The sequence below is a fragment of the Litchfieldella qijiaojingensis genome, assembly GCF_014651875.1.
Taxonomy (GTDB): domain Bacteria; phylum Pseudomonadota; class Gammaproteobacteria; order Pseudomonadales; family Halomonadaceae; genus Litchfieldella; species Litchfieldella qijiaojingensis.
Window position 1 is genome coordinate 1 of the sequence record NZ_BMXS01000002.1, and the last position, 57,671, is coordinate 57,671.

A 57,671-nucleotide genomic window follows, 5' to 3' on the forward strand; every position below is an offset into this window, starting at 1 on the left:
GACATCGGGAGCTACTTGATGGGGTACTACAATTGGCAACGTCCTCACACCGTCAACGGAGGGATGCCTCCTGCCGTGGCCGAGGAAAAACTCACAACACTGTCCGGAATTAGTTGACCACTACACTGACGCGATGACAAGGAGCCATCTTCCTGCGGTAGTCCCTTACGTACCCTTGCTCTTTCCTTGTTGCTATTGGCCATCTCAGCGGCCTTGACTTCCTAGACTAAGCACGAGAAGGCGTAATAGCAAAGTGTGAGTGAGGATACGCCCGGCGGTCATCCTCCCAGCGCCTGATAGCGGCTATAGGGCTGGGTTAACGGCGATATCGAAATGCAATACGTTTTCACGCACGCCGAGCTTGGAGTAGAGGGCAATTGGCAAGGTCGTCACCATGATCCGCCTGCACGAAGACGACGTAAGCGCCACGTGTGGCGGCAATCTCCTTGAGGGCCTGGATCAATGCCATGGTAGTCGCCACTGCCTGCCTCACCGTGAGTATTCGGGGTACGACCCAATGACTTTCCGGCTTGGTTATAAAGGACATTCAATCCAGCTCTCGCACCAACCGAAATCCCACGAGGATATGCTTCAGGTCCGCCGGCCGCACATGGCGCGCCGCCGGGCGGCAGACTCCGCAACCTTGATCGTCCCACGATCCGCCCTTGACCACATAGCCGCCCTTCTCGCCAGGGCTTGCCGTCCATTCGTAGACCTGTCCGCTTGGATCGAGCAGGCCAAAGGGACTGGCGCTTTGGGGATAGCTACCGACCGGGACGGTGTCATAGGGGCCAGCGTCGGCGCTATTGAGCCGGTTCGGATCCCACGTCGAGCCCCAAGGGAATAGCTGCCCTTCTGTCCCACGGGCCGCCTTCTCCCACTCCACTTCGGTGGGCAGACGCCAAGTGGCGCCGGTAACTTCGGACAGCCACGCGGCATAAGCCATGGCATCACCATGCGACACCAGCACCACCGGATGATTTTCGCGCCCAGCCGGTGGCGTGCCGCCGGTCCACGCGAAGCGGCGCGTACTCTTGAATGGATGGATCAAGCCGTACTCGGCCCAGACATCGGGTGCCACATCCGGCGCCCGATGATCGGTAGCACTCACGAACGCCTCATACTGGGCGTTGGTTATAGGCGAGCGGGTAATCGCGTAGGCGCTGGTCTGCAGCTGCTGGCGCGGCATCTCATGCTCATACCACCCCCTCTCGCGGGTACGGCTGTGGCCATACGCAGCCTCATCCAGACGGTAGGCAAGCTCACGCTCCTCGCGGTCGGAGCCAGCGATGAAAGCCCCTGCTGGCACCATCTCGACGGGTGGCGGGACAATAGTATGCTCACCGGCCCCCGCGGCAAGCGGTAGGACACAAAACACGGCCACTCCTGCCAGGCTGACGAGATACCGAAGGATATTCCGTTCACGGACTTCCGGAGAATACTTTGTTGTTTTGCCCATGGCTCCATCCTCTCAAAGTTTGGAACCTCCGGGAATCCCGGTGCGGTTCATCGTCTGGAAGCCTCAGCCATGTGGCCAAGAGCGGGCGTAGCCACTTCATCGAGATCCATATCGTCACTACGCTGGAATTCGCCAAGAACCAGGGTGTCGCCGTTATCGACGAGATCCGCGAGCAGATCAGCGCGGCGTTCTCCATTCCCCCGGATCGCCGCTGGTTCACCGTGGCCTTTACCGCCGGCCAGCGCTGGGTCTGAGGTGCCCGACATCTCAAGGGACTAGCGCCAACGTCGTAGAGGTGGTGTTCTTGTCGCGTGAATGACTCCTGCGGTCAGAACTCGCTCCAGTCGTCGGTATCGGCGGTACTGCGCGAGAGGTTTTTCTCCGACTTTTTTAACGAAACGGGTTTCAGGAGCTGATGCTCCTCTACTTCATTCTCCGTCGCATTCTCGGGTTGCCCCCCGCGCTGGGCTTTGGCCTGGCGCGTGAGCTGCGCTGTCGCTGGAGCGGCCTGGTCATCGACACGGAAAGTGGCAATCAGCGCGGCGAGACGCTGGGCTTGCTCTTCGAGCGAGGCGGCAGCGGCGCTGGACTGCTGCACCAGGGAAGCATTCTGCTGGGTTACCGAGTCCATTTCGGTGAGCGCGGCATTGATCTGTTCGATGCCGCTGTTCTGTTCCTGCGTGGCGGTGGAGATCTCGCCCATCAGGGCGCTGACCTGGCGGATCGAATCGACGGTTTCGCTGATCGTCTGACCACTGCGTTCGGCCTGTTCGGCACCGCTGACGATCTGGGTAGTGGTCGCCTCGATCAAGCTGCGGATCTCCTTGGCCGATTCCGCGCTGCGGCTTGCCAGGGAGCGCACTTCACTGGCCACCACAGCGAACCCGCGACCCTGCTCCCCAGCCCGGGCCGCCTCGACGGAGGCGTTGAGCGCGAGGATGTTGGTCTGGAAGGCGATGGAGTCGATCACGCCGATGATATCGTTGACACGATTCGCGCTCTCGGCGATCTCGCGCATCAGTTGCACGGTTCGCTCGACCTCCTGACCGCCGGCCTCGGCGGTCTTAGAGGCCGAGGCGGAAAGCTGGTCGGCCTTGATGGCCGTATCGGTGTTATTGCTTACGGTGGAGGCCATCTGCTCCATGCTGGAAGCGGTTTCTTGCAGGGCGGAGGCCTGCTGTTCGGTGCGCGAAGAGAGATCCTGGCTACCCGCGGCTATCTCACCGGCGCCGGTGAATACGCTATCGCTACTATCGCGTAGCGAGACCACCAGCGTCTCGAGCTTTTCCTGCATGCGTTCGAGCGCACTGTAGAGCTGGCCGATCTCGTTACGGCCGCGTTCCTCGATGTGCGCGGTCAGGTCGCCATCGGCGATACGCTCGAAATGGGTAATCGCCTCCCGAAGCGGGGCCACCACCACTCGCATCATCCCCAGCCGAATGAGGAACGCCGCGATGAGCGCCACGACCAGCAGACCGGTGGTGATCATCGCCACACGCCGATCCAGACTCTCGACCTCTGCGATGGCGGCATCGCCCCGCTGTTCGCTGTAGGCGATGAAAGCTTCCATGGCCTTATCGAGCTCGGCTCCCAATCCGGCCAAGTGCTCCTGGTTACGCTGCACCTGGAACGGCACGGCATCCAGCAGCGGTACCAGGCCCTCGGTAACATATGCCGCGTATGCCTCGGTAATGGCCTCGATAAAAGGGGCCCGGGTGTCTGTCGGCTCAATGGACACCTGCTGGAACTCGGCAAAGCGCTGCTGTGCAGCTTCCACGGCCGCCACCGCCATCTCCTGGTTCTCGCGCCCCTTGTCGGGGTTGCCCTGGGCGCTGAGGCTGGCGTAGCGATCCAGGAATGTCTGCGCCCGCAGCACGTTCACCTGGGCGCGGTTGGCCAGGTTGGAGAGCTTGACGTTGGTTTCCGCCAGCTCGTGCAAGGCCGCTTCGCTGGTGGCATTGGCATAGAACCCCAGCCCGCTGATCAAGCCGATCATCAGCACCAGCATCACCAACGCTGCCGTCAGGCTCCACTTGATGGATAGATTTTTCATCGAACCGCCCCCTGCGGCAAATCCCCTAGAATGTATGCTTCTCTATATACCTATCGGCAGAGAGGCTGAGATTTTGAGGCTTTGCCCGGAAACTGACTGCGTTGGTCCACTACGGCCTTCACCGTCGATTCCCCAAACACGATTCGATGACCTTCGGGTGTTGCCACTCCAAACTCACGCAACCCCCAAGGTTTATCGGATATCGTCTGAAAAATCTCGGCTCCACGTTTACCTCAAACACTTATGACTCCTTTCGTGAGTTTGGAAGGCTGATGACGGACTTTCGGATAGCTTGAATATCCTCAAGGTCAACCGGCCGAGAAAGCGCAGACTTATACCGGATCAAATCCTCCCTCAACATCAGGGGGAGATTCAGCCCCAGTAAATTCACAATCTCGTAGCGGGAGAAATCGATATCGAGATTGATCCAAGTCTGCTTAGTAGCATCAAAGATTCGAGGACCCTCACCGTTGCCAACCTCGATCTTGACGCCCTGATATTTAAACTGAACGTAAGTGAGATCCCAGCATTCCTCTTGGTAGTGCATTGCAGGCTTAGAAACATAGTCCTGACCAGCTTGGACCACTACTGGAAAATGCTCCCCCGGTACAAAGAGGTCGATGTCATTCAAGTCTCGCTCAGAGCCATAACCCCTTGCCGCAAGTCCCCCACAGACAAGAAAGGGGATACCCCTATCCCTCAACAGACCTACAATCCATCGCGCTGCAATTTGATGCACGTATCCTCCATTGACGCATAACACCGGCACTCACGTACTGGTCTCATGCATTGCATGGTTGAAATACGGCCAACGCGGCGCTGGCTCACCGTGGCTTTCACCGTCAACCGCGCTGGGCATAGCCTACTCGTCCAGGATGACCTCAAAGCCGCCGTAGATCAGCCGCTTGCCGTCGAAGGGCATGGGGTTCACGTCGGGCTGCAGACGGGGATCCGCCATGATCTTAGGCATGGCCTGGTCACGCACCTCGCGGGAAGGCCAGACCAGCCAGGAGAAGACCACGGTCTCATCCGGCTGGCACTTCACCGCCATGGGGAAGGAGGTGACCTGGCCCTCCGGCACATCGTCCCCCCAGCAATCAACCATTTTCAGGGCGCCGTACTCCTTGAAAACGGCTGCGGCGTCGCGGGCATGCTGGATGTACTTCTCTCGGTTGGCAGTGGGTACGGCGGCAACGAATCCATCCACGTAAGTCATGAGGGTGCTCCTATGTTCTCTGGTATAGCCCCGCAACGGCCTTCATCGGCAGCGGGTACTACTTAGTCGTACCAGCACCAGGAAAATCGACACTGGAAGAGCCGTTCACGACAACCGAGCCGCATACTGCGAAAGCGTCGGCGGTACTGGCTGGGGTCACTTCCTTGTATTGCTAGAGCTTCCCCTTACTCAGGTTCCGATGCCAGGCAAGCCCTCATCGACGATTACCAGAACATCCCCGTGGAAAGGAAAGGTGACCAATTGGCCGAGCCTGTCGCGTACCTAATGCTCAGGCTTGGCCGAGCCGGTTTCATGCGCTGTAGGGGGCACAAAGCGCTTTAGAACATGGTGTGCCATGCCTCTGGCCAGCTCTTCCTCGCTGAAGAAGACACGACCGACACCCTCTTTAACGAGTAGCGTAGCATCGTCTTCGCTGTGGGTTCGTACTACCACCTCGATATCGGGATTCAATGTCCGGGCGGTATCCACCATCTGACGAATTTCAAGCGTATCGGGAATAGCGATGACCAACATGGCAGCACGGGCAATATGCGCTTGGATCAGTACGGGGGGCTCGGCAGCATTTCCCGATACGGCAGCGATGCCCTGCTTGCGTAACGATTCCACCAATTCACGGTTCCGTTCGGCCACAATGAAAGGAATGCCTTGCTGACGTAGCGTTTCCCCGATACGCCGCCCCACGCGTCCGTAACCGACCAGAACCACTTGACCTTCAAGGTAGTGCTCTTCGGTCGACATGGGGAGTTCGGCAAAGGGGTCCTGGCGCTGATCCAGTCGCCGGGCAATGCTCGATTTCGCCAATACGCTCTTCCGTAGAGGCTCTATCAGCCTGAAGATCAAGGGGTTGAGTGCGATCGAGATCAATGCACCAACGAGGATTAGATTCTGCCCTTCCGATGAAAGCAAACCCAACGACATGCCAAGGCCGGCCAGAATAAAGGAAAATTCCCCAATCTGGGCGAGGCTCGCCGCCACCGTGAGTGCCGTAGTTAGCGGATAGCGAAAAGCGATCACGAGCGCTGCTGCCGCGATGGATTTGCCGATGATAATGATCGCCACCACACCGAGCACTCCAAGCGGCATCTCTATGAGCACGGCAGGATCGAAAAGCATGCCCACGGAGACGAAGAACAGTACGGCGAAAGCATCCCGTAATGGCAGGGATTCCTCGGCAGCACGGTGGCTGAATGTGGACTCCCCCATCACCATGCCGGCAAAGAACGCCCCTAGGGCAAAGGAAACACCGAATAGCTTCGCTGCACCGAAAGCGATCCCAATGGCCGCAGTAACCACCGATAGCGTAAAGAGCTCACGGGAGCCGGTCCTTGCCACCTGCCAAAGAATCCAGGGCATGACGCGACGCCCAACGACCAGCATTAATGCCACGAAAGCACCGACCTGCAACAGGGTGAGACTCAGGGTACGCCATAGCGGTGTCTGCGATTCACTGGCACCTTCCACTTCACCAAGCATCCCCGCCAGAGGCGGCAGCAGTACAAGCACCAATACCATGGCAAGGTCTTCCACGACCAGCCAACCGACGGCAATCCGCCCATTCATCGACTCAAGAACCCCGCGGGCCTCCAGCGCCTTGAGTAGCACCACCGTGCTGGCTATCGAAAGCGACAGGCCGAATACCAAACCGCTTCCAAGGCTCCACCCCCACCACCACGTCATGCCCATGCCTAACAGAGTGGCCACCGTCATCTGGACGATGGCACCTGGTAGTGCGATACGTTTCACTGAAAGCAAATCATCCAGCGAGAAGTTCAGGCCTACACCGAACATCAGTAGCATGACACCCAATTCGGCTAGCTGAGTGGCAGTACCCATGTCAGCCACATAGCCCGGGGTGGCTGGTCCGATGGCGATGCCCGCCAGCAAGTACCCCACAAGCGCAGGCAGCTTCAACTTCTCAGCGAGGATACCCAGGGCTAGAGCGAGGCCGAAGCCTCCTGCAATCGTTGCGATCAGAGTCGTTTCGTGAGGCATAGACCTTCCTGGCGCTAGCGACCGCCACAGATATCGATGAAGGTTCCCGTCGAATAAGAGGCCTCATCCGACAGCAACCACAGGATGGCATTGGCGACTTCTTCCGGGCGGCCGCCGCGCTTCATTGGCACAGAATCCTTCAAGCGTTCGACCCGACCGGGTTCGCCGCCACTGGCATGAATATCGGTATCGATGATGCCCGGACGCACGGCGTTGACACGAATGCCCTCGTCGGCGACCTCCTTGGCCAGGCCGATCGTGAAGCTATCGATCGCCCCCTTGGCGGCCGCATAGTCGACGTATTCGTTCGGGGCGCCAAGACGCGCCGCCATCGACGATACATTGACGATCGCCCCGCCTCCCCCTCCTTGCTTGGTCGACATCCGGCGGACCGCTTCACGCGCACACAGGAAACTGCCCGTCACATTGACCGCGAATACCCGAGCCAGTCGCTCGGCGTCGATCGTCTCGACCCGGCCTTGGCGTTCGAGAATGCCCGCGTTGTTGACCAGGGCACCAATGGCGCCCAACTGTCGCTCCGCCGTTTCGAAGAGGCGGACGACATCGGCTTCGACGCTGACATCGCCGGCCACGGCGATCGCCCGACCGCCAGAGGCGGTGATCTCATCGACGATGGCCTCGGCGGTCTCTCGGTTGGTGCGGTAATTGACACAGACCGCGTACCCTCTCGACGCAGCGAGCCGTGCCGTCGCCGCCCCGATGCCACGGCTTCCGCCGGTAATCACCATGACCTGGTTCATGCTGTGCCTCCGTCCGTATGACCCGTCGTTTGCCGTGACTGACGCCAATGCCCACGCCACGCCCCGCTCACCTGCATTGACTGGCATGATCCGCTCAGCGGCGCAGCTAACCAGCATAGATTAGTCAGCATGTTCATTTTATCTAACGCGGTAGCAACGACAGGCACAGGTCAGATCACTGTTGGTCGCGGCAAAACTGTCTGGCTTCTTCGATCAGCCAGTCGATGAAACGTTGAGCTGTCGGTGGCGCACCACCGGTGATCGGCAGAATCAGTTCGTAAGTGAACGGCGACTCCAGTACATAATCCGCTCCGAAGGGTCGTACCAGCACTCCGCTTGCCAGTCGATCAGCGACGATAGGATGGCTGGCCAGCATCACTCCCCGCCCGGCAATGGTCTGGTCCAGGGCCAACCCGAATAGCGAGTAGCGGCGCTGAATCGGTGTCGCTATATCACGTACTCCCGCCGCATCGAGCCATTCGCGCCAACCAGGAAAGGCTTCGCTTTGACGCGAGCACCAAGCCACCTCGAGCAGCGTATGGTTGACCAGGTCGGCTGGTTCAGATAGCCGCGGGCCATACGACAGCAAGGATGGCGCACAGACGGGAAACAGCTCATCGCCAAACAGATGCTGGCTGCGTACTCCCGGCCACGGACCACGACCGTAGCGAATCGCCAACCTCGCACCATCGCCTTGCCAAGTCGGCATCGTTAGGGCCTGGCTTGCATCCAAGGAGATTTCAACATGGCCCTCCATGGATTCGAATTCAGCCAGACGTGGTAACAACCAGAGTTGCGTGAATGACGGCGGCGCACTGAGTGTCAGCGTTGCAGCGGACCTGGAGCGCTCGCCAGCCGCCCTGACCCCGGCCGCGATCCGTTCAAGGCCCGCGTCGATATCATCGGCCAGTAGCCGGCCAGCGTCATTCAAGCACACCCCGTTTGCATGACGCTCGAAGAGAAGGATACCGAGCCTGTCTTCGAGCTGCTTGACCTGACGACTGACTGCACCAGGAGTCACCCCCAAGCGGCTTGCCGCCAACTTGAAACTTTCCTCGCGTGCCGCCTCTGCAAAGGCCCGCAGCGCATTGAGAGGTAATCGTTCGATTCTCATGGAATGAGTTTTCCTGAGCCTAGACAGGCAGATTAATCGTTTGGCCGGAGCTTTCGCAAATGCTGCACTGACTGCCTGTCAGAGCAAGGAACGACCTCATGAACCATTTCAGAGCATCTACGCACGCCGCTGCCTCCGCATCACAGTGTCCGGCAGTACGTCACTCCATCGATATGCAGGCAAGCCTGTTGATGGTCCTGTTCTGCCTTGCGCTCGGCTTGCAGCAAGTCGCGATCAAGGCCGTGGCCACCGATATCTCCCCGTTGTCCCAAGTGGCATTGCGTTCATTGGTGGCCGCGCTGGTCGTGGCGATATTCGCACGCTGGCACGGAGTGAAAATTGCGGATTTTCGTACCCATCTCGGGCCGGGGCTTCTCGTGGGGCTGGGCTTTACCGGCGAATTCACTTTCGTGGCGCTGGGACTCAACTACACCATGGCATCGCACATGTCCGTGTTCCTTTACACCGCGCCGGTATTTGCTGGCTTGGGGCTGCATTTCCTGGTCCCGGGAGAGCAGTTGACCGGCCGCCAATGGGCAGGCATCGGAATAGCGTTTGCCGGGATGGCAATCGCCATGGCGCCGACAACAAGCGGCATGAACGCCAGCGTGCTGCTTCTAGGCGATGCGCTAGGATTATTGGCCGGCCTATCATGGGCCGCTACGACACTCGTGTTGCGAAGGTCAACGCTGTCCGAGGCACCAGCGGTTCAGACACTATGCTATCAGCTGGCCACCGCCGGCCTGCTTTTGCTGCCGGCAGCGGCGCTGCTCGGCGATCTTGGCACGATCCACGTTACCGGGCTGGTGTTGGCTAGCATGACATTCCAGACGCTGGTGATCTCCTTAGGCGCACTGCTGCTCTGGTTCGCATTGCTGCGCCGCTACCTCGCTACGCAGCTAGGCGTATTCTCATTCCTGTCGCCAGTGTTCGGTGTACTGTTCGGAGCCATGCTTCTTGGCGAACCGCTGACGATCAATTTCATGGTAGGCGGGGTTGCAATACTGACCGGTATCATCCTGGTCAGCCGATAATGCAGCAACGTTGTCAGCGAATGCGTGGCTCTGGCCGCGAAGAGAAGTGCCCCGTCAAAACAAAAAAGGCCCCGAGTCAGGTGACTGGCTCGGGGCTTATATTTCAAAATCAACCCCATCCTCTCGTAGCATTTCCTCCAAGTCGCGATAGCCATCCAGCTCCATCAAAAGACGCTCTCTTTCCGATTTCGCAATCTCGGCCCAGTGCCTATCTTCCAAAGCTCCAACCATCGCGTATAGGAAATTCAGACTCGGCTTTATGCTGGACTCATTTTTCAGACGAATGAATGCTCTGACAGGCCCAACCCTTCTCAAGTCATCAGGGGTATTGATACCTATTTCAGCCAAGCACTTCTCTGACTTCGGACCCAGTCCTTTTAGATCCCTAAGCTTCATGGCTGCCTTCCTGAAATATAACATCTGAGCTGGCATGGCATTGTTGTGGTAACGAAAGAGTAACGATGATTTGCTACTCTTCCGTATGGGTTATCGCTGTTTTAGTCGTACTCAGCGTGTTGAGGCAGTTGATCCGTTATCTCGAACCATGGCGCCTTGCTGTTCACGAAAACATGGCGCTCGGCGCTAACCTGTGGGTCAGAATCGAGAGTGCCGAGCGGAAAACCATAGACGTCGGGGTTCGCATCATACTTTGTATAGAGGCTAGAGCCACATCCCGAGCAAAACCCTTTATGCTCGCCTGGGGACGACTCATAAAACTTGATCAAGCTCTGCCCTTTGACTGTCTTCCAATCTTGTGACTGCACCTTGGCACGAGTTCGGAAAGCGGACCCATGGAGCTTGCGGCACATTGAGCAGTGACAGTTCAGAACATCCGTCAGCTCACCATGTATTTCGTATTGAACACCACCACAAAGACAGCTTCCTGCATGCTTCATTGCTTCATCTCCTTATGTGATAACGAGGCTGTAGAAAGTAGCAAAAGGTCAGCACCTTCTAAAAACCTCGAATTGATTAAATTCTTGGATCGGAAATCACACTCTCTCATAAGGTTTGGCAAACTTACACCAAAAATTTTCTTAGGCTTCACGTACACGACTTCTCTACTCGGCGCCAGGATCAGAGCAATCCGCGAAGCGGTATCGGTATTCCGTCGGCGACAATTGCACCTGCCGGTTAAATAAAGAGCAGAAAGTCGCCACGTCAGCATATCCCACCCGCTCGGTGATCTGCGCGACATTGAGCGAGGTCGACTGCAATAAGTCCTTGGCAACCTGCACTCGATGGCGTTGCAAATATGCAAGCGGCGTGGTGCCAGTTTCTTTCTTGAAGCGACGGAGCAACGTGCGCGGACTGACGTGAAACGCCTCAGCTAGCCGCGCCAAGTCGTAGGGTTCGTCGAAGCGACTGGTGAGCCAATGCTGCACCCGCGTGGAGAATCTTTCCTCACCGACCGGCAACAATCGCCGATCGACAAATGGAGCCTGGCTGCTGCGGAGGGGTTCGACCAGCGCGATGCTGGCTGTCTTCCGAGCCAGGTCAGCGTCGCCGAGCGTGCGAACAATGTGCAAGGCGAGATCGGTCGCGGCGCTAAAGGCGCCGGCTGTCGTCACACCGGCATCCTCCAGCAGCAACGCCTCTGGCGTTACCTCGACGGCCGGGTACAAACGCGCCAGTAGCGGTGCGAATAGCCAAGCAGTGGTGGCTTGGCGCCCGTCCAACAGCCCTGCTTCCGCCAGCAGAAAGGCACCAACGCAAACGGATGCCACCGGCAGACCGCGCGCGAAGGTGCGTCGAATGAACTCCACTTCGCGAGCGAGTCCGGCGAGATCGGCACGCGAGACCTCAAGGCCACCGAAGTCGAGGCCAGGCACGACCAACAAGTCCGCCTTGCCCGTTGCCGGACCTGCGCTCAACCCGATGCCTCCGGCCGCCGCAATCTTGCGTCGCCGCACGCCGACGATCTCGACCAAGAAGGGTGGCTCGACAACGCCCGTTTCTGCCCGGGCAATCCGGTTGGCCAGGAGCAGGAGATCGCTGACCGCGCAGACCTCCATAGCCAGGCAACCGTCGTAGGCCAGAATCGCAATTCGCTTTTGATGCATTTTTGTCTCGGCGTGACGTTATTGCCCAAGAATAAGGCAATCTCGCCAATATCGCGACATCTCCTCAGCAGGCACACTTGGTTCTGTCCGAAAAGTCGGCGAGCGAAGACCAGGCAAGGCAAAAATCATCGAAAAAGCGGAGTTTACGTGGGTGTAAATGAGCATTTTGATCGGACTCGCGCACGAGATGATTTTTAACGCCGCATGGGCAAGCGCAGACAGTTTTCGGACTGAGCCTAGATCCCAATCACCAGATAACGAGAGGCAAGCATCACCATGGCTATACTGGGGTCTTACGAATGGGGCGAGCGAACCGACGGTATCTTGTCCACCGTCGACAAGATGCGACTGGTGGCGGGGCTGGTCTGGGGGCAAACGGTCACAGCATTGTCTCTAGCGGCGAAGCGGCTGGGCGTCGACCGACGCCGCATGAGCCAGCTCAATCTTGATGCAGTGATAGCGCCCGATTCCGCCGCCACGCGCATGGCCGACGAGTTGGCAGGCCGATACTACAGTCAACCGCTACGACTTCACTGCCTGCGCACGTACTATTTCGGCAGCTTGTGGTCGCAATACTACGGCCTTCGAGTCGATGCCGAGGTACTGTACGTTGCGAGCCTGCTGCACGATCTGGGCTTGTCACCCGACTTTAGTGAGCAGTCGAGTTGCTGCGGGTTCGGCATCGTCGGGGCCCGCAAAGCAAAACAGGCTGTTGCCGCATTGCAATGGCCCGACGAACGGCAACGCGCCGTCTATGAAGCGATCAGCTACCACCTGAACCCGTACCTGTCACTGGCGAAACACGAGCCTGAGGCGGTTTGCCTGCAACGGGCGGCGCATTTGGATGTGGTTGGTGCCGGCCGACACTTGCTGCAGACCGACATCATCGCCAGCGTGCACCAACGCTATCCGCGAGACGATTTCCGTGAAGAAATACTCGCGACCATGACCGGTATGAGCCACGCACCGAGTTCCCGAGCCACCGTTCTCGGCAAACTGGGATTTTCCAAACTGGCCGCTAGCAACCCGTTGGATGACCCGGCCTACAGTAAAGTAAACACCGTCAAGAGGACATGCACTTATTAGGCATTGGCGCTATCCACGTATTTACTTAGGATAGTAGCCATAGGCGAGGTTATTGAATAAACCGGACTTAACTAGCGCCATCTTCACTCCACATGCATTTGGTCAATAAAGGCGGTCCAAAATCTCGATACATCTTTTCTTCATTACTTAATTCACAGTTGAGGACCAATGGCTTTCCACCGAGCTCTGCATTCTTTCCTGGATCACGCTTCGAATATGACCATATTCTTTCTTCCTTGCCGTCGACGACTACCATTATCTGCTGCCCCGTCACAAACTCGGCTGGAAAAAATTGCGTTACTCCTCTACGCCTAACCTCCGGAAGCTCTACAACCCCTTCATCATTCGTGAAAGCGTGATCTTCACCTTGGTTATTCCAACTCCATCGACGAATGACTTTAGCACCTTTCAAAGGTTCCTGATTCAGGGTTATAGCGATTCTGGTTGGAGAAAACACATAAGCTTTTCCCACATCAAAGAAAGACATGACGATTACCATGCCAGATAGTAACAGAATTAACACCAATATAATAATTTTCATCCTTGAAGTTACCTATCGTGTGATGATTACAGTGGAACCAATGACCGGGCGCTGACAAATCCGGACGATTTTAACCGATGAAAAGTGGACATTCTTCAATGGCGTTAACGCTTCAGGCTGACAAGCCAATGCACCGAGGTTTGACCAGTCTTAACTTCCTGGCGGCGCTGCATCGCGGCTGAAGCCAACCCTACACTTCAGCTTTACCTGAGTTGCTGTCTTCATGCGACGCTTTTGACACGCTACCGCCCCTACCCAGCTAGACGTGATAGCGGCCATGCCATCTTTCTGCGGTAGTCCCTTAGTACCCTTGCTTCTTCCTTACCACCAGCCGCCTATGCGGGCTTGGCTTCTAGACTATGCAATGAGGAAGGTAAGCGCAAAATTCTAATGCACAGTTAGGGTTTTCATAGGGGAGAGAGTCACCATGCGAAAATTAGTGACAACGAGACCGGTATGACGTTGATGGCGCACAAAGAGACGTGATGACAGCCATGCGCGCTTGCCACGGCTACGCTTCCTGGGTCCAGACTTCGATCTAAGGAAACACTGAATAATTGCCTGCGCGGGTGAATCGCTGCGTTGCGCGGTGCTCGAAAGCCTCACATATACCCCATATGCTCCGGTTCCTGCGCTCCGTGCGCCTTGCGCTTCACGCCGCTCGCCGATTTATTCAGCGCTTCCCTAGAGGAACAAACCCATCGTGTTCGTCGGGCAAGGAGGAACGCAGTGCGCGTGAACTCCCTCTTGCCGTATGGGGAAAAGTCACGGCGCGAGGAAGCCACCTCCCGTGGTATGACTCCTGGCGGCGCCTACAAGTGACTGTAGAACTCGGGGGCGGCATCCCAACGGTCGTGCATACCGTCAACGTATGTAATCGGAATCCTGGATAGTTCTTCTTCCGTGACCCCCTCCAGGCATCCGATATTGATACCGTACATCTTGCCGATGGGGGTATCGTTGCCGATACCAAATACTCTTACGCCGCAATGCTTACAAAAGAAGTGATGATTCTTCCTGGAGCCAAAAACGTATTTGGTCAATTCACTCTCACCAGTGAGGATGCGGAAACCTTCCGGTTTCGCGACAGCAACCCAGAATCGGTTGCGCCGGCAAATGGAGCAGTTACATCGAAAGCTTGGTTGCATGAGATCGAGGTCGGCCTCGATGGCGACGCTACCACAGTGGCAACTAGCACGGTAAGTTTTCATCATTTACATACCCCCGTCTTGGTGACAGCCCTACCGCTCCGCCATGGCCAGCTTCGCTCCCAGCGCCACGACCAGCGACGTGAGCAAGAACTCCATTCCAAGCATTTCAAGGCCCCTTTCATTCCGTCGATTCAAGGCAGGATAGCCTATCCCGGCACTCCGCGGTTCTCCATCTCCCCGCCTTTGATCGTGCTGCGGATCTCGACTGCTGAGTTGGTACACAGCGGCTGAGAGCAAGCTCGCGATAGCCTCGACACAGTGCAGTGCGGCAGCACAGCGCCTCCTTGGCGGCCGGGCCGGGTAGATATCCGTAACAGCTCCCCTGCCTGTTTCCGCTCAGCCAAGGCAGAATGAGGTTTCATCTGATGTTGCTGACCAAGAGCGCCCTCCCCCTATAGGCGCTGAACGTCGATGACATAGCCAATGATGGGATAGCCAGCCTTTCTGGCGGCTTTTTCAGCTTCCAGTTGTGCTTCGAACTTGGAGATACTGGACGAGCGATGCTCGAAGACGGTATCCAGTTCGATAGGCTTGGTGCGCACCGCCAGCTTCACCACGTAGCCGGTTTTCTGGGAAGTGGCCCGCGGCTTGGCGGGACGGGGTTTTGCAGCTTTCGTGGCCGCCGGAGGGTGGGGTTTCTGTTTCGCGCCCTTCTTGGGGTCCAGAAAGGCATTGATCTCACGCTGCATGTTTTTCTCGAAATCACTCAACTCGTTACTCATCTCACCTCCATAAGGTAGCCACCATGAGTCTTAGTATATCAAAGTCGCAAGTTGATCCAGCGCTTCCTATAGCCACTGACTTCGCCCCATGGAAACTTCAATAGAAAACAATCAAAACTTGCCATTGAGAATTATAAATAACCATAAAAAGTCATCGTTGGATTGGTTACAAAAACTCTCGTGACACATCGAGTATCCGGCCATCGACTGTGCGTTGTACCTTGTCTTCGATTTCACTGCAAAGGGACTCAACCTTTTGTGACGATGTCGCGACCACGACGAAGGACCATTCGCTGGACTCCAACCTATCGTGATCGGCACTTTCACAGACAGCCACTGCCGGGTTACGTCCATAACGTTCGTGCATACCACGCATGCGCTGTCGTTTTTCCTTGAGCGACCTGCATCCTGGCAGGGAAAACTTCAGTCTCAATATTCCTATGTGCATGATCCCCTCATTTCAACATCCGTTCAAGGACTCAAGCATCTTCGTTGGGCTGCACCACCGCTGACGTCCAGACGACCATGTCACTCCCGGATCAGCTCTTCCACGGTCCGAGCCAATGCCGCGGTCAGCCGCGCCATGTTGTCGTAATCGAGTGTCTCGTAAGTGTCGCTCGGGCCGTGATAGCGGGAATTACGGAAATTGGCCGTATCGGTCAGCATCATGGCCGGGTAGCCCATTCGCCAGAAAGCCCAGTGGTCCGAACGTTGTATGTCGCCGATCAATTCCGGGGCGGCCAGTCCTTCCGTGGGTAGTTCGGCATGCTCGCGAAAGGTACCAATGACCCGGTGCACCAGTTGGCGTGACCTCAGGTTACCGACGAAGGCTACGAAGTTCCCCGTCTCAGGGTAGAAATAGCCAAGCACCGGAGGATAGGACTGACTATCTGGCTCATCGGTGTAATAGCCAAGCATCTCCAGTGAGATCATGCCCAGGACGTCCTCTCCATCCGCCCGCAACTGACGTGCATAATTCAGGCTGCCCATAGCGGCGCTACCGAAAAATGGCATCTCTTCATTGGCAAAGGCGACCAAATGGATGCTTCGGCGGGGTTCCATCTCGTTCAGCAAGCGCGCCAGTTCGAGCAACACGGCCACGCCAGAGGCGTTGTCGTCGGCGCCGGGAGTACCTTGAACCGTGTCGTAATGGGCGCCGATAACCAGCGACCCTTCCGACAGGTAGCTTCCGCGTATCGTGACCTCGATGTTGTCGAACGTCATATTGCGGGTCGGGATACCGTGTCTGACTGGCTCGTAACCAGCATCACGGAATGTTCGCTCGATATAGGCGGCCGCCTCATGCATGCTCTCGGACCGCCAATAATTTCGCTCGCCGATCCGATGGGACAGTTCCCGAACATGTGTTCGCAATCGGTCGCGCAGGACTTCTTCCTTTGCCCGCAAAGGGGGTGGTGTACCTCGGTAGGAGGTGCCCGGCATATGAAACATAGCCATGTAGCTTCCTCCCGCACCTCCCAGGATGAGAAGTGCAAGCCCCGCCAAGGCCCAACTGATGAGACGTCGTGTCATTCCACCGCCCTCCCTGATCGAACACCTGCTACCCTGGCTTGCAATAGCCACCGACTCGAGGGACTGCCATGCATCTTCCCCGCAACCGTTTCAAGGCCGGCCTTAAGACAGGCACCCAATATGGCTGCTGGGCCGGCTTCGGTACCCCCTATGCCACGGAAGTGCTCGCCACTACCGGTTTCGACTGGCTGTTGATCGACGGCGAGCATGCGCCGAATACTCTCCCCTCGCTGCTCGCCCAGCTTCAAGCCGTCGCTGCCTACGATACCGCAGCGGTGGTACGCCTGGTCGATCATAACCCCTCATCGATCAAGCAGGTACTGGATATCGGTGCCCAGACGCTGATGGTGCCGATGGTGGATAGTGCCGCCCAGGCAGAAGCACTGGTACATGCCATGCACTATCCGCCGCGGGGTGGTCGTGGCATCGGGGGCGGCCTGATCCGGGCCTCGCGCTGGGGCAGCGTGGAAAATTATCTGAGCCGGGCTCATGAGGAGCTATGTCTCGTCGTGCAGGTGGAATCCCGGGCTGCGGTGGAAAATGTCGAAGCCATCGCTGCGGTGGAAGGCGTCGACGCCATTTTCATCGGCCCCTATGACCTGTCTGCCGGGCTCGGCCATCCCGGCAACCCCGGCCACCCGGACGTACGGGAAAGGATCACCCACGTCATCCAGTCGACCCATGCGGCAGGCAAGGCCGTCGGCATCCTCGCCACCGACGAGGCCGATGCCCGTCATTATCAATCGCTGGGCTGCCAGTTCATTGCCGTCGGTGTCGATGTGATGCTGCTGCACCAAGCAGCATCCGAGACAATGCGGCGACTTCGTAACCCTGGTCGTTGATAGCGCTTCGAACCGTGCCGAATCGTCACTCCACTGACAGTGGCGCTTCCACGCTGGCCAAGAGGCGGTCGGCCAATTCCACCGCTACCCTTTTGTCGAGAAATGGCAAGGTCAGTCGGCCATTGGCCAGAAACAGGTGCAGGGTCGCCAGGCCGCGCCGGCGCTGTAACCAGCTTTGCTGGATGCTGACCGAGATGACGTTATGCAGAGGAAAGATGCTGGTGCGATGGCCCCACAACCCCTGTCGCACTCGCATGTAGCGACCTTCTCGCGACCACCCCAGCGCTTTCCAGCGCAGGTAGGCCAAGATCCACACCACGAGTAGCAGGATCACCGCCAGCACTCCCCAGCCCCACGCTGGCGGCGATGGCCAACCTTCGCCCGCGAGCCAGGACAGTCCTACCAGTCCAGCGACCAGCGCTAGCGATATTCGGAGCATAAGCACTCGACGGTAGATCACGGAAACGCCTGACAAGGCGTTGGACATCGATATCCCCGGCCACAGGGTGCGGATCAAGTCCCCGCCTTGCGCTCGGGTCAGCCCGGGCACCAGAAATCGACGCCCTTCTTCGGCCTCGCCACCACCCGGCGCCCCGAACTGGCGACACACCAGGTAGCCTCGCCCGAGCACACGCCCCAATCCCGTCTGGGCCCACTCCACGACCTGTAGTCTACGTAACGACAGCGCCTGTTCCTGACGCTGCAGCAGACCACTGACCTGCACATGGCGCTCGCCGTCGTCGCGCAACTCATAACCATGGAAGCGCCACCAGGACGCGAACACCGCTAGGGTCGCCAGTATTGCCACCAGCGCCACGACCGTCAGCCCCAGAGTCATGAACGGCGAATCGATGAGCCATTCCCGGGCGCCGGACCCGGGAAAATGCTCATGTGCCCAGCGTTCCACCGGCCGGATCAGCGGTGATAGCATTGCCGCGATCACATAGATGGAGCGGCTGGTCAGCCCATGCAGCGTCAAGGCCCAAGGCGTGATGGTAAAACGTATCTGCCCACCCTTTGCGGACGATTCATGCCATTCGCTCGCTTTGGGGTCTCGCGGAGCCGAACTGCCCAGCCGTTGGCCAAGTGCCTCCGCCAGGTCGCGGCTAATACCCGGCAACTCGATTCGTGAGGCCTCCCCAGCCAGCGTCTCGACCTGCCATTGCACGACGCCGAAGAGACGCATGTAGACCGGCTGATGAATGGCGATATGCTGGACATGCCGGGCCGCCACCTTGAATTCACGATGCTCGAACAACCCCTTCTGGATCACCAGCACGTCACCATCCAGTCGAAAACGAAAACGGCGATAATACTGCAGGCTGAGGAGTATCGCGGCCAATAGCAACGACACACCGCCCAGCAATGCTTCGTACAGCCCGATACGCTCGATGAAAACCAGGCCGGCTCCCGCCCCGAATACCAGCGGCAAGTGTTGTCTCACTATCGAGATCGCGCTTGTCACCAGCAGCAGGCCAACCGCCCAGGGAGAGAGTCGCTGCCAATGTTCCAGCGACGGGGAAGCATGCTGATGTTTCATGTCGCCCCTTATCCTGATGCCGAAGGAGGCGGAGATGGAGGAGGCTGACCATCGCCATCGCTGTCCAGCCGCGACAGCAAATAGTGTTTGACCGCTTCCGCCCGTCGCGCTGGCAAGCCTTCCAGCAACAGATCGGCTCCCCGCCCGCCGGCGGTGAAACAGGCTAGTCGCACCAGACCGAAGGCACGCTCGATCGGGGAGCTCAGGGTCTCGACGTGCTGCAGGCGTACCAAAGGCAGTACCTGGGTGCGGTGTATCAGCAGGCCACGGTGATAGATGACGTCGTGCTCGCGCACCCCATAGGCACGTCGTTTCGCTTCAAGCCATCCCGCAACGATCATCATCGCACCCAACCCACCGACACCGGCCGCGAACCACGGTTGCCACACCGCAAGCGTCGCGTTGGTCACCGGGAACAACAACGCCAGTGTTGTCAGTAGCAGCCAGCGCCACATTTGCTGCAACGCCACGCAGGGCGCCAGGCGGGGGGACACGGATGTCAGGCGGGCCTCCTCCACGGCGGGCAGCGTGTCTGGTTCGACCGACGAATTCGAAAACGTCACGCTCACTCCTCATCATCTCGGCGGTCGTTTATCCATCGTCCGATAGCGCTTCCACACTTTCCAGTTCTAGTCTGCGCCCTTCGGTCGTCGAAAAACGGAAGCGGCCAACTACCCTCACTTCGCGCCCCAGATGAGGTGCGATCACGTCATGCGGGAAGATCTCCACCCGGTGGAGATCTTCATCCTCGATCCAATAATGCAGCGGATCCTCGAAGTGGCGCACCACTCCCTGTGTCGACACTCTGTCGCCATCGTAGGCAGCGGGCTGCGACGCCAGAACCGGCAAGGGTACCGGAGAGACACGGTCATCGCTGCTGCATGCCATCAGTACCAGCAGGTAACAACCGACGACCGCGCCCTTGATCACATGCATGGGATACCCTTGACCAGCGCTCATCGAGTCGCATTCCTCCCGGTTGCCACCTCCCGTCCTTCAGGACGTACTGATCATGATCGTATTTTCCGTTCGATGACGCCATTTCCGTAATGGCTGCCCTGGCTCACCGATAATGAACGGCCAACCATATGGTCTCCTGGTTCGGATCCGTCCATTTGACCCGGTGTTTCTTGTGGGCGGGAATATCGACATGATCACCGGGCCTGAGCACCAGGTCCTCTTCGTACTCGAAAGCAAGGACAGCCTTTCCTTTCAGAACCACGACCCACTCATGTCGCTCCTGGTCATACCAACCGGAAGCCGGTGAGCGATGCCCCTTGGACACGATCCGCTCGACCTTGACGCTTTCGCTGCTGACAATGTCCTCGAACACCTCATTGTCGAGATCTTCCAGAATTGACTCGAACAGGTTCTTCATAGCCGTCGCCGTTTTCATCGTGGATTTCGCTGCATTGATTGCCTGATCCAGCAGGGTCAAACCGGGATTCACCAACGTCACCAGCGCGGTGGAGGCCACGCATCTGGCCAAGAAGTTGCGAGCCGCGATGGCCCGCTAAGTCATGAACGACGCACTATGCAATATCTTCGGGTAGGTCGATATCGGCGTGAATACCAGGGTCGTCGACGTCGATTTCCCGGCATTGCGCCATGTGCTGGCGAATAATCGCACGTCCGCCTTCGTCACCGTCGAGTTTCGTCAACTCGAGCCAGAAATCTCGGCCAAAGAGCACCGGGTGGCCGGGACGTCCGCCATGGCGGGGACGCACGATCCGTGATGGATCGGCGTCGCACAACAAAGTCCTCAGTGTCGCAACCTGGATAAAGGGCATGTCGGCCAGCACTATCGCTGCCGCTTCACAGTTTGCCAGGTGCGTATCCCGCGCCAACGCAACGAAAGCATCGGCAAGGCTCGCACCCAGTCCGGCCCCGCCATGCGGGGCGCGAATCACCTGCCCCTTCTCGGGCACTCCGAGAGCCTGGCGATCATCGTCCTCGCGCAGCACGACACGCACCAAAGGGAAAACCTCGGCGGCACGTTCCATCGTGGCGGCCAGCAAGGTGCGGCCATCGGGCAACACGGCCAGGCGTTTGTCGGCATCGCCAAAGCGCTGTGAGCGTCCGGCAGCCATGACCAAGGCTACGACACGTGCCGTACCTGACCTAGAGCTCATTTCGCGCTCTGCCTCGCTGGACGCGCACGATGTCCGCCACTACCGCCAGGGCAATCTCGGCCGGGGTCTTGCTGCCGAGTGCCAGCCCAATCGGCATTCGGATGCGTGCGATGTCGTCGTCGCTCAGTCCCCCTGAACGGCACAGGCGCTCGGCGCGCGCCTCGGAGGTCTTGCGCGAGCCCATCACACCGATATAGAACGCAGGGGTACGCACTGCCTCGATCATCGCCAAGTCATCGATACGCGGATCATGGGTCAAGGCCACCACCGCAGTGGTGGCATGGCAAGCTCCCGAGGCGATGAAGGTCGAAGGCAGTACCGACTGCATCTCGATGCCCGGCACCTCGAAGCCCCTGCGCTCCTCCTCTCGAGGATCACAGACAATAACCTCGAAACCCAGGGTACGAGCGAATTCGGCACAGGCCGCCGATACCGGCGAGATACCTGCAATGATCAGCCGCGCCGCCGGGCCGATACGCACCCGCACCGCCTGGCTGTCGGCTTCACACTCCACTCTTGGCCCTAGGCCGCTATCCTCGACGAAACGCACTCGGCCAGTATCCAGCTCGATGCGTCTCACCAGTGGGCGCTGCCCCAGCAGGGTTGCGTGCAATACCTCGAGGTGTACCAAATTCGCCGGTTCGGGAGCCAGCCGCTCGATCAGCACCTCGAGAATGCCGCCACAGGGCAGTTCGATCCGGGGTCCCTGCGATGCGTCACCATAACGCAGGGTGGTGATGTCGGTGTCGAACTCCCCATCGCGCAGCCGGGCCAGGAAATCCTCCTCGACACAGCCGCCGGACAGAGAGCCGACATGCCGGCCGTCGCGACGAGCCACTAGCAGCGAACCGGGCTCGCGTGGCGAAGAGCCGAAAGTGGCCAACACTGTGCATAGCCACAGCGTCTCTCCATCGCGTGCCCAGTCCAGTGCTTGCTCAATGACCTGCAAATCCAGATGCTGCATGTTCAACTCGTCAGTCGGTTACCGATCGGCATACGCCGAATACGCTGGCCAGTGGCGTCGAAAAGCGCATTGGCCACCGCCGGCCTCTCATTGATACACACCACCTGATCATCATGGAAATTGGACTGCTGCACAACGCCCTCGTCCAAGGTGATCTCGCTGTGCACCACGACGACCGATGTCTTGGCGCCGCACCGTGAGGCTACAGCTTCCCATGCGTCGTAACGTACACTACGTCGGCCATTCCCCCCTGACACCAGGAACGTCATCTTGATTGAAGTTGTCTCGCTCTCGTTCGCCTTCGTCTTCGGTGTACTGGTTCGCCAACTCGGCCTGCCTCCACTGGTTGGCTTCCTGGTGGCGGGTTTCGCGCTAAATGCCTATGGCCCGGCCATGGGTCTGCCCAGCGAAGCGGGCTATGTGCTGAATCACGTTGCGCACCTCGGTATCCTGCTGCTGCTGTTCACCGTCGGGCTCAAGCTCAAGCTTCGAAACCTCGTCGAACCCGTGGTGCTCGGTGGGGCGCTGCTGCACTTCGTGTTCACGGTGGCGGTCTTCTCCTTGGGCCTGATCTTCTTTCTGGAACTGGAGCGCCAGACCGCGGTGATGCTGGCCATCGCCCTATCATTCTCCAGCACCGTACTGGCCGCCAAGGTGCTGGAATCCAAGCGCGAGCTCCGCGCCTTTCACGGCCGGGTGGCGATCGGCATTCTGATCGTCCAGGACGTGGTCGCCCTGGCCGTGCTAAGCATCGCCGGGGACCACTCACCCTCCTGGTGGGCGATGCTGATATTCGGGCTCCCCTTCCTCAAACCTGCCCTTAACCGCTTGATGGACGTGGCTGGACACGAAGAGCTACTGGTGCTGATGGGAGTGGTACTTGCCGTGGCTATAGGCGGCATGGGCTTCGAGCTGGTGGGACTCAGTCCGGAACTGGGGGCACTGCTCATGGGCCTGCTGCTGTCCGACCATCCTCGGGCACAGGAATTGTCCAAGTCGCTGTGGGGACTGAAGGAGATCCTGTTGATCGGCTTCTTCCTGCAGATCGGCATGACTGGACTTCCCGATACCGATGCATTGATCTTCGCATTGACCTTAGGCGTCATTCTGCCGCTCAAGGGGCTGCTTTTCTTCTTTCTGCTGACCCTTTTCCGGCTACGGGCACGCAATGCCTTCCTGGGAGCACTAAGCCTGACCTGCTACAGTGAATTCGGCCTCATCGTGGCCTCGGGCGTACTGAGCGAATGGCTCGTTCCCCTGGCGATCACCGTCGCCGTGTCGTTCATCGTCGCCGCGCCATTGAATCGTCTCTCCCATCCCTTGTTCGACCGTTTCGAGACATTCCTCGTCCGTTTCGAAAAGCGGACTCATCATCCTGACGAGCAGCCGGCTTCACTGGATCACGCCGATTATTTGATCATGGGCATGGGCCGCACCGGAACGGCTGCATTCAACTTCCTGGCCGAACATCACCTACAGGTGATCGGCCTGGATGCCGACCCCAGCAAGGTGGCACGACACCAGTCGGAAGGTCGCCACGTAGTATATGCGGATGCCGAGGATATCGGCTTCTGGAACAGTGTGGATCTATCCAGAATCAAGGCTGTGATCCTCACCTTGCCGGAGATCGAAGGAAAACTCATTGCGGCTCGCCAGCTCAGAAAGCATGGTTTCACAGGCCCCATTGTCGCCCAGACCATGTTCGACGACGAGTCGGAAAGGCTCCTCGAAGCGGGTGCGGACGAAACGTATCTGACCATGACCGGGGCCGGGATTGGCCTGGCGGAAAAGACGTGGCAAGCCTTTCACCCCGACTCCAAGGAGGGTGGCACCAAGCCGTGACATGCGTTGGCGCAGTAACGATAAGACCTCAAGGTACCACCACGAGTGGAAGCGGCAAGCGGGCCAACAACTCCGGGTCCTCGTCGACCAAATGCGCGAGCTGAGTACGAGACAACAGCAAGGCACCGCACGGCGACATGGCCAGGCGTCGCTCGAGCGCCGATACGCCGACTTCGGGGAGTCGTTCCACGGTATCGAACAAAGGGTTGTCGACCAGCCAGTCGTTACCCGCGGGAGCAGACGACTCGCCTATCGCCAATAGCGGGCCCCGTTCCATGGGACGTGTCTCGTTCCACAGCAAAACCGTACAGGGCGCCTGCAGCACCAGTGCACGGCTGGTGGAGCCCAGGCGCCCACCCCACTGGGCGGAAACTCCGGCCTTGCCCAGCACCAGCACATCGGAGCGGGTGGCCAGCGCCAGGGCTTCTGTCACGACCCGACCACGGCTAACCTTCAGCGAGTGACGGACCTCGCGCCCTGCCACCATCTCACTCAAGGCCTGTCGTACGTTCTCGCGTTGTCGTATCAGGTGAGTCTCGAGCATCGACAACGACAGCGGTCTGGCCATTCCGGAAGCCATACCCACTTCGCATGCGAACGGAAAGTCCGTGCTGCGCAACAAGTCATGATCCTCGACGAACAGCGCCACCAGCTCGGCATGCCGACGACATGCCAGATCCACGGCAACCGATAGTGCAGCCAAGCTATGTCGCGAGGCATCCAACAGGACCAACACCCGGGCTTGCACATGATGCCGAGCGGCACCCCCGCTATTGGGGGCGTCATCGGGGAGGGAGGTGGCGTCATGCATCATTTCCGTTACCCTCCTCGTGTTGGTTTGACTTCGGCGTTTCGGACGCTGAGCTCACCTTCTTGATCCGTTGCCGGAAATGTTCGAGTCGTGCCACCACCTTGGCATTCAGGCTGCCCTCGGAGTAGCGGCCATTCGCTTCCATCTGCCCCGGCTCACACTCCGTGAGCAATTCGAGCGCTTCGTCCACATGGGAGATGACATAGACATGGAAGCGATCTTGGGCGATGGCGTCACGAATATCAGGGCCGAGCATAAGGTGCTCGACATTGGCCGCCGGCAACAACACCCCCTGTCCATCTAGCTCTCCCCTGTCACGACAGACCTGGAAGAACCCTTCGACTTTCTCGTTGACGCCACTCACCGCCTGGACTTCGCCATGCTGATTGATTGACCCCGTCACCGCCAGCGACTGTTTGAGCGGTACTCGCACGATGGCGGAGATCAGTGCGCATACCTCGGCCACCGAGGCACTGTCACCCTCGATACCAGCGTAGGACTGCTCGAATGCCAGGCTGGCCGACAAGGACAATGGCATTTCACCGGCATAGCGGCTGGCTAGGAAACGCGACAGGATCATCACCGCCTTGGAATGGACCCGTCCACCCAAACGTGCCTCGCGCTCGATGTCCACCACTTGTCCCGCTCCCGGGCGGGCTGTGGCGGTAATCCGGTTAGGCTGCCCGAAGGCATATTGGCCAAGCTGCAATACGGACAACCCGTTGACCTGGCCGATCGCCTCGCCATGGGTAGCAATCATCACCGTGCCACGCTGGATCAGCTCATGGCTGCGTTCACGCATGCGACCGGCCCGCCACAACTGTTGTGCTACCGCCTTCTCCACATGGGCACGACCAATCGTTGCCGCATCCCCCTCGCCTGCCCAGTGATCGGCCTCCAGCAACAGGTCGAGCAAGACACGATGATGAGCTGTCAGTTTGCGTTGATCTTCGACCAGCCGACTAGCGCGCTCGATCATGGCACCCACACCGGAAGGATCCAGCGGACGCAAGCTGGCTTCCCGCACCAACGTCGCCAACACCCGGGCATACAGCATCTGGCCATCGGCATCACGCGGCAAGGAATCCTCGAGATCGACTTGTACCTTGAACAACTCGAGAAACTCCGGATCCTGCTCACAAAGCATGTAATAGAGCAGGCGCTCACCAAGCAGCACCACCTTGACATCCAATGGCACCGGCTCGGGTTCGAGTGTCACGGTGCTGATCAGCCCATAGGCCTGTTCAAGGGATTCGGTGCGGATCTCTCCGGCACGCAGCACCCGCTTGAGGGTTTCCCAGGCACCTGGCTGCCGTAGAAGACCACGCGCGTCCAGTACCAGGTAACCACCATTGGCTCGATGCAACGCCCCGGCACGAATCAACGAGAAATCGGTGAGCAGGGTACCGTTATGCACGTGGTGCTCGATACGCCCGACCAGATGCTGGTGGGTGGGTAAGTCCTGATAGACCACCGGAGCCCCGTCGCACCCGGCATTATCGACCAGCAAGTTGACCTGAAAGCGGCTGAACACGGCCTCGGGTGACATCTCGGAGTGACTCTCCAGAAAGGCGTCCACATGTTGCAGGACGGCCTCGCGAATTGCCTCGAGATGGGTCAGCACCCCAGGAAAGTCGGCATAGCGGCCCTCAAGTTCTTCGAGAGGCCCATCGATGGCGGCCTGCAACATCTCCTCATTGAGGCGCTGAGTCTGCTGGCGCAACTCCTTGGCCAATTGCGGCATCTGACGTATCGCCTGCTGCAGCTTGCGCTGCAGGATGGTCACCGTTCCCTCGATACGCTCGCGATCGTCCTTGGCGAGTTTCTCGAAGGTTTCCGGCGCCATCATGCCGTCGCCCTCGGCGGGAACGAAAGTGAAACCGTTGGCCGTCGACAGCAACAGGATGTCATGTTCGCGGGCCTCGCGACGCACTGCGTCGATCGCGTCACGCTGGCGCTCGCTCATCGCTTGCTTCAGCTCATGCAGGCGGTTCTGGTATTCATCGCTATCGAACACCGACGGGATGGTACTGCGCAATTCTTCTACCAGTTGCTCGATATCCACGCGCAACTGCCAGCCTTTGCCGGGAGGTAGGGTCAGATAACGCGGCGTGGAGGGATCCTCGAAATTGAACAGGTAGCAACCGTCCGGCGGCGGGGGCGAGCTTCGGGCCTGCTCGGCCAGGAAACGCCCTACCAAGGCATGCTTGTCATGGTCCGGCGGCCCCAGAACAAAGAGGTTGAAGCCGTCACTGCGGATCGCGGTGCCGAAGCTCAGTGCATCGCGCGCGCGGGTATGCCCCGTCAGCAACTCCAGTGGTTCCAATTCGCTGGTCATTGTGAAGGAAAAGGTATCGTCCGGGCATTCCCGGTATACCTGCGCGATCCCAAGCGGCTTCACCATGCCGAGCCTCCTCTTCCGACATCCCCATTATGGAAGACGCAGCGTCAACGTGCTTGACCTGAATCAGGGCAGTAGTGCCCTTGACCCCGAGGTCGACTGGTTCACGCCCAAGTGCGAGGGGAGGCCGCCGAGAGCATCTTTCCCTGGTAGCACGGCGGAATGCATTCACGCAGTGGTGCTGGTAATGTCCATGGCAATGGACCCGCTTCATGGCCGAGGTCGCAATGACTCCACGTCCCGATCCAAGGATTCTACTGCGTCTAGTGGGGTTGCTGCGCCCCTATCGACTGCGGCTGGTACTGGCTGGCACTGCCCTGCTGGTGGCATCAGGCAGCGTCTTGCTGATGGGCCAAGGCCTGCGCTTGGTGATCGATCAGGGCTTCATGGCCGAGAATGCCGCACGTCTCAACCAGGCGTTGGTCGGCATGCTAGTGGTCGTGGCCGTGCTGGCGCTGGCCTCGGCGCTGCGTCACTACCTGGTGACCTGGATTGGCGAGCGCCTGGCCGGCGACCTGCGCCGCCAAGTCTTCGACCACCTGCTGACGCTGGAGCCCGGCTACTTCGAAAGCGATGACGAGGCAAAAGGGGGCGCCGGCGAGATCCAGTCACGGCTGACCGCCGATACCAGTGTGCTGCAGACCCTGTTCGGCTCGTCGCTGTCGGTGGCACTGCGAAACCTGCTGATGCTGATCGGTGCCGTGGTCCTGATGGTGGTCACCCAGCCCTGGCTATCGGCCATGGTATTGCTGGGGATTCCCGCCACGGTGCTGCCGATTCTGTGGTATGGCCGACGAGTCCGGCGACTATCCCGGCATAGCCAGGATCGCGTCGCTGAACTGGGCCGCTATGCCGGTGAAGCGCTTTCGGGAATCCGTACCCTGCAAGCTTTCGGACACGAGGATGTCGACCGCCATGACTATGGGCAGCGTGTGGAGGAAGCCTTCGAGGCCGCCATCCAGCGTACCCGCCAACGCGCCTGGCTGACCGGTATCGCCATGCTGGTGGTATTCGCCGCCGTTGGCCTGATGCTGTGGCAAGGAGGACATGCGGTGCTTGCCGGGCACATGAGCGCCGGCGAGCTTTCGGCCTTCGTCTTCTACGCCGTGCTGGCCGCCGGCGCGGTGGCCTCCCTGGCCGAAGTGGCCGGTGACGTGCAGCGCGCCGCAGGCGCCACTGAGCGGCTGCTGGAACTACTCGACGCTCGCCCGCGGATACGAGCCCCTGCCATGCCGCACGACTTGCCTGCTTTCGTACGAGGTGCGATCGCCTTCGAGGACGTGCGCTTTGCCTACCCCAGCCGTCCACAAACTCCCGCCCTGCAAGCGCTGAACCTGAAAATCGAGCCCGGTGAACGCGTCGCGCTGGTCGGTCCGTCCGGCGCCGGCAAGAGCACCTTGTTACAGTTATTGCTGCGATTTCACGATCCGGATGCCGGTCGGGTGACGCTCGACGGCATCGATCTTCGTGAATTCGACCCTCGGGCTCTACGTCGGGTCATGGGAATGGTCGCCCAGGAGCCGGTCCTGTTTACCGGCTCGGCTGCAGACAACATCCGTTATGGCTGCTCCTCAGCCAGCGACGAGGAAGTGCGAGCCGCGGCCCAGGATGCCAATGCACTGGATTTCATCGAGGCCTTACCGCGAGGGTTCGACACCCCTCTTGGCCCGGGAGGCGTGCAACTTTCCGGCGGCCAACGCCAACGCCTGGCAATTGCTCGGGCGCTGCTGCGCGACCCACGCGTCCTCCTGCTCGACGAAGCCACCAGCGCGCTGGATGCCGAGAGCGAACGCATTGTCCAGGAGGCGCTGGATCGCTTGATGCATGGACGCACCAGCCTGGTCATCGCCCACCGCTTGGCCACGGTCGTCGCCGCCGACCGCCTGCTGGTCCTCGATCGGGGATTCCTGGTGGCTTCCGGCACCCACACGGAGCTGCTGGAATCCAATGCCCTGTATCGGCAACTCGCCAACCTGCAATTCGCCCCCGCCGACGCTGGCCTGTGACGAATCAGCAGCCCTGCATCCTCGGCAGACCATACCCGGTGCATCGCGCACCGGCACGCCTCATACGTCCATTGTCACTACCAAAGGTTGAATGGTCCGGCCGTGCTCGTCCTTGACAATGGAAACATCAAGGTACACATTTCAGTACTCATATTGAGTACATTTTGAATACAAAATCGTCGACACCCATCCTGGGTTCGGATAAGGGAGCGCTGATATTCAGTGTCTCCATAGGAAGGCACCTGAACCACGCGTGTGCGTGGGTAACCCTTCGCCTCTGGCGATGGGTGCCTCAGCAACAGGAGCCTCGAGATGTCGCATGCATACCAATCCCACAACACTCGCCTGTGGATCCGCCATCCACTGGCCTGTACCGACCCCGCCGCCGCTGGCGGAGTGGTGGTACAAGGTACACGCATCGTAGAACGCGTGGCTGCTGGCTGTACCCCAAGCGAGCCGATCGGCCAGAGCTTTGATGCTTCTCGGCATGTCCTGTTGCCGGGGTTGGTCAATACCCATCACCACTTCTATCAGACCCTGACTCGCGCCTATACACCGGCACTGAACAAGGAACTCTTCCCCTGGCTAACCACGCTGTACGACGTCTGGGCGAATCTCGATGAAGAGCAGCTCGCCGTGGCTAGTGAATTGGCGATGGCCGAACTGCTGCTGTCCGGCTGCACCACCGTGGCCGACCACCATTACGTGTTTTCCGGCTCGCTCGTGGAGGCCATCGACCGACAGGTGGAAACCGCTCAGCGACTTGGCGTGCGCGCCGCCCTGACTCGTGGCTCGATGAGCGTGGGACGTGACGACGGAGGGCTGCCGCCTCAGCACGTGGTGCAGGAAGAAACCACCATCCTCGACGACAGCCGGCGTCTGATCTCCCGTTACCACCAACGCGGGGAAGGTGCGATGATCACCGTGGCACTGGCCCCCTGCTCACCGTTTTCCGTTAGTCGCGAGCTGATGAAGGCCACCGCCGAGCTCGCCGAGGCCGAAGATGTGCGCTTGCACACGCATCTTGCCGAGACCGAGGACGAAACTCATTATTGTCAGCGCCTGTTCGGCCTGCGCCCCCTCGATTACCTGGCCGAATGCGGCTGGCTTGGCAACCGCACCTGGCTGGCCCACGGCATCCATTTCAACGATGAGGAAATCCGCCGCCTTGGTGAAGCGGGTACCGGCATCGCCCACTGCCCGTCGTCCAACATGGTGCTTGGTTCGGGACTATGCCGCACGTTGGAACTCGAACGCGCCGGCGCCCCAGTGGGGCTGGCCGTGGATGGCTCGGCCTCCAACGATCACTCCAATCTCGCCGAGGAGATGCGCCAGGCGATGCTGCTCGGCCGCTTGCGTTACTCTCCTGCCCAAGTCGGTCATGACGACATAATCCGCTGGGCCACTCAAGGCTCGGCACGTTGCCTCGGCCGAGATGATATCGGTGGCCTGGCACCCGGCCAACAAGCCGACCTGGCCCTGTTCAAACTCGATGAGCCGCGCTTTTCCGGCGCCGAGAACGCTGTCGCCGCGTTGCTACTCTGCGGTGCGCATCGCGCCGACAGGGTGATGATCGCCGGCCAGTGGCGGGTCATCGACGCCGAGGTACGAAACCTCGACCTCGAAGCACTGATGGCTCGCCATCATGCCGCTGCCCAGCGGCTATGGAGGGCCGTCTGACACGCCAGCATGACCCATCTCGGCAGACAACAACGAAAAATTGCCGACCGCTGTTCCAACACAGGAGACCACGATGTCCAATAACAAGACCTGGTATCGCCGTTATTCGGCCAGTGCCGATGTCAATGACATGCCCCCCATCGCCAAGGCGGTGCCGCTCGGCATACAGCACGTACTGGCGATGTTCGTGGGTAACGTGACCGTGCCCATCATCATCGCCGGGGCGATGGACCTGCCCGACGAGCTGACCATCTTCTTGATCCAGGCGGCCATGTTCGTGGCTGGCGTCGCCACGCTGGTGCAATCACTGGGCGTGGGTCCAGTGGGCGCCCGACTTCCCATCGTCATGGGCACGAGCTTCGGCTTCGTGCCGATATTGATTCCCATCGCGGTGAACATGGGCCTGCCTGCGGCACTTGGCGCGACGCTATGCGCTGGGCTTGCCATGGGTCTGGTAGGCTTGTTCCTGCCATGGGTGCGCTTTCTGTTCCCTCCGGTGGTCACCGGTACGTTCGTGATCATGATCGGCATTCTGCTTCTGCCGGTGGGTTTCGCCTACGCCGGCGGTGGCTACGGGGTACCCGATTTCGGCAGTTCCCATCACCTGCTGCTGGCAGCCCTGGTGTTCGTCATCACGTTGGGATTCCACCAGTATGGACGCGGCTTCTGGTCTGAAGCGGCACCACTGATGGGGCTGGTCGGTGGCTTCATCGTGGCCCTGATCACCGGCATGGTGGATATGTCCAAGGTCGCCGATGCAAGCTGGGTGACCATGCCGCAACCCTTCGCCATCGGCATCGAATTCCACTGGGCGGCCATCCTGCCGATGGTGCTGCTGGCACTGGTGACCTGTGCCGAGTCGATCGGCGATATCGTTGGCACCACCGCCGGCGGGCTCAACCGCGAGCCTACCCCGCGCGAGTTGTCCGGCGGGGTGATGGCCGACGGCGTGGCGAGCATGCTGGCGGCGGTGTTCAACGCCTTTCCGCAGATCAGCTTCAGCCAGAACGTCGGCATGGTGGCGCTTACCGGCGTGGTCAGCCGCTTTGTGGTCGCCATCGGCGGCACCTTCCTGCTGGTGGCCGGCCTGTTGCCCAAGTTGGGCGCGCTGATTTCCAGCATCCCCAATGCGGTGCTCGGCGGTGCCGTGCTGATCATGTTTGGCATGATCACCAGCGCCGGCATCAAGATGCTGAGCAAGATCCACTTCGACAAGCGCAACATGGTGGTGATCGGGGTCTCGCTCTCGGTAGCGATCGGCCTCCCCGCTCACGAAGGGTTGTTGTCCGGCTTCTCGTCCAACGTACAAGCCATGCTGGAATCCGGTTTGATTCCCGGTGCTCTGTGCGCGATCGTGCTCAACTTGATACTTCCCGATCCCAACGCACGCGCGAAGGCCGCCGCGGCCAAGGCAGCAACCACCGAATGACCCCGCATTAACGACACTCCCATCACCGGTCTCGCCCGTCGTCCGACGGGCGAGACCGTATTCGTCTAGGGAAGCGCTGATTTATGTCGCGAGCGAAGAGAGGCTGGTCACCGCCGGAGCGCAAGAACCAGAGTTTACGCGGTGTTAAATGAGGATTCTGAGCACCGCCGGCGGCCAGGATATCGAGTGCAGCAATAAATCAGTGTTTCCCTAGTATCGTCATCGCTCAAGGCTACCCATATCTCAAGACCGCCCCATAGCCCATTACCACTATATTGGCTTTTTATAAGCCACAATGGCTATAAAATTGAATAATAACCCTAAGAGGCTATACTAAGACCATCCCAGCGACTCGATATCACGCCATGCCACAGAAAATCGCCGTGCTGACCGGTGACGTCATCGCATCACGCAAGATCCGCGATCAAGAGCACCTGTTCGGTATCCTCGATGCCGCCTTGCATGCATTGGCCGAACGCTACGGTGGCCGCGGCGAACGCTACCGCGGAGATGGCTTCCAGCTCGCCCTGCCTCAACCAGAGCACGCCTTGACCGCTGTGGCGATGCTGCGCGCCGCCCTGATCCAGCACTCGGAAGATCGGCAACGCTGGGATGCCCGTATCGCCGTGGCAGTGGGCAAGGATAACTGGCAGGACGACTTGCGGGTGGCGGAAGCCAGTGGTGAGCCTTTCGTCCACTCGGGACAGGCCCTGGACGCCCTGAGCGCCGGGCAAGGGCATCTCGCCCTGAAGATTCTCGGTAAGGACGACAATGGCTGCCTGACGCTGCTGACCCGCTTCGTCGATGAATTGATCGACGGCTGGTCGCGCTACTCCGCCGAGGTCGTCTACCTGAGTCTATGCCATGATGAATCGCAGCAGGAACTGGCCAAACGGCTCGGCATCAGCCAGCCCAGCGTGCACAAGCGCCTGCGGGCCGCCCGTTGGCCATTGCTGGCCGAGTATCTGGCATATATGCACCAGCGCCTCAAGGAAGAGACTCCATGAACGTCGAACTCTCTCTGCTACCGGGCCTGATCCTGGCTCACCTGGTGGGTGATTTCCTGCTCCAGCCGGGCCGCTGGGTCGAAGCCCGCTACCGCTTCAAGGAACGCTCTCGCCAACTGTACCTTCATGCATCTATCCATGGCCTGCTGACCCTGTCGGTGCTGATGATCGCCTCTCTTGCGACCCCCTCTCGAGGCAACTTGCCCCTCGCCGTGGCCGGCGCTGTCCTGGTCGCTACCAGTCATGCCCTGATCGACCTGGGCAAGGCCTACCTGTCCCCTCAGCGGCTGCGCTGGTTCCTTCTCGACCAGTCTCTGCATCTGCTGATCCTTGTCGGGCTGTGGCTAGCCTGGCTGGGAAGCTGGCAGCCCCTGGCCGGAATATGGACCTGGCTGGTCACCCCCCCGGTACTGGTAATGGCCGTTGCCTATCTCCTGGTAACGCGGCCGCTATCGATTGCCATTGCCCTGGCCATGCGTCGCTGGAGCGACGATATCGCCAACCCAGGGACCCTGACCGCCGCTGGAGCGCGCATCGGCATGCTGGAGCGTTTCCTGGTGCTGACCCTGGTGTTGCTCGACCAGATGACCGCGATCGGCTTCCTGCTTGCGGCCAAATCGGTATTGCGCTTCGGCGAGCTGCGTGGGGCCCAGGACCGCAAGCTCACCGAATACGTACTGCTGGGTACCCTGCTCAGCGTTTCCAGCGCCATGGTTCTGGGCTTGTTGGTCCGCACGCTCTTGCTGGAGGGCTGACATCGTGCCGGTCAGGTTCGCTACCATCATCCTCATGGGGCTACTGTTCGCTGCCTGTGCCAGCCCCATGCACCTGGAACCACGCAACGGCTACATCGTCGACCACCGTTACGAAGCACTCTCGCACAATAGCCGCATCCGCCACTTGGTGATCCACTACACCGACACCGACGAGGCGGAATCGCTGGCCACCCTGACCGGCCTCCATGTCAGTGCTCACTATGTGCTGCCAAAGCCGGCGCGTCATTACCATCGCCACCCTCTGATCTACCAACTGGTGGATGAATCGCGCCGCGCCTGGCATGCCGGTGTCAGTACGTGGAAGGGACGTCCCAATATCAACGACACGTCCATCGGCATCGAAATCGTCAACAGCGGGTCGGACCGCCCCTTCAGCGAGGTGGAGCGGTTGCTGGAAACCGACCCGGAGGCCACTATCGATCTCCACTGGGCACCTTACTCCGAATCGCAGATCGAAACGCTGATCGCCCTGGCGCGCGACATCATCGAGCGTCATGAGATCCATCCCACCGATGTGCTGGCCCACTCGGATATCGCACCCGCACGCAAGATCGACCCCGGCCCCGCCTTTCCCTGGCAGCGGCTGTATGAGGCAGGCATCGGCGTGTGGCCGGACGAGACGACGGTGACACGCTACCGGGTCGCGTTCGAATACTGCCCGCCGCGACTCGAAACCCTGCAACATGCGCTACAGGCCTGGGGCTATCCACTCACGGTGACGGGCGAACTCGACCGTCAAACCACCACAGTGCTGCGTGCCTTCCAGATGCGCTTTCGCCCCGCCGACTATCGTGGCCTGCCAGATGCCGACAGCGCGGCCATCCTCTGGGCGCTGCTGGACAAGTACCAATCAGAGGCAGTGTCAGAGCTTCAACCGCCTGCATGCCGAGCAACTGCTCTACCTTCCGGGCGTGAGGCAAATCCGTTCATTCATGGGACTGCGACAGGTCGTTTCCACGACACAGATCCCACTTTGACACCTCATGTTCAGGGAGGGCGGCGGCAAGGCCGGTCGCCGGGGAGCAGGACACCTGTCGCTGATGGGATTGGCGGATGCGCCCCGCCTTGCTAGGGTGCCGCCTAAAGGTATTGTGTTGTGGAGAGACGACCATGTCCGAAGTACGCTTGACCACTTGCCAGGGGCAGGCGATTGCCCCCTATCTCGATGACTTGGCGCGCCTGCGCATCCGGGTCTTTCGCGATTTTCCCTATCTCTACGACGGCGACTTCGAGTACGAGTCACAGTATCTCAAGCGTTATGCCGAGTGCCCGAACAGCCTGTTCGTGCTGGCCCTTGATGGCAACCGTGTGGTAGGTGCCGCCACCGGCATGCCGTTGGCCGATGACGTCGAGGAATTCCGCGCCCCCTTCGAGCAAGCCGGCTATGACATCTCACGAGTCTTCTATTACGGCGAATCGGTGCTGCTCGACGAATACCGCGGGCGGGGCATCGGCAAGGCCTTCATGACCGAGCGCGAAGCCCATGCTGCGAAGGAAGGCTTCGATATCGTGGCCTTCTGCGCCGTGGAGCGTCCCGATGACCACCCGCGCAAACCGGCGAACTACCAGCCACTGCACGGTTTCTGGCGCTCGCGGGGTTACCGCCTCGTTCCCGAGTTGCACACCACCTTCCAGTGGAAGGATATCGACGACGACCGCGAGACCGACAAACCCATGGTGTTCTGGCTCAAGGAACTGCGGCAATGAGCGGTGGTCAGCGCGTGGTCACGGTGGCCACCGCCCAGTACCCCATCGATGCCTTCGAGACCTTCGCCGACTTCCAGGCCAAGGCGGCGCGCTGGGTGCACGATGCGGTGATGCGCGGTGCGGAACTGCTGGTATTTCCCGAGTACGGCGGCATGGAACTGACCTCGCTGCTACCCGAGGCGGTCCGCGATGACCTGCAAGCGCAACTGCCAGCCCTGGAGCCGCTGCGTGACGATGTCGTCTCCATCTGGCGCGAGTTGGCCGAAATTCACGGCGTGACCCTGCTGGCGCCGTCGCTGCCCTGGCGACTGGACGATGGCCGTTTCGTCAACCGTGCCTGGCTGCTAGGGCCGAGCGGCCGCGCGGACTACCAGGACAAGCAGATCATGACCCGCTTCGAGAACGACCTTTGGGGCGTCTCGGCGGGCACCGGCCTGAAGGTCTTCGATACACCCGTCGGACGACTCGGCGTGCTGATCTGCTACGATTGCGAATTCCCCGACCTCGCCCGAGCCCTGGTCGATGCCGGCGCCGAGCTGCTGCTGGTACCGAGCTGTACCGACACCGAGGCCGGCTACTATCGGGTACGGCTTTCGGCCCAGGCACGCGCCATCGAACAGCAGGTGGCACTCGTGCAATCGCCGACGGTGGGTGAAGCGCTGTGGTCGCCAGCGGTGGATATCAACGTCGGCCGGGCCGCCGTCTATACGCCGTGCGATCATGGTTTTCCCGCCGACGGCGTATTGACCATCGGCAGCGATGCCACTCCCGGCTGGCAGATCGCGCGGCTGGACCTGGAGGCAATCCGAGACCTGCGCCAGCACGGCCAGGTCAACAACCACGCCGACTGGTCCCTACAGCACAAGCGCCTGATCGAGAGCATCGAGGCAGTCTCCTTGTATTGAGGCTTCAGAGGCAAGCACGGCTTTTGCCGCAACCGGGGCTTGGCCGTACAATGCGGGGAAATACCGTACGTGGCTGCCTCGCTCGGTCTCCGCGACGGCTTCGCCTATCATCACGACTCGAAGGAAACGCCGGACTCATGCGTGCCAGTGAATTGTTGATCGCCACCCTGAAGGAAACGCCCACCGACGCCGAGATCGTCAGCCACCAACTGATGCTGCGCGCGGGCATGATTCGCCGTCTGACCTCGGGGCTCTACACCTGGCTGCCCGTGGGGCTGCGCACCCTGCGCAAGGTCGAGCGTATCGTGCGTGAGGAAATGAATCGCGCCGGCGCCCAGGAAATCCTCATGCCCGCCGTGCAGCCCGCCGAACTGTGGCAAGAATCCGGCCGCTGGGAGCAGTACGGCCCCGAGTTGCTGCGCCTCAAGGATCGTAACGAGCGCGATTATTGCGTGGGCCCCACCCATGAGGAAGTGATCACCGACCTGATGCGTCGCGAACTGGCGAGCTACAAGCAGTTGCCGACCAACTTCTACCAGATCCAGACCAAGTTCCGCGACGAGATTCGCCCGCGCTTCGGGGTGATGCGTGCCCGCGAATTCATCATGAAGGATGCCTACTCTTTCCACATCGACGCGGATTCGCTGCAGGAAACCTACCAGAAGATGTACGACGCCTATGTACGCATCTTCACCCGTCTGGGCCTGGACTTCCGCCCGGTACTGGCCGACACCGGTGCCATCGGCGGCACCAACTCTCACGAGTTCCACGTGCTGGCCGACTCTGGCGAGGACGACATCGCCTTTTCCACCGAGTCCGACTATGCCGCCAACATCGAAAAGGCCGAAGCACTGCCGGCACCGCTGGGCGAGAACGTCGAGCGTCCCGCGCCGACGGAGGAACTGCGCCTGGTCGATACCCCCAATGCGAAGACCATTGCCACCCTGGTCGAGCAGCACGGCCTGCCGATCGAGAAGACCATCAAGACCCTGATGGCGCATGCCGCGGAAGGCGGGTTGATCGCCCTGCTGGTGCGCGGCGATCATGAACTTAACGAAGTCAAGGCCGAGCATCTGCCGGAGGTTGCCTCGCCGCTGACCATGGCCACGGAAGACGAGATTCGCGACGTGGTGGGAGCCGGGCCGGGCTCGCTGGGCCCGGTCGGGCTCGACATGCCGATCGTCATCGACCGCTCGGTGGCATTGATGAGCGACTTCGGCGCCGGCGCCAATGTCGATGGCAAGCACTATTTCGGCATCAACTGGGAGCGTGACGTTCCCCTGCCCAAGGTCGCCGACCTGCGTAACGTGGTTGAAGGCGACCCCTCACCGGACGGCAAGGGCACCCTGTCCATCAAGCGTGGCATCGAGGTCGGCCACGTCTTCCAACTCGGCAAGAAGTACTCGGAAGCCATGAACGCCACCGTGCTCGACGACTCCGGACGCGCGACCCACCCGTGGATGGGCTGCTACGGCATCGGCGTGACGCGCGTGGTGGCCGCCGCCATCGAACAGAACCATGACGATGCCGGGATCATCTGGCCCACGGCCATTGCCCCCTTCGAACTGGTGGTGGTTCCGATGAATGCGCACAAGTCCGAGCGCGTGCGCGAAACCGCCGAACGTCTCTACGACGACCTGACACGCCGTGGTTTCGACGTGCTGCTCGATGACCGCGATATCCGCCCCGGGGTCAAGTTCGCCGACCAGGAACTGATCGGCATTCCCCATCGTCTGGTAATCGGCGACCGTAGCCTCGACAAGGGCGAACTGGAATACAAGGGACGTTGCGACACTGATGCCACCTTGGTACCGGCGGACGCCATCGTCGACTTCCTGCGCGAGAAGATCGCCCACTGATCGGTTAGCCTCCCTCACAGCCCGCCCCACTCCTCGTCCCCGGTCTTGACGAATCGACCGGGGACGTCATCTCTGTGTATACAGCGTTAAGCTGCATGCATGACATACTCGGCAACCTGGCGGAAGATTTCGGATAACCTCTAGCCGATACTCCTGGAAGCCAACCGGCCTACCCACGAGGCGCCCATGACCTTTCGAACACGACTGCTGATCGTCACGCTGGCCATGGTCTTGCTGTCGCAGTTGGTCACCGCCGGATTTATCCTGGGCACTGCCGACCAGATATCCTACGAATTCCTGATCGCCGCTTTTCGCGAATCCCCCTGGCAGTGGCTGGCAGCCTTGGCCCTGCCCCCGGCACTGGCGATCGTTGCCGCCCTGTTGAGTGCGCGCGCCATGATTCGCCCATTTGCTATCCTGGCCGAGGCGATTCGCCGTATCGGCCAAGGCCAACGCCTGCAACGGATCGACGTCCCGCCACGTGGAGAGAGCGGAAAACTGGCCACGAGCTTGCTGGCCATGCAGGATGACATTGCCCAACGAGAAGCCACCCTGTTGCACCGATCGAGCCACGACCTGCTCACCGACCTCCCTAACCGCAGCTCGGCCCAGACCGATATCGACCAGGACATCGCCGAAGGTACCCCATTCACCCTGCTGCGACTGGCAATAGACGACTTTCGCCGTATCAACGACACCTTCGGCTATACCTTGGGCGACCGGGTACTGATCACCCTGGCCGAACGCCTTGCCCACCTGCCGCCGCCGGCACGCGAAGCCTATCGGTTGGGTGGCGATCAATTCCTGCTGCGACTCGCTACGCCCGCCTGTGACGCCGACTGGCTTCGCAACCTGCATGAACGGCTGACGCAGCCCATCGACATGCACGACTCGCCGATTCGACCCTCGCTATCCATGGGTGAAGTGCGCTTTCCCGAACATGGCGACAATGCCCACCTGCTGCTGCGGCGTGCCGATATCGCACTCGATATGGCACGCCATGGGCATCGGCGTCACCAACTCTATCTCGAGGGCCAGGACGAACGTCACTTGCGCCAGTTGACACTGATTCGCGACCTGTACGATGCCGTGAGCCAACGCCAGTTGACCGTGGTCTACCAACCCAAGGTGCGAGCCGACGACGGTGAGGTCGAAGGCTTCGAAGCCCTGATGCGCTGGCAACATCCGACGCTGGGCTTCATTCCTCCCGACGAGTTCATCAAGTTGGCCGAACGCTCGGGAAACATCCGGCTTCTCAGTCACTGGATGATCGAAGAGGTTTGCCAGCAATTGCAACGCTGGGAGCATCAGGGTCGCCCCCTGCAAGTCGCCATCAACGTCTCGGCCGAAGACGCCATGGACGACACCCTGGCTTCTCACCTGTTGCAGATGCTCGACCGCTATCGACTGCCTACCGATCGATTGGGACTCGAAGTCACCGAAAGCACCATCATGAAGGAGCCGGAGCTGGCCACACGCCTGCTTGGCGAACTGCGCCGCACCGGCATGGCCTTGGCGGTGGACGACTACGGCACCGGTTACTCCTCTCTCGCTCAGCTCAAGCGTCTACCAGTGCAGGAACTCAAGATCGACAAGTCGTTCATCGTCAAACTCGACGAACACGGTGACGACGGGATCATCGTGCGCTCGACCATCGAACTGGGCCACAACCTGGGGCTCAAGGTCACCGCCGAAGGGGTGGAAACCGCACACAGCCAGGCACTGCTGAAACGTCTTGGCTGCGACTATCTACAGGGCTATCAGATTTCGCGCCCCTTGTCCTGCGACCAGGTCCTGGACTGGCTCGACGACTACCGGGTTCGGCTCGCCGAGCCGCCGTCCTGACAGGCCAAAGCTCTTCCCCCCTTCACTCAGTAGTAGACTTTTCTTTTTCTACCAATTCCCAGACTTACGCAGCATTGAATCCTGCCCAAATCCGAGGAGCCGGCATCGTCACGTTATGGTGGCAAATCAGCCACCCTCCATACATCGGACTCATGTCCACGCCCTCATCCTCGATAAAAGGCATTCAGCTTGTGCTGGTTTGCGCTGACGTAGGTCGCGTAGGTGGCGTCGTCCATGTCGCGCCAGAAGCGCGGGTCACGTCCGGTGCGCTCGTCATGCTCGCGGGTGGTGGGGTCGCGGTGGCGATCCGACTCGAACGCCGGGATATCCGGCAAGGGCTGGGAAGTGTCCATGTAGCGTTGCAGCATGTCCCAGGCGGCGCGCTGCTCCACGTGGCTGTGGGTACTCCCGAACATGCCCGCCAGCGACACGTGCACCTCCTCGGCGTAATGCACCAGGCTCAGGTAGTACTGCGGTGAGCCCTGGTAGTCCGGGGTGCTCTGCAAATAACAGTCGAACCCATGGAACGGCAGGCGATGGGCAATCTGCCAGGCGGTACGCTTCTTGCGGGGATTGGCCGCCACCATCACCTCGCCGGTGCGGCGGTTCAGTTCCCAACTGGGGCCCGGGTAGGCACCGGCGGCAAAGTTGGGAAAGAGTTTTTGCAGAAGGGTCATCCCCCCCCACATGCTCAATGTCAATACATATGTAAAGAGAATAAATCCTCCTCCAGAGATAATACGCTCGAAGAAATCGATTCGAGTATTCCCCAGAGACTGAAAAAAGATCGTTAGTGCATAAAGAACTCCCGCAAATAAACAAAGGAAAAAGCCCACCATCCCCAAGGCCCGGGTAATCCCGAACACAAATGCCCTCCTGGTATGGCTGGCATAGCGCAGGCACTCCTCGTCCCAGCGCCCCAGCAAGTCCTTGCGATACTCGGGATCCTCGTACTTCGCCATCTCGGGATCGGCTTCCAACTCGCGTAGTTGCTGGGGCGTGTTGTGCCGCCAGCCATGCATCGGGCTCATGTCCACGCTGGGGTGGCGGTGCGGCAGCCGCTGGCCGCCGGCGAACAGTTTGAACTTGCGCGAGTGGCGGCACTCGCGCGGGGGGCGCTCCAAGGTCCTGGCCGAGGTATGCGCCTCGGCGGCGTAATACGTGGCAACGTCAGTCATGGCTGTCATCCGGATGGGAGGCCTCGCTGGCCCAGTAGGCTTGCTCGCGGCGCTCGGGATCCGGGCGCCGGCGGTCGTCGGGATCGATACTCGCCGGGTCGACCAGTGGCGCCGGGGCCGGCAAGATACCCGGCAGGCGGGGCGCGCGCCGCTCGCGGCGCCACTGAACGCGTACCGTCCAGCCATAACGGATGCGCCTTTTGGGCCGCCCCCTCAGGCCGTTCTCGATCTCGGCGTCGAGCGTCATCACGTAGTATTCCATGCCATGCGCGGTGGCACGCGTGAAGCGCGGTTCGATGGGCCGCGCCGACGGCACGAAGTCCCCCCGTTGCCAGACGACCTGGTTGCCGGGCATATGGCCCGCCGGCCGGTCGATGGCGCGCTGGGGGTATAGCCACACCACCGGTTCCCAGCCGGCCGCCAGGCCGGCCAGGTTGCTCTCGACCACGATGCGGGTATTGGGCAGGCTGCGGTAGTGCTCGTACGACCGCGCCTCGTCGCGTGCCTTGTGGTCGCCGGCGAGGCGCTCAAGGGTGGTCATCGGCCGGGTCGTCGACTCCGGCAGCAGGCCGATCGCGGGGAGCGAACTGGCGGCGACGGCCTCTGCGGTGGTCGGCGCGATGCTGTCGATACGAATGCGGATGCCGGCCAGCAGGCTGACCAGGCGGTCGTAGGCCTCGTCGGGGTTCTGTAGCCAGGGCGCCCGGTCGCGATAGGCTTGTGGCCCGAACGGCCCCATGCGCAGCCACTCCTCGAGCTCGCTGTCGGCCAGCCAGGCCGCCGCGGCCAGCGTCACGCCAATGGCGATCCAGCCCACCGGCCCCATGCCCACCATCACCGACGCCGCCGTCACCACCAGCCCGCTCACCGCCGCCACGCCCAGCGCGATGCCGGCGCCCAGGTTGCCGTTGCGCAGGCTGGTCATGGCATCCCAGCCGCACAGCATCGCCGTAATGACACCACCGGCTGCCGCGCCCAGCGTCGATAGCGCGATCACGCTTGGCAACCACTGGGCTGCCTTAGGGGCAAGACGTGCCAGCAGGCTGCCCCACGGCACCTTGCGGCTGATTACCTTGGCGCGCAGCTGCACCAGTTGGTTATGGCGTTCGCCGAAGAACTCCAGAGCTTTGGCCGATGCAACTGTGATATCGATATATGCGCTAAATATTGCAGCACCTGCTCTTGCTTGAGATCGATTCTGGGTACTAACCAACTCCATCCGCAGATTGAATATCTCGATCACGGCAATGATATACGGCAGACGAATGGCCTCGGCGCTGCGCGACAGGCTGTAGCGGGCGCGGGCCTTTCGGGCGACCTCGGCGGCCAGCGAGTCGGGGTCGACGGCCAGCACCGTCACGGCCTGGTCGCCCCTGGCCGAAGTCAGGGCCTGGGCGCTGGCGGAATTCAGCGTGCGGCCGCTGGCCTCGGTCACCGAGCTGTCCAGGTGGCGGCGGAATGTCGCCAGCCGGTCGTGGAAGTGCCGGCGATCCGCCTCGGTCAGGCCGTCGGTCTCGTCGAGCACGCCGAGGATCACCTTGCCATGGGCCTCGGCGGGCGGCACGGCATGCACGCCGACGAGCAGGTCGGGCAGCGCGGCGCGGGACAGGCGCACCACCGGGGGAAAGAGCGTCAGCGCCGTGGCCTGGTCCACGACCCCGTTCAGCATCAGCGTCGCCTGTTGGCCCAGCTTGCCCAGTACCGTATCGACGGCTCCGGCCCAGCGCTTGAGCTCGGGGACGACCGGCAGTCCCTCGGGGCCCACCAGCATGGCAAGCTGAGGCGTGTCGATGAGTTGCAGGTCGTCGGCGTCGGTGGGCAGCTCCAACTCGGCCTGCCGGGCCATGGACTTGAGGCGCAGACGGCCGTCGCCGGGGTTGCTCTCTCCCTCCTCGGGCAGTGTCAACGGGGCGGCGAGCGGCGTGGCCTCGTCGCTGGGAAACAGCATGGCGTGCAGCGGATGGCCGCTGCCATCGCCCAGGCAGCGCACCAGCAGGCGCTGAGCTGGCGTGGGGCGATCCTGACGCTCGGTGGCGAGCTGGTCGATCTGCGTGCCGGACTTGCCCAGGGCGGCGAGCAGGTCGGCCAGACGGTCCTGATAGGCGGCATGCTGGTCGTGTGCCACCTCGCGCTGGGCCTGGCACAGTACGAAGGCCAGGTCGCCCGAGTCGTCGAGGTCGAGGTTGTCGTCATCGACGAAGCGGTGCAGCGGGTTGGCCTCGCCCGCCGAGTCGTGGCTGGTCAGCAGGGTACGGTTGACCAGGGTGGCGCACTCGAAGCGCGGATTGCGCGCCGCCCGGCGTGGAATGCCGAGCAGGTAGCGCTCGCTGGCCTGGCAACCGCTCAGGGCATGGCGCAGGTCGAACAGGGGGTCATCGAGCAGCACGGCGGGAATCTCCCGCGTCCGGGCATCGGCCAGGCAGTCCTGGGCGGCGTCGAGCCCTTGCCAGAGGTCGTTGTCGTGCCCGGTCTGTTCCTGCGCCGCCAGACCCTCATCCAGCACCTGGGCGCGCACCATGGCCTGCCGGTAAAGCAGTGACTCATCCCCCTCGTCGGTGAACGCTTGCAAACCAGCATCGGCGGCGGCGCTCGCACTGGCGCCATCCGCCTCGAAGCGCTCGATCTCCCGGTTCGCCTGGGCATGGAGCTGGGCTAGGTGTTGGCCGGCCAGATCGCGTGTCATGGCGGCGGGATTGGCCACCTGAAGTTCGGCCCCCCATTCGCGCAGGCGTTGCGGTTCGTCGTCGGGCGGCGTGTAGAGGTATCCCGACGAGGCAAAGTCGTTGCCACTGAGTAGATTCAGGCGCTGACAGCGGGCCTGGCGGGCTCGTGCGTCGTCTTGCAGGTAATTGAGGCGCGCCGCCGACCATTGCACCTCGGAATAGGCCATGCAGGGATTGTGGCCGACCACGTGGTTGATGGCCCGGTCGCTACCGGGACGCGGTACCCACACCTCGTGCAATGGTACGCCGGCGCTGGGGCGCCGGTCGTCCTGATAGCGCCCGTCGGCATCGCGGTGAGCGGCCAGGTCGATATCGCGGAACTCGAGTTGGCCGGTGTTGGGGTTGGCGCGGACTTCGATCTCGCGCCACAGCCGGTCGCGGTAGAACAGATAGAGATAACCGGGGCGCACTGGCAGCGCATGGGTTCGGGAACTGGCGTCCCAGGCCGAGCGCGGCTGCATCGACTTCCATAGCGCCATGGGCATGACGGGCTGGATGATGTAGTGCTGGTAGCGTCGCTGGCGCGGGGTCTCCCAGAGCCCCTCGAACAGCGGCAAGCGGATCGGCGCGCCACGTTCGGTGGCAATCTCCAGTTGGATGTCGGCGGGCCGCATGCCTTTCCAGCGCCATTTGTGCAGTACGCTGCGCGGCTCGGTGATGATCTCCAGCGGTTCCTTGGACGGCTGGTCGAGATCGGTATCGCGATAGCCGTCACGCAGCACGAACTCATGCCCTGCCGGGTGATCCTTGCCCAGTACCTGCACGATCAGCATCTTGGGCTCGCAGGCCGGTCCTTCGCTCAGCGGTCCATGGCGTACTTCGTGACTCATCCCTTGTTCCCCTCATGTATTCCCAGCAGCGTCAGCCGCCCTCCGACGGGCGTATCGAAGATGTCCTCGGGCCATGTGGCACGCGGTGCGTCGAAACGCCACGCCAGATAGTCGGCCCATTGCTCGTGCGGCAGCGCCAGACGTTCGGCCTCGTCGCAGGCGATGACGAAGCGCTGGATATTGTCCCGAGCGTCCTCGCGCAACCCATGCCGCTCGGCCAGGCGTTGCCACAGCGGGAAGCGAATCATGTAATTTTCCATGTCGGCTTCCTGGGCCGGCTCCAGGGCCATTTCCTCGGAGTCGAGGGTCGTCGGATGGGGTTGGTGGTCCGTCTCCATGGCCACGAAGGCCTGCCACTGGGCTCCCGACTCGGCGCGCTTCTCGAAGGTGCCGCCATGCCAGATCACACTCTGTAACGGCCCCAGCCAGCGGTTGTCCCGGCTGGCCCGGGAAAACAGGTAGGCGGCGATCCAGGGGTCGTAGAAGCGCAGCAGCCCCCGGCGGTTGCCATAGAAGCGTGTTTCCAGGCGGGTACGCAGATGGGCCGCCACCTCTGCTCCAGAGGCATGACCGGCGACGATCACTCCACGCAGCGGTGTTTCGCCGCACCCTTCGACGAAGGTTCGCCAGAGCGGTGATTGAACGTCACCGGGTCGGACCAGCAGCGGACTCTGCTCGAGACAGTCGGCATAAGCGGTGCGTGCGTACAACGGCTCGCAATCGGGGGCCTCTTCGAGTTCGTAGAGTCGTTTCAACGTATCCGGCAGCCGGTCCAGTACCAGCCAGCGTGGCATCTCATGAGGCAACAGGGTCTCGAGGTCGCGATCTTCCGTGAAGCGAGGCACGCCGTCAGCCCTCCCCACAGGGGCAGCTTGCGCCCAGTGGACAGGGGCTGCCATCGGCGGGTAACTGGCAGACCTCGATGAACGCCGGACGAATCTCGGCGGCCCGTTCCAGACGGGCACCTCCCACCCTGGACGGCGGTGGCGCCACTTCCTCCACCTGCCCCGGCAGGCGCGCCATCTGCACGGATTGCCCCGTGCCGCTGCCCGGGCTGCCGCCGGCATTGATCCGGGTCACGGGCCCGGCGATGGTCACGCCGCTGGGGTCGAGCTTGATGAAGCTGCCGCCGGCCTGGATCGTGAGCTCGGCGCCGGCGTCGAGCACCACCTTGTTGCCGGCCTTGGCGTGGATTTCCTCGCCGGCCTCGACCAGCAGCGCCCGGCCGTAGTGGCGGTGGGCCGTGCCGCCGATCCTGGCGTGGTCGTCGCCGTCGACCCGCGTGCGGCGCTGGCCGTGCACACTGAGGTGGGCGTCGCGCTCGATCTGCTCGATACGGTCGCGGTGGATCTTGAGCGCGCTGTCGCGGCGGATCTCCTCGCGGCGGTCGTTGAGGGTCAGCAGGTTGAGGTCCTTCTGGGCGCGGATGTAGATCTCCTCGCCGTCGCGCTTGTCTTCCAGGGAAATCTCGCTGTAGCCGCGGCTCTGGTGCGATTGTGAGCGGATCACGGTACGCGTCTTGTGCTCGGGCAGTGCGTAGGGCGGCGGGTGCGCGGCGTGACGGACGCGCCCGGTGATCAGCGGCTGGTCGGGGTCAGCGTCGAGGAAGCTTACGGTCACCTCGTGGCCGATGCGCGGGATCGCCATCATGCCGTAGCCGGGGCCGGCCCAGCCCTGGCTGACGCGCAGCCCTGGCTGACGCGCAGCCAGGCGCTGGCGGTGCCGTCGCGGTTCCAGGGGAACAAGACGCGCACGCGGCCGTATTCGTCGGTGTGGATCTCCTCGCCCTCGGGGCCGACCACGATGGCGGTCTGCGGGCCGTCGACGCGCGGCCGCTCCGGCGGGGCGGGCCGCCAGGCGCGGTCGCCGGGCATCAGCACCAGCGTGTTTTCCAGGTGCGTCACGCCCTCGGCGCCCACCGCGTCCTCCTCGACGGCCTGGGGCTGGGTGCCGGTGTGTTCGACCTCGACCACCTGCCAGTCGCGGTTGGTCTCGGCGACGTCATGCTCGGTGAGGCGGAAGCGCGTGCCGGGCGCCAATACGATCAGGTCGCTCTCGGCGTGGGCGAGGCAGGCCTCGCGGCGCAGCGCTTCGAGGCGCACGCGGGTGAACGGCTTGCCCGAGGCGTCGCGCTTGTAGCGGCCCGGGTAGTCATAGTGCACCAGGGTCGGGTCCACGTTGGGGTCGTCGGCCCAGGCCTGGTGCTGCTGGGCGTAGGCGGGGGTCTTGAAGCTGTAGTCCTTGAGCACCACCGACGAGGTCGCTACCGACGAGACCTGGCGCAGCGAATGGAGGTAGCACCGCTCGGGGCGCACGCCGCCGGCGCGGGCGTGGTAGGTCTGCTCCGGCAGGCGGCGTAGCATCTGCACGTCGTCGGCGAACACCAGTTGGCGGCCGTCGTCGTCGAAGGAGAAGAAGATACCTTCCTCGGCGAGCAGGCGCTGGAGAAAGGCCAGGTCGTTCTCTCGGTACTGAACAAGAAATTCTCGCGGCTCGGGCTTGCGCTTGATGGCGAAGACCAGATCGCGCAGGCCGTGCTCCTCGCACAGGGTCTGGACCACGCCGAGCGGCGCGGCCTGCTCGAAGATGCGCGAGTTGTGGCGCAGGCCCAGGCGCCACAGCGCCGGGCGGATGACGATATCGTAGTGGGTGCGGCGATAGCCGCTGTCGCCGCGCGCGAAGTGACTCACGGTCCCGCTGACGCGGCGCTCGACCTCACCGTCGCGCCACACGGTGAGGGTGGCGTTGCGGTCGAGCCAGTCGTCGGCGATGAGGGTGTCGTCGCGGCTGGCGAAGTGGACCTCGAGGGTGAACGGCTGCGACAGCGCCTCGCTGAGGGTGAACTGGGTGACCGCCAGGTCGAGGGCGTCGCGCCCGGCGAGCGCGAGCGTGAACTGCAGACCGGTCTGGTTGGCCATGAGGTACGCCTCCCTGCGTGATGGCAGCGCTGAATCCATGCCTTCGCGCCAGGCGCCTCACGCTTGGTGCGCGGCAATGGCTTCAGGACTTCCGTTATAGGATAAGCTTATTTAGTGTTTTCTTTAAAAAACGGAGATCATAATGGCGGGGGCACGGGATGTCTGTAGGACATCTCTGACAATCGTGTAAGACATTTCCTACAAATGGCCGTAGCTTTCGCTTACATCGACTCTACTACCGCTATCGCCGTACGAGCCGGCGCATCATAAAAATGCTGGCCCGAAGGCCGGCTAGCGGGGGCGGAGCCCCCTCCCCTGACGACTCGGTAGGGCGGGACGGTTCAACCATCACCGTCGATGCCCGGGAGACTGGATCAGTGCCGATGCTTTCCCTTGCGCTTGTGGTCGCGCACGATGAAGGCAACCCAGCCGCCCATGAAAGCGATCATCATACCGACGGTCACCAGTCCGAAAATTACCGCGTCACCCCAGTACATAGCGTTGTTCTCCCGTCGTGATGTGATGGCTTCACTCTAGCCGCCACCTGCCGGGAAAATCATGACCTGGGTCAAATTTGTACGCGGCAACCCGGGACGAGCGCCCCGTGGTTTGATCTACATCAGTTTTTTACCGTTTCCGGAGAGGGAGGGAGCCTCAGAGGGTGTTTACAAACGTGACGAGCGACGGCCAGGCAAGGCGAAATCAGCCGAAAAAGCGGAGTTTACGAGTTTGTAAATGAGCATTTTGATCGGACTCGCGCACGAGGCTGATTTCAACGCAGCATGGCCGAGCGCAGTAGTTTGTAGACTCCCTCTCAAGGCATCTTGCGATCTTCCACCTGTGTATGATCGACTTCGGGGGGCAATGGATGGCCCTTGGCCAGTTCGGCGCGCGTCGCCAGGCGGACGCTCAGCACCTCGAGACGATAGCTCAGAGTTTCGCCAGCCAGGGGATGATTGGTATCCACCGTGACCTGGGTGTCGCCGACCTCGAGAACGGTGACAATCTCCGGGCCATCGTCGCCCTGGGTCTGGAAGCGCATGCCGGGCGCTAGATCGTCGGCCGGGAAAGCGGTACGAGCAACCCGTTGCACCAAGGCTTCATCACGCACGCCGTAGGCCTCGGCGGGCTTCAAGGTCACGCTGAGAGTCGCCCCCTCAGGCTGCCCTTCCAAGGCACGCTCCAGGCCGGCAACGATGTTGTGGTGGCCATGCAGGTATTCCAGCGGGGTATCGCGGGCACGCGAATCGTCGAGTACCGTACCGCTGGCATCGCGCAGCGTGTAATGCAGGGTGACGACCTGCTGAGGCGCTATCCTCATGCGGGAATCTCCTGTGCTTGCAGCTTGAATAATCGGCTCAGGTGCGCCGGCGCAGTTGGGCGATCGGCATCACCAGGCGCTGCTGTTTGTGCAGCATGTTGAGCAACACGATGGCGCGCTCCTCGCCCTTCTGCGACTCGAACACCGCCTGCAGGTCGCGGAAGGGGCCTTCGGTGATTTCCACCGTATCTCCGGCCCGGAAGTAGACATGGGAAGTTTCGCGTATCTCGGCCGAGGGATGCTGGCGAAGCGTTTCGACCAGGCCGTCATCCACGGCCACTGGCTCGTCACCGAAGGTAACCAGTTTCAGGACACCACGGGTGGAGCGGATCGGTCGCCAGTTACTGGCCAGGCGATCCAGGCGAATGAACAGATAGTAGGGAAACAGGGGCTCGGGCACCCAGATCAGTCGTTGGCGACGCTTGCGCTGGACCTCGAGGACCGGGTGCAGGATCTCGTACCCCTGATTGTCGAGGTTCTCGGCGGCACGAAACGATTCACCACCCTTGCACTGAATGACATACCAGCGGGGAATGGCATCCTCGTCCTGTCCCTGGGAATCATCGATACGTTCGCTCATTTCTCTCCTGATGTTTCTCGCACTCCTGCTGGTGTCCGGTTTGCCGCTCTGCAACAATCTAGTGCCCTGGACCAAATCCAGGACACTAGGTCCCGGTCACCGCCGACTGAATGACTGGTGGCCTTTCGCACCGCACCTTCAGCATGGAAGATGTCATGGCCACCAGCGAACCAGTCTACCAGCCTCCCGTAACGCTTGTCCGGCTAGAACGCTGGTCATGGCCGCACAACAGTATCTCGCAAGGAGCCCCATCATGCCCCCAGTCAGTGTAAGACGCAGTTGGCGAGACGCGCTGGCCGTCTACCTGCGTGCCCCGGTCATCACCATGCTGTTTCTGGGCTTTTCCGCGGGCCTGCCATTCCTGCTGGTGTTCTCGACCCTGTCAGCCTGGCTGCGCAGCGATGGGGTGGAAGTCGCGGCAATCGGCTTCTTCTCGTGGATCGGTATCCTGTATTCGATCAAGTTCTTCTGGGCGCCGGTGGTCGACCGCCTGGCCCTACCGATCCTGACACGTACCTTCGGCCAACGCCGCGGTTGGATGTTGCTTGCCCAAGCCATGATCGCCACCGGCCTGGCGGCCCTGGCAAGCCTCGAACCCCAGCAGAACCTGTGGCTGGTCGCGGCCTTCGCCTTACTGGTGGCCTTCGGTTCGGCGACCCAGGACATCGCCATCGATGCCTTTCGTATCGAGTCGGCCCCCGACGATGTCCAGGCCGCCATGGCCTCGACCTATATCATCGGTTATCGCGGAGGGTTGCTGGCCGCCGGGGCCGGGGCGCTCTACGTCGCATCGCTGGCATCCTGGGAAGTCGCCTATCTGACCATGGCGGCGCTGGTAGGCGTCGGCGTGGTGACAGTGCTGGTACGTCCGGAGCCGAAACGGCTGTCGCTCAAGACCCAACTGATCCATGAGCCCCGGGTTCGTCAGTTCCTGCGTGCCAGTCGAGGCAAGCCTCGCCCGCTGCGTCGTCTGGGGGCCTGGGCGATTGGCGCCATCGTGTGTCCATTCACCGATTTCTTCACGCGCCACCGGCTCAAGGCATTGTGGCTCTTGGTGTTCATCGGGGTATTCCGGATCAGCGACTTGGCCATGGCATCGATGGCCAACCCGCTGTATATCGACCTGGGCTTTTCGCTGGCCACCATCGCCAACGTGACCAATGTGTTCGGTATCGCCATGAGCATCGGCGGTGGCATCCTCGGCGGGCTGCTGGTGGCCCGCTACGGCATCGGGCCGATCCTCGTGCTGGGCGCGGCCGTGGCGACCCTGACCAACCTGTTGTTCGCGGCGCTGGCACTCGCCGGCACCAATCTGCCCATGCTGGTCATGGCCATCGTCGGCGACAATCTGGCCAACGGGGTGGCCAGTACGGTCTTCATCGCCTTCTTGTCGAGCCTGACCTCACGCGCCTATACGGCGACCCAGTATGCACTGTTTTCGTCACTGATGACCCTGCCCGGCAAGTTCCTTAGTGGCTTCGGCGGATTGCTGGTGGCCGCCGAAGGCTATGCCACCTTCTTCGTGCTGGCCACGGCGCTTGGGCTGCCGGCCATCGTGCTGGCATGGTGGATCAGCCGCGATCGTGAACTGTTACCTCCACCGGCGGCAAGAGCGACATGACACCTATCGCTTGCTGGCAGCTCGGTACTCAACGCACGTTCAATCGAGCACGCTGCGCATCCAACCAGGCCAGGGCACCGCGCGTATTGGCCCACTGATCACGCATCAGGATGCGATACTGCCAGGCCTCGGCACGACTGCCTGACTCCGGTACCCCGTCGCCCGCCGATGCCGCACGGGGGTTATCGGCACACAGCATGGCGATAACATGGGTATTCACGATGGTCGCTTCGCGCAACGCATCGAACGCCTCGTCCCGGCGCTCTAGACGGTAGAGCGCCAGGGCCCGGCCCATCAATACACCCAGCATCGGTGTTTCCATCGGCTGCTGGCTGACCTCCAAGGCATGTTCGTTGCGTCCTTCGCGCAGAAGCTGGTCGAGCACCAGTTCTCGCAATCCCAGGCTATCCTGATCGTCAAGCGACAGCAGCCGCTCGGCAAGATGGCGAGAGCGCTCGCGAGCGCCACGCTCCATGCCCACCACCAGAGCCAGTCCGGTACGCAGCAACACGGCATTGTCAGCGACATCCCACACGAAACTTCCGCTGCCTTCGCCTTCCAATTGCGTCAACCAGCGCTCCAGGCGCAACGCCAGGGGTTCGAAAAGGCTCGGCGCCATCCACGGCAGGCTGCCGAAGCGACTGGTCAGGGCCAACGTCAACGATTGCACCACTCGGGGGGAATCGAGCCATTCGGGATGCGCGCAGAGGGCATTCAGCCACTCGCCGGCATGCGGCCAGGGATCGGCCTCGAAGCCCATCGCCGCCTCCTCGTCGACCGATACCTGGAAATACTCCTGCCAGGCGGCATGCAACGTGTCCTCGCGAGCGGTGCTGTGATACTCGAGTTCGCCTTGGGCATTGCACTGAAAATGCAGCAGCGGCGCGGTGGGCAAGACCTCCAGCAAGGCCTGCAGAGAGGCCAGCGGCTCGGCGAGGTCCTCCTCGGAGTTGACCATCTGCTCGGCCAGGGTTGCGCCGGGGTTATCGGCCAGTTCGGCGAGAAAGGCCAATTGGTCGGCATCGAGGTCGCCCTGACGGGACAGTCGCCGGAACCAGAAGCGTGCGCGTTCGGCGGCCTCTTCAGCGTTGCCTTCGTGCAGCAATAGCATGGCCTCGATATAGGCCAGGGTCGGCGAATCCGGCAAGGCTTGCTGGGCACGCACGAACGCCTCGCGCGCGCTCGCCAGGTCGTCGCTATCGAGGTACATCAGGCACAGGCGCTCCAACGCCACACCACGCAGGAACAGCGGGCCATGTTCAAGCACCTCGTCCAGCAGGGCGGCCCGCTTGCGATGAAAGCCGCGCTCCTGATACAGATCGACCAGCAGTTCGAAGGCCGGCTCGGCCTGCTCGGGCAGACGCGCCCAGTCGCCCTGATCGAACAAGGCCTCGAGAATCTGTTGGGCGCGACCGCGCTGGCCACTTTCGGCGGCGATCAGCCCTGCCTCGAGCAACGCCTGGGCCGGCGCCCGGCCACTGGCCAACGCGGCCTTCAGGGTCTCCCCCTTCCACTCGCGCAGCGATAGCATCCACATCAGATGATCAGGCACCGGTCCTGGCAGGTTGACGGCACCGCAACAGTGCTTGGTCTTGCGTCCCGAATCGCACCAGCAGGGCTCGTTACGCCCCGGGCGGGCCAAGGGTTCGCAGGCGAAACCGCGCCGCTCCAACGGCGTCTGCGACCACAGCTCCGGCGCCAAGGCTTGCGCCATCGCCAAATTGCCACCCAGTGCCAATTTGCCGCGCTCACGGGTCCAGGCCATAAAAGACGGGTAGTGCTCGTCGTCGCGAATCGCCTCCAGCGCCTCAGTGGCAAATCCCAGCAGTTGTTCCACCCATGCCGCCAGCATCGCAATCTCCGCCACCCTGAAATCGGATTAGTCTAACATGCCACTCGATAGGGACTCATCCGCGATGGTGCGCGCTTTTTACCAATGCTAGGGTGAGCCAGCTTCTGTCGATCGTCACAGGATTGCCATCTTGCGCTTGCCTTTTCGTCGTTCACGCTCCACCAGCCATGAAACGCCCCAAGTGCGCCTGGAGCGCGAGGGCCGCGACGAGATCAACCGCATCACCCAGGCGGTGGAAAAAGTCCCCTGGTCGATCAACCTGCTGCAGATCCTTTGGACCGCGGGACCCGTCACACTGCTGGGAGCCTGGGGAGGCTACCTGCTCGGCTACGGCCGCGCGCCGACGACCGAGAATTACATTTTCTTCATCACTTACACGGTGATTACCGGTGCGGCAGGGATCATCGCCAATGTGGTGCATCACTTCACGGGCGCGCGCAAGGCCGAGAAGACCACGGCCAAGATCGAACGAGTCATCAGGACACTGCCCGAGTTGCTGCTGGTGACCCGTGACCTGATCGTCGAAAGTCTGGAAGGCGACGCAAGGCGACGCGAAGCCGCCGCCATGCTGCTGCGCAAACAGGACCTGTCACCGGAAGGAGTGGAACTAGCGGCACTGGAATTGCTCAACGACCGCGACAGCGCCCGCATCATCGGCCAGATCGATATCTATCGCCGTGTGGGGTTGCATGCGCGAATTCGCGACATGATCGCGCTGTATGGCGAGACCCTGGAGCCGCAATTCACCGAACTCTCCGAGGCGGCTCCCCAGGCCACGGCGCTACTGCGCGAGCGTTTTCAGGGTCATGCACCGGACCTTCGCCACGGCGTGCCGCGCGACGACAACTTCATCGAGCGTGTCCTGGCCGCCATCGAGCAGGACAATGAATTGCTGATGACCCTCCAGGACGTGGAGGAAATGCTGATCCTGGCCTTCGAGCTGATCAGCGGACGCAAGATCCCGATGTTGACCTTCGAATATCGCGGCCGCTGGAGGCTGGCGCGGGCCTTCGATGCCCTGGAGCAAGCGCGCGCACGGCATCGTATCGCCCAAGCTACCGGCCTATCGCGGCTCAAGGCGTTGACGGTGTATCTTGCCGAACAGTCCGGCACCTTGGTCGAGGATGCCGCGTCGGGCCTGCGCGCCGAGATCCTGCTGTCTCGTTCGTTGCAGGCCATGGACGCGTTGGCCGAGCAGATCCAGCACCTGGCCCAGGCGGTAGCCGAGGGGCAACATGAGCGGCGTGGCCAATTGCGCCACAAGGCCGACCTGCTGACCAACGCCATCCGCCTCTACAAGAGCGTTTCCAGCGCCTATGAACAGGTAGGTAGGCACCACGTCCAACTGCTCAAGATGCTCGAGCGCTGGGAGAAGATCAGTGCCGAATTCGCCGATGCCGACACTCGCCTGCGCCTCGGTCCCGGCCGCCGCGGTTTGCGCATCCGCGAACATGTGATCGCTCTTGACGATGAGGCAAAGGCGCGCGTCTGCAAGCATCTCGCCGACCACCTGTCACGTGCTGGAATCGAGCATCGACCGATCAAGCTCACCTACGGTGAACGCGAGCAGCGCCTAAGCGTGGGCGTCGACAGCGCCAAGCGTCTGGCCATCGAAATCGCCCTGGCCTTGGAGCCACACATCCAGCTATCGCGCCCCGAGGTACAGCGTGCCATCAACACCACCAACGCCGCCGATTTCGGCCAGCTCGAACCGAATCTGTCGGCGGCCGCCAAGGCCGCCCTGGGGGCCGCCATGGTCAAGGAGGTCGACGTCGACCTATCGCGCAGCGCCGAGCAACTGGCTCTGGCCCTGGTGCGTCACTACCGGGTGGAGCTCGAGCCGGCGGCCATCGATTTTCTCACCGAGCAATATGGAGCCCGCGAGAGTACCCTGCGCATGCTGTCCCACTATCACGCCACGCATCCCCAAGGCGATCCGCGCAATGTCAGCTACTTGAGTCAGCGACCGCCGGCGGTGGGTGCAGTGCATCGCGACTGGTATCGCGCCTTGGTCCAGGCACGCCGGGCGCTCGACAGGCGGTAATGAATCATATGCTGCGCCCCCATTCGAGCAGCGGCTGAGTGCGGGCGTGCATATCCAGCCGCGCCCCGAGGCGCACCATGTTCCAGTAATGCCCGTTCAGGGTACGCGATAGCAGCAAGGTGTCGGCAGGCGGTTGTAAACGATCCAAGGCCGCCCACACGCGCGGACTCAACTCGCGCAAGCGCCGGTGGATGCGTACGTCGCCGAAGTCCTGGGGACCCGGCGCGAACAATGGCGCAATCGCCTCGGCCGACTCGCGATACAGCGCCAACGGTGCCCCTTCGCCCTGGCGACCTCCCAGTCGCTGCAATGCGATATCCATGCCCAGGGGGTCTTGGGCCAAGGCCGCATCGAGAAGCTCGAGCATGGCTTTCAAGCGCGCCGCCGGCACGGGGATGATCGCGCCTAGGTCATAGATGACCAGACGCCCCTCGTCGTCACTGGCAAAATTGCCGGCATGCGGGTCGGCATGCAGTTCTCCGTAGGTGAATAGCTCCTCGGTCAGCCAATCGGCCAAGTAGGTCGCCAGCTTCTGGCGCTGGGCATCCGGCGCCGTTTCCATTTCGCGCAACGGCGTGCCGGAAACGTGACGCATGGCCAGCACGTGTGGGCCGCACAACGCCTCCAGGGGTTCGGGGAATACCAGCCAGTCGCACTCTGCGTAACGTCGCCGATAACGTGCCAGCGCGCGTGCCTCGGCACGGTAATCCAGCTCGCTGCGCAGGCTCGCGGCGAGCTCCTCGAACAGCGCGTCGAGACGCACCTGCGGCACCCTGAGCCAGCGTCCCAGGCGCATCATGCGCCGTACCTGGACCAGATCACTCTCCAGCACCTCGACCATTCCCGGATATTGCACCTTGAGCACGACCCGCTCGCCCTCGCGGGTGGCCGCACGGTGCACCTGGCCCATCGAGGCACTGGCGAATGGCGTCTGCTCGATCTCGCTGAATACCGATTCAGGATCGCCATACTGCATCACCAAGGCCTGGCGAATCCTCGGCCAAGGCATCGGCTCCGCCTGACGCTGCAGGCGCGCCAGTTCATCGGCCAGGTCGGGTGGCAGCAGATCATCCCATTGCGCCATGATCTGGGCCAGCTTCATGGCTGGCCCCTTGAGTTCGGAAAGCCCCTCGAACAAGGCTTCTCCCAAGGTGCGCCAATCGGTTTCCCGTCCCAGACGGCTACCCAGCAGCGCCCCGCCGGTACGCACGCCCAATCCCAGCAGACGTCGTGTTCTGCCATGCTCACGCATAGTCGTACAATGCCTGTACATTGATGAATTCAGGGTATACCTGGCAGCTCGCCGGCGATACTGTAAGAATATCCACATTTCACAAGCCGGGAGCCCCCATGCGCCTGATCATCGCCGAGAAGCCCAGCCTGGCGCGTGCCATTGCCGATGCCCTGCCCGGCAATTCCAAGCGCGAAGACGGCGCCATCACCGTAGGCGACTCCCTTGTCACTTGGTGTCTCGGCCATCTGCTCGAACAGGCCTCGCCCGATGCCTACGATCCCGCCTACAAGCAATGGCGCCTCGATCATCTTCCCATTATCCCCCAGCAATGGCGACTGACGCCGCGTCCCAAGGCACGTGGCCAGTTGGCGGTGATTCGCCGCCTGCTCAAGCGGGCCACCAACGTGGTTCATGCCGGAGACCCCGACCGTGAAGGTCAATTGTTGGTCCAGGAGGTGATTCACTACCTGGGCTGGAAAGGCCCGGTATCACGACTGCTGGTCAGTGACCTCAACCGTCCGGCTGTGGTGAAGGCCTTAGCCCATCTGGACGACAACGCCCGCTACCAACCGCTGTACCGTGCCGCCGAGGCCCGCTCCCGCGCCGACTGGTTGTACGGTATCAACCTGTCGCGGGCGTGGACACTGGTCGGACGCCAGGCCGGCCATGATGGCGTGCTTTCCGTGGGCCGCGTACAGACACCGGTATTGGGTCTGGTAGTACGCCGCGATGCCGAGATCGCCGCGTTCCAGCCCCGTCCCTTTCATGTGCTGTGGGCAGACCTGGCCGTCGAACACGGCCAGCTACGCGCCTGGTGG

General features: G+C 61.4%; 51 protein-coding genes and 1 pseudogene (1 of these 52 running past the window's edge). 18 read left to right on the plus strand and 34 right to left on the minus strand.

Annotation, left to right across the window (positions count from 1 at the left end):
- Positions 1 to 303 precede the first annotated feature (303 nt).
- Together IE093_RS02405 and IE093_RS02410 are read right to left on the minus strand one after the other, a co-directional pair.
- Positions 304 to 490 (minus strand): annotated as a pseudogene (locus IE093_RS02405) (GNAT family protein); the annotation flags it as partial.
- 57 nt (positions 491 to 547) lie between these two features.
- A complete protein-coding gene (locus tag IE093_RS02410) occupies positions 548 to 1,459 on the minus strand; it encodes a formylglycine-generating enzyme family protein (protein ID WP_189465881.1) in 912 nt (303 codons plus the stop codon).
- 71 nt (positions 1,460 to 1,530) lie between these two features.
- Here IE093_RS02410 and IE093_RS02415 point away from each other — a divergent pair, with 71 nt between their 5' ends.
- Positions 1,531 to 1,713, plus strand: coding sequence for a hypothetical protein (locus IE093_RS02415; RefSeq protein WP_189465883.1), 183 nt, complete (start codon positions 1,531 to 1,533; stop codon positions 1,711 to 1,713).
- A gap of 74 nt (positions 1,714 to 1,787) precedes the next feature.
- Here the strand turns inward: IE093_RS02415 and IE093_RS02420 are convergent, their stop codons facing one another.
- From IE093_RS02420 to IE093_RS02445, 6 genes are all read right to left on the minus strand, one after another.
- Positions 1,788 to 3,512, minus strand: a complete 1,725-nt coding sequence (locus tag IE093_RS02420; protein WP_189465885.1) for a methyl-accepting chemotaxis protein — start codon at positions 3,510 to 3,512, stop codon at positions 1,788 to 1,790.
- A gap of 241 nt (positions 3,513 to 3,753) precedes the next feature.
- Positions 3,754 to 4,143: a hypothetical protein gene (locus tag IE093_RS02425; RefSeq protein WP_229803191.1), complete on the minus strand. Its 390-nt coding sequence runs from the start codon at positions 4,141 to 4,143 to the stop codon at positions 3,754 to 3,756.
- A 231-nt stretch (positions 4,144 to 4,374) separates the two neighbouring features.
- Positions 4,375 to 4,728 carry a DUF1428 domain-containing protein gene (locus IE093_RS02430; RefSeq protein WP_189465889.1) on the minus strand — a complete coding sequence of 118 codons (354 nt, stop codon included), beginning with the start codon at positions 4,726 to 4,728 and terminating at the stop codon, positions 4,375 to 4,377.
- Between the two features lie 282 nt (positions 4,729 to 5,010).
- Positions 5,011 to 6,741 carry a cation:proton antiporter domain-containing protein gene (locus IE093_RS02435; protein WP_189465891.1) on the minus strand — a complete coding sequence of 577 codons (1,731 nt, stop codon included), beginning with the start codon at positions 6,739 to 6,741 and terminating at the stop codon, positions 5,011 to 5,013.
- A 14-nt stretch (positions 6,742 to 6,755) separates the two neighbouring features.
- Positions 6,756 to 7,502: an SDR family oxidoreductase gene (locus tag IE093_RS02440; RefSeq protein ID WP_189465893.1), complete on the minus strand. Its 747-nt coding sequence runs from the start codon at positions 7,500 to 7,502 to the stop codon at positions 6,756 to 6,758.
- 175 nt (positions 7,503 to 7,677) lie between these two features.
- Positions 7,678 to 8,616 carry a LysR substrate-binding domain-containing protein gene (locus IE093_RS02445; protein ID WP_189465895.1) on the minus strand — a complete coding sequence of 313 codons (939 nt, stop codon included), beginning with the start codon at positions 8,614 to 8,616 and terminating at the stop codon, positions 7,678 to 7,680.
- 98 nt (positions 8,617 to 8,714) lie between these two features.
- Between IE093_RS02445 and IE093_RS02450 the strand changes: the two genes are divergently transcribed.
- Entirely contained in the window at positions 8,715 to 9,650 is a 936-nt protein-coding gene (locus IE093_RS02450; protein ID WP_229803193.1) for a DMT family transporter, read from the plus strand.
- Between the two features lie 96 nt (positions 9,651 to 9,746).
- Here the strand turns inward: IE093_RS02450 and IE093_RS02455 are convergent, their stop codons facing one another.
- The 3 genes from IE093_RS02455 to IE093_RS02465 form a co-directional block, all read right to left on the minus strand.
- Positions 9,747 to 10,046: a TfoX/Sxy family protein gene (locus IE093_RS02455; RefSeq protein WP_189465897.1), complete on the minus strand. Its 300-nt coding sequence runs from the start codon at positions 10,044 to 10,046 to the stop codon at positions 9,747 to 9,749.
- A 101-nt stretch (positions 10,047 to 10,147) separates the two neighbouring features.
- Positions 10,148 to 10,546 (minus strand): GFA family protein, encoded by a 399-nt coding sequence (locus IE093_RS02460; protein WP_189465899.1) that lies wholly within the window; start codon positions 10,544 to 10,546, stop codon positions 10,148 to 10,150.
- A gap of 165 nt (positions 10,547 to 10,711) precedes the next feature.
- Complete coding sequence (locus IE093_RS02465; protein ID WP_189465900.1) at positions 10,712 to 11,713, minus strand: GlxA family transcriptional regulator; 1,002 nt, start codon at positions 11,711 to 11,713, stop codon at positions 10,712 to 10,714.
- A gap of 324 nt (positions 11,714 to 12,037) precedes the next feature.
- Here IE093_RS02465 and IE093_RS02470 point away from each other — a divergent pair, with 324 nt between their 5' ends.
- Positions 12,038 to 12,799: an HD domain-containing protein gene (locus IE093_RS02470; RefSeq protein ID WP_189465901.1), complete on the plus strand. Its 762-nt coding sequence runs from the start codon at positions 12,038 to 12,040 to the stop codon at positions 12,797 to 12,799.
- Positions 12,800 to 12,866: 67 nt separating this feature from the next.
- Here the strand turns inward: IE093_RS02470 and IE093_RS02475 are convergent, their stop codons facing one another.
- From IE093_RS02475 to IE093_RS02495, 5 genes are all read right to left on the minus strand, one after another.
- Positions 12,867 to 13,340, minus strand: coding sequence for a DUF6795 domain-containing protein (locus IE093_RS02475; protein ID WP_189465903.1), 474 nt, complete (start codon positions 13,338 to 13,340; stop codon positions 12,867 to 12,869).
- Between the two features lie 812 nt (positions 13,341 to 14,152).
- Complete coding sequence (locus IE093_RS02480; RefSeq protein WP_189465905.1) at positions 14,153 to 14,554, minus strand: GFA family protein; 402 nt, start codon at positions 14,552 to 14,554, stop codon at positions 14,153 to 14,155.
- 389 nt (positions 14,555 to 14,943) lie between these two features.
- Positions 14,944 to 15,261, minus strand: a complete 318-nt coding sequence (locus IE093_RS02485; protein WP_189465907.1) for a hypothetical protein — start codon at positions 15,259 to 15,261, stop codon at positions 14,944 to 14,946.
- A gap of 178 nt (positions 15,262 to 15,439) precedes the next feature.
- A complete protein-coding gene (locus tag IE093_RS02490) occupies positions 15,440 to 15,721 on the minus strand; it encodes a DUF503 domain-containing protein (protein ID WP_189465908.1) in 282 nt (93 codons plus the stop codon).
- A gap of 80 nt (positions 15,722 to 15,801) precedes the next feature.
- Positions 15,802 to 16,806 carry a M20/M25/M40 family metallo-hydrolase gene (locus tag IE093_RS02495; RefSeq protein WP_189465910.1) on the minus strand — a complete coding sequence of 335 codons (1,005 nt, stop codon included), beginning with the start codon at positions 16,804 to 16,806 and terminating at the stop codon, positions 15,802 to 15,804.
- A 68-nt stretch (positions 16,807 to 16,874) separates the two neighbouring features.
- Here IE093_RS02495 and IE093_RS02500 point away from each other — a divergent pair, with 68 nt between their 5' ends.
- Complete coding sequence (locus IE093_RS02500) at positions 16,875 to 17,648, plus strand: HpcH/HpaI aldolase family protein (protein ID WP_189465912.1); 774 nt, start codon at positions 16,875 to 16,877, stop codon at positions 17,646 to 17,648.
- 25 nt (positions 17,649 to 17,673) lie between these two features.
- Here the strand turns inward: IE093_RS02500 and IE093_RS02505 are convergent, their stop codons facing one another.
- The 6 genes from IE093_RS02505 to IE093_RS02530 all read right to left on the minus strand — a co-directional run bounded on the left by IE093_RS02505 (position 17,674) and on the right by IE093_RS02530 (position 22,284).
- The gene (locus IE093_RS02505; protein WP_189465914.1) at positions 17,674 to 19,188 is read right to left on the minus strand and encodes a PH domain-containing protein; all 1,515 of its coding nucleotides are present in this window, start codon (positions 19,186 to 19,188) and stop codon (positions 17,674 to 17,676) included.
- Between the two features lie 8 nt (positions 19,189 to 19,196).
- Positions 19,197 to 19,751: a PH domain-containing protein gene (locus IE093_RS02510; RefSeq protein ID WP_189465916.1), complete on the minus strand. Its 555-nt coding sequence runs from the start codon at positions 19,749 to 19,751 to the stop codon at positions 19,197 to 19,199.
- A 28-nt stretch (positions 19,752 to 19,779) separates the two neighbouring features.
- Positions 19,780 to 20,148, minus strand: coding sequence for a hypothetical protein (locus IE093_RS02515; RefSeq protein WP_189465920.1), 369 nt, complete (start codon positions 20,146 to 20,148; stop codon positions 19,780 to 19,782).
- A 103-nt stretch (positions 20,149 to 20,251) separates the two neighbouring features.
- Positions 20,252 to 20,665 carry a cupin domain-containing protein gene (locus tag IE093_RS02520; protein WP_229803195.1) on the minus strand — a complete coding sequence of 138 codons (414 nt, stop codon included), beginning with the start codon at positions 20,663 to 20,665 and terminating at the stop codon, positions 20,252 to 20,254.
- A gap of 55 nt (positions 20,666 to 20,720) precedes the next feature.
- A complete protein-coding gene (locus IE093_RS02525) occupies positions 20,721 to 21,320 on the minus strand; it encodes a nucleotidyltransferase family protein (protein ID WP_189465922.1) in 600 nt (199 codons plus the stop codon).
- Positions 21,310 to 22,284, minus strand: a complete 975-nt coding sequence (locus tag IE093_RS02530; RefSeq protein ID WP_189465924.1) for an XdhC family protein — start codon at positions 22,282 to 22,284, stop codon at positions 21,310 to 21,312. Before IE093_RS02530 ends, IE093_RS02525 begins: the two co-directional genes overlap by 11 nt.
- A gap of 270 nt (positions 22,285 to 22,554) precedes the next feature.
- Here IE093_RS02530 and IE093_RS02535 point away from each other — a divergent pair, with 270 nt between their 5' ends.
- Positions 22,555 to 24,126, plus strand: a complete 1,572-nt coding sequence (locus IE093_RS02535) for a cation:proton antiporter family protein (RefSeq protein ID WP_189465925.1) — start codon at positions 22,555 to 22,557, stop codon at positions 24,124 to 24,126.
- A gap of 28 nt (positions 24,127 to 24,154) precedes the next feature.
- Here IE093_RS02535 and IE093_RS02540 read toward each other — a convergent pair whose 3' ends face one another.
- Both IE093_RS02540 and IE093_RS02545 read right to left on the minus strand, forming a co-directional pair.
- Positions 24,155 to 24,940, minus strand: a complete 786-nt coding sequence (locus IE093_RS02540; RefSeq protein ID WP_189465927.1) for a universal stress protein — start codon at positions 24,938 to 24,940, stop codon at positions 24,155 to 24,157.
- Positions 24,930 to 27,341 carry a Lon protease family protein gene (locus IE093_RS02545; RefSeq protein ID WP_189465930.1) on the minus strand — a complete coding sequence of 804 codons (2,412 nt, stop codon included), beginning with the start codon at positions 27,339 to 27,341 and terminating at the stop codon, positions 24,930 to 24,932. Before IE093_RS02545 ends, IE093_RS02540 begins: the two co-directional genes overlap by 11 nt.
- 224 nt (positions 27,342 to 27,565) lie before the next feature.
- Between IE093_RS02545 and IE093_RS02550 the strand changes: the two genes are divergently transcribed.
- The 10 genes from IE093_RS02550 to IE093_RS02595 all read left to right on the plus strand — a co-directional run bounded on the left by IE093_RS02550 (position 27,566) and on the right by IE093_RS02595 (position 40,552).
- The gene (locus IE093_RS02550; protein WP_189466453.1) at positions 27,566 to 29,344 is read left to right on the plus strand and encodes an ABC transporter transmembrane domain-containing protein; all 1,779 of its coding nucleotides are present in this window, start codon (positions 27,566 to 27,568) and stop codon (positions 29,342 to 29,344) included.
- Between the two features lie 312 nt (positions 29,345 to 29,656).
- Complete coding sequence (locus IE093_RS02555) at positions 29,657 to 31,024, plus strand: 8-oxoguanine deaminase (RefSeq protein WP_189465932.1); 1,368 nt, start codon at positions 29,657 to 29,659, stop codon at positions 31,022 to 31,024.
- 73 nt (positions 31,025 to 31,097) lie between these two features.
- On the plus strand, positions 31,098 to 32,453 hold the full coding sequence (locus IE093_RS02560) for a uracil-xanthine permease family protein (RefSeq protein ID WP_189465934.1): 1,356 nt from the start codon (positions 31,098 to 31,100) through the stop codon (positions 32,451 to 32,453).
- Between the two features lie 365 nt (positions 32,454 to 32,818).
- Positions 32,819 to 33,460, plus strand: a complete 642-nt coding sequence (locus IE093_RS02565; RefSeq protein ID WP_189465936.1) for a sigma-70 family RNA polymerase sigma factor — start codon at positions 32,819 to 32,821, stop codon at positions 33,458 to 33,460.
- A complete protein-coding gene (locus IE093_RS02570) occupies positions 33,457 to 34,215 on the plus strand; it encodes a DUF3307 domain-containing protein (protein ID WP_189465938.1) in 759 nt (252 codons plus the stop codon). Before IE093_RS02565 ends, IE093_RS02570 begins: the two co-directional genes overlap by 4 nt.
- 4 nt (positions 34,216 to 34,219) lie before the next feature.
- Positions 34,220 to 35,308, plus strand: a complete 1,089-nt coding sequence (locus tag IE093_RS02575; RefSeq protein WP_229803197.1) for an N-acetylmuramoyl-L-alanine amidase — start codon at positions 34,220 to 34,222, stop codon at positions 35,306 to 35,308.
- A 38-nt stretch (positions 35,309 to 35,346) separates the two neighbouring features.
- The gene (locus IE093_RS02580) at positions 35,347 to 35,943 is read left to right on the plus strand and encodes a GNAT family N-acetyltransferase (protein WP_189465940.1); all 597 of its coding nucleotides are present in this window, start codon (positions 35,347 to 35,349) and stop codon (positions 35,941 to 35,943) included.
- Positions 35,940 to 36,848, plus strand: coding sequence for a carbon-nitrogen hydrolase family protein (locus tag IE093_RS02585; RefSeq protein ID WP_189465942.1), 909 nt, complete (start codon positions 35,940 to 35,942; stop codon positions 36,846 to 36,848). Before IE093_RS02580 ends, IE093_RS02585 begins: the two co-directional genes overlap by 4 nt.
- A 137-nt stretch (positions 36,849 to 36,985) precedes the next feature.
- Positions 36,986 to 38,707, plus strand: coding sequence for a proline--tRNA ligase (locus IE093_RS02590; protein ID WP_189465944.1), 1,722 nt, complete (start codon positions 36,986 to 36,988; stop codon positions 38,705 to 38,707).
- A 186-nt stretch (positions 38,708 to 38,893) separates the two neighbouring features.
- Positions 38,894 to 40,552: a putative bifunctional diguanylate cyclase/phosphodiesterase gene (locus IE093_RS02595; RefSeq protein WP_189465946.1), complete on the plus strand. Its 1,659-nt coding sequence runs from the start codon at positions 38,894 to 38,896 to the stop codon at positions 40,550 to 40,552.
- A 164-nt stretch (positions 40,553 to 40,716) separates the two neighbouring features.
- On the opposite strand, the gene IE093_RS02600 is transcribed toward IE093_RS02595, so the two are convergent.
- From IE093_RS02600 to rfaH, 8 genes are all read right to left on the minus strand, one after another.
- Entirely contained in the window at positions 40,717 to 41,730 is a 1,014-nt protein-coding gene (locus IE093_RS02600) for a hypothetical protein (protein WP_189465948.1), read from the minus strand.
- The gene (locus IE093_RS02605) at positions 41,723 to 45,283 is read right to left on the minus strand and encodes an ammonium transporter (RefSeq protein WP_189465950.1); all 3,561 of its coding nucleotides are present in this window, start codon (positions 45,281 to 45,283) and stop codon (positions 41,723 to 41,725) included. Before IE093_RS02605 ends, IE093_RS02600 begins: the two co-directional genes overlap by 8 nt.
- The gene (locus IE093_RS02610) at positions 45,280 to 46,128 is read right to left on the minus strand and encodes a DUF4123 domain-containing protein (RefSeq protein ID WP_189465952.1); all 849 of its coding nucleotides are present in this window, start codon (positions 46,126 to 46,128) and stop codon (positions 45,280 to 45,282) included. Before IE093_RS02610 ends, IE093_RS02605 begins: the two co-directional genes overlap by 4 nt.
- A gap of 4 nt (positions 46,129 to 46,132) precedes the next feature.
- The gene (locus tag IE093_RS22735; protein WP_308427187.1) at positions 46,133 to 46,933 is read right to left on the minus strand and encodes a bacteriophage T4 gp5 trimerisation domain-containing protein; all 801 of its coding nucleotides are present in this window, start codon (positions 46,931 to 46,933) and stop codon (positions 46,133 to 46,135) included.
- Positions 46,930 to 48,201 (minus strand): type VI secretion system tip protein TssI/VgrG, encoded by a 1,272-nt coding sequence (gene tssI / locus IE093_RS22740; protein WP_308427188.1) that lies wholly within the window; start codon positions 48,199 to 48,201, stop codon positions 46,930 to 46,932. Before tssI ends, IE093_RS22735 begins: the two co-directional genes overlap by 4 nt.
- Positions 48,202 to 48,575: 374 nt before the next feature.
- The gene (gene ccoM / locus IE093_RS22615) at positions 48,576 to 48,698 is read right to left on the minus strand and encodes a cytochrome c oxidase subunit CcoM (protein WP_268247381.1); all 123 of its coding nucleotides are present in this window, start codon (positions 48,696 to 48,698) and stop codon (positions 48,576 to 48,578) included.
- A 317-nt stretch (positions 48,699 to 49,015) separates the two neighbouring features.
- A complete protein-coding gene (locus tag IE093_RS02620; protein ID WP_189465954.1) occupies positions 49,016 to 49,522 on the minus strand; it encodes an FKBP-type peptidyl-prolyl cis-trans isomerase in 507 nt (168 codons plus the stop codon).
- A gap of 37 nt (positions 49,523 to 49,559) precedes the next feature.
- Positions 49,560 to 50,102, minus strand: coding sequence for a transcription/translation regulatory transformer protein RfaH (gene rfaH / locus IE093_RS02625; protein WP_189465956.1), 543 nt, complete (start codon positions 50,100 to 50,102; stop codon positions 49,560 to 49,562).
- A 253-nt stretch (positions 50,103 to 50,355) separates the two neighbouring features.
- Between rfaH and IE093_RS02630 the strand changes: the two genes are divergently transcribed.
- Complete coding sequence (locus IE093_RS02630; protein ID WP_189465958.1) at positions 50,356 to 51,723, plus strand: AmpG family muropeptide MFS transporter; 1,368 nt, start codon at positions 50,356 to 50,358, stop codon at positions 51,721 to 51,723.
- Positions 51,724 to 51,751: 28 nt separating this feature from the next.
- Here the strand turns inward: IE093_RS02630 and IE093_RS02635 are convergent, their stop codons facing one another.
- Complete coding sequence (locus tag IE093_RS02635) at positions 51,752 to 53,575, minus strand: SEC-C metal-binding domain-containing protein (protein ID WP_189465960.1); 1,824 nt, start codon at positions 53,573 to 53,575, stop codon at positions 51,752 to 51,754.
- Positions 53,576 to 53,705: 130 nt separating this feature from the next.
- Here IE093_RS02635 and IE093_RS02640 point away from each other — a divergent pair, with 130 nt between their 5' ends.
- Positions 53,706 to 55,619, plus strand: coding sequence for a hypothetical protein (locus IE093_RS02640; protein ID WP_229803199.1), 1,914 nt, complete (start codon positions 53,706 to 53,708; stop codon positions 55,617 to 55,619).
- A 4-nt stretch (positions 55,620 to 55,623) separates the two neighbouring features.
- On the opposite strand, the gene IE093_RS02645 is transcribed toward IE093_RS02640, so the two are convergent.
- Positions 55,624 to 56,871 (minus strand): ABC1 kinase family protein, encoded by a 1,248-nt coding sequence (locus tag IE093_RS02645; RefSeq protein ID WP_189465962.1) that lies wholly within the window; start codon positions 56,869 to 56,871, stop codon positions 55,624 to 55,626.
- A 98-nt stretch (positions 56,872 to 56,969) separates the two neighbouring features.
- On the opposite strand from IE093_RS02645, the gene IE093_RS02650 reads away from it, so the two are divergent.
- Positions 56,970 to 57,671 carry the 5' end (the start) of a DNA topoisomerase III gene (locus IE093_RS02650; RefSeq protein ID WP_189465964.1) on the plus strand. It continues 1,245 nt past the right edge of the window, so only the first 702 of its 1,947 coding nucleotides appear in the window; its start codon is at positions 56,970 to 56,972; the stop codon falls past the right edge of the window.

Coding starts and splice junctions, on each gene's coding strand:
- IE093_RS02410 (WP_189465881.1), bottom strand. CDS start 1,459: ATGGGCAAAACAACAAAGTATTCTCCGGAAGTCCGTGAACGGAATATC.
- IE093_RS02420 (WP_189465885.1), bottom strand. CDS start 3,512: ATGAAAAATCTATCCATCAAGTGGAGCCTGACGGCAGCGTTGGTGATG.
- IE093_RS02430 (WP_189465889.1), bottom strand. CDS start 4,728: ATGACTTACGTGGATGGATTCGTTGCCGCCGTACCCACTGCCAACCGA.
- IE093_RS02435 (WP_189465891.1), bottom strand. CDS start 6,741: ATGCCTCACGAAACGACTCTGATCGCAACGATTGCAGGAGGCTTCGGC.
- IE093_RS02440 (WP_189465893.1), bottom strand. CDS start 7,502: ATGAACCAGGTCATGGTGATTACCGGCGGAAGCCGTGGCATCGGGGCG.
- IE093_RS02445 (WP_189465895.1), bottom strand. CDS start 8,616: ATGAGAATCGAACGATTACCTCTCAATGCGCTGCGGGCCTTTGCAGAG.
- IE093_RS02450 (WP_229803193.1), top strand. CDS start 8,715: ATGAACCATTTCAGAGCATCTACGCACGCCGCTGCCTCCGCATCACAG.
- IE093_RS02455 (WP_189465897.1), bottom strand. CDS start 10,046: ATGAAGCTTAGGGATCTAAAAGGACTGGGTCCGAAGTCAGAGAAGTGC.
- IE093_RS02460 (WP_189465899.1), bottom strand. CDS start 10,546: ATGAAGCATGCAGGAAGCTGTCTTTGTGGTGGTGTTCAATACGAAATA.
- IE093_RS02465 (WP_189465900.1), bottom strand. CDS start 11,713: ATGCATCAAAAGCGAATTGCGATTCTGGCCTACGACGGTTGCCTGGCT.
- IE093_RS02475 (WP_189465903.1), bottom strand. CDS start 13,340: ATGAAAATTATTATATTGGTGTTAATTCTGTTACTATCTGGCATGGTA.
- IE093_RS02480 (WP_189465905.1), bottom strand. CDS start 14,554: ATGATGAAAACTTACCGTGCTAGTTGCCACTGTGGTAGCGTCGCCATC.
- IE093_RS02490 (WP_189465908.1), bottom strand. CDS start 15,721: ATGCACATAGGAATATTGAGACTGAAGTTTTCCCTGCCAGGATGCAGG.
- IE093_RS02495 (WP_189465910.1), bottom strand. CDS start 16,806: ATGACACGACGTCTCATCAGTTGGGCCTTGGCGGGGCTTGCACTTCTC.
- IE093_RS02500 (WP_189465912.1), top strand. CDS start 16,875: ATGCATCTTCCCCGCAACCGTTTCAAGGCCGGCCTTAAGACAGGCACC.
- IE093_RS02505 (WP_189465914.1), bottom strand. CDS start 19,188: ATGAAACATCAGCATGCTTCCCCGTCGCTGGAACATTGGCAGCGACTC.
- IE093_RS02515 (WP_189465920.1), bottom strand. CDS start 20,148: ATGAGCGCTGGTCAAGGGTATCCCATGCATGTGATCAAGGGCGCGGTC.
- IE093_RS02525 (WP_189465922.1), bottom strand. CDS start 21,320: ATGAGCTCTAGGTCAGGTACGGCACGTGTCGTAGCCTTGGTCATGGCT.
- IE093_RS02530 (WP_189465924.1), bottom strand. CDS start 22,284: ATGCAGCATCTGGATTTGCAGGTCATTGAGCAAGCACTGGACTGGGCA.
- IE093_RS02540 (WP_189465927.1), bottom strand. CDS start 24,940: ATGATGCATGACGCCACCTCCCTCCCCGATGACGCCCCCAATAGCGGG.
- IE093_RS02545 (WP_189465930.1), bottom strand. CDS start 27,341: ATGGTGAAGCCGCTTGGGATCGCGCAGGTATACCGGGAATGCCCGGAC.
- IE093_RS02550 (WP_189466453.1), top strand. CDS start 27,566: ATGACTCCACGTCCCGATCCAAGGATTCTACTGCGTCTAGTGGGGTTG.
- IE093_RS02555 (WP_189465932.1), top strand. CDS start 29,657: ATGTCGCATGCATACCAATCCCACAACACTCGCCTGTGGATCCGCCAT.
- IE093_RS02560 (WP_189465934.1), top strand. CDS start 31,098: ATGTCCAATAACAAGACCTGGTATCGCCGTTATTCGGCCAGTGCCGAT.
- IE093_RS02565 (WP_189465936.1), top strand. CDS start 32,819: ATGCCACAGAAAATCGCCGTGCTGACCGGTGACGTCATCGCATCACGC.
- IE093_RS02570 (WP_189465938.1), top strand. CDS start 33,457: ATGAACGTCGAACTCTCTCTGCTACCGGGCCTGATCCTGGCTCACCTG.
- IE093_RS02580 (WP_189465940.1), top strand. CDS start 35,347: ATGTCCGAAGTACGCTTGACCACTTGCCAGGGGCAGGCGATTGCCCCC.
- IE093_RS02585 (WP_189465942.1), top strand. CDS start 35,940: ATGAGCGGTGGTCAGCGCGTGGTCACGGTGGCCACCGCCCAGTACCCC.
- IE093_RS02590 (WP_189465944.1), top strand. CDS start 36,986: ATGCGTGCCAGTGAATTGTTGATCGCCACCCTGAAGGAAACGCCCACC.
- IE093_RS02595 (WP_189465946.1), top strand. CDS start 38,894: ATGACCTTTCGAACACGACTGCTGATCGTCACGCTGGCCATGGTCTTG.
- IE093_RS02600 (WP_189465948.1), bottom strand. CDS start 41,730: ATGACTGACGTTGCCACGTATTACGCCGCCGAGGCGCATACCTCGGCC.
- IE093_RS02605 (WP_189465950.1), bottom strand. CDS start 45,283: ATGAGTCACGAAGTACGCCATGGACCGCTGAGCGAAGGACCGGCCTGC.
- IE093_RS22735 (WP_308427187.1), bottom strand. CDS start 46,933: ATGATGGCGATCCCGCGCATCGGCCACGAGGTGACCGTAAGCTTCCTC.
- tssI (WP_308427188.1), bottom strand. CDS start 48,201: ATGGCCAACCAGACCGGTCTGCAGTTCACGCTCGCGCTCGCCGGGCGC.
- ccoM (WP_268247381.1), bottom strand. CDS start 48,698: ATGTACTGGGGTGACGCGGTAATTTTCGGACTGGTGACCGTCGGTATG.
- IE093_RS02620 (WP_189465954.1), bottom strand. CDS start 49,522: ATGAGGATAGCGCCTCAGCAGGTCGTCACCCTGCATTACACGCTGCGC.
- rfaH (WP_189465956.1), bottom strand. CDS start 50,102: ATGAGCGAACGTATCGATGATTCCCAGGGACAGGACGAGGATGCCATT.
- IE093_RS02630 (WP_189465958.1), top strand. CDS start 50,356: ATGCCCCCAGTCAGTGTAAGACGCAGTTGGCGAGACGCGCTGGCCGTC.
- IE093_RS02635 (WP_189465960.1), bottom strand. CDS start 53,575: ATGCTGGCGGCATGGGTGGAACAACTGCTGGGATTTGCCACTGAGGCG.
- IE093_RS02645 (WP_189465962.1), bottom strand. CDS start 56,871: ATGCGTGAGCATGGCAGAACACGACGTCTGCTGGGATTGGGCGTGCGT.